This is a genomic window from Novosphingobium sp. (genome assembly GCF_036803765.1).
Taxonomy (GTDB): Bacteria; Pseudomonadota; Alphaproteobacteria; order Sphingomonadales; family Sphingomonadaceae; genus Novosphingobium.
Map to the genome: position 1 here is coordinate 1 of NZ_DAIRTS010000012.1, position 55,175 is coordinate 55,175.

The following is a 55,175-nucleotide window of genomic DNA, read 5'->3' on the forward strand; positions in this document are numbered from 1 at the left end:
ATCCGGTTGTTGCGCCTACACCACGCATCGAACGCCTCGACGTCGGACTTGAGCGCACGGATGCTATGGGGCGATGAAGCGGCCTGATAGGCGGCGATCAGGCCCTCGTTGACGGTGATGCGCTCGCCGGCGCGCATCTGCACGATCGTCCACGCAAGGTCGGCCGGCGCCCTGACGGCCGGCAGGACAGCCTCAGGCGGCGCTACGGGGATTTCTGGCCCTTCCCGGGCGGTTTCGGTGCTCACGACGCGCCTCGCTCCTCAGCCGCGCTTGTAGCCCACCTTATAAAGAACGGTCAAATCTGCTTATGTGATAACTGCAATTATCGCATGTTCCGTTACCAACCATCCGAGCAGTTGTGCAGTGTTCTAGCATTCACTACATACTCAACATGGAGCGCATTCATCCCCTCGCCGCCGATGCGGATGTTTCGCCCGAGGAGCTTGCCGTGGCACAGGCCGCAGGCGCGCTGGCGTTCGGCCGGCTCGACGGACTCCTCGCCGGCCTCACCGATATCGAAAAACGGCTGTTCTGCGTAGGACTGCTGCGCGAGGTGCTGCTCGCGGCCCTGGCACAAGCGGGGTTCACCGACGCGACCTTGCGTTTCCACGCATGGTTCGCCGGGCTCGACCGCGGGCCCCAGGAGACGCCCCTCACTTGCTGCTCCGCCTATGCCGTGGTCCGCGCCCTGCTGGGCGAACTCAGCCATCATCCGTGGGAACCGCTCGCCGACGCCGCGCAGACCATCACTCTGGCCGCTCGCTTCGGGGCCGACCGTCCAGCCCATGCCGAAGACGCGCTGGGGGACGAGGCGCTGGCAAAGGCCGCCGACCTGACCAAACAGGCCAGCATGAACGACGATTCCGCCCTGCCCTTCGCTGGTCTGGCCCGTCTCAACGCCCTGCTGCGTGCCGATCCCCTGTTCGCGCCGGTGGAGCGCGCGGTGCGGAGCTTTTCGCTCGGCGGGCGCGAGGTCGCGGTCGAGCAGGCAGCCCCACGTACCCCGCTCTGGGCCGTCGATGCGGCGCTGGGGCGCGTGTTGAGCGCGAGCGGGACGTGGGTCCACGCCATCCCCTGCCCCGGCGCCGTGACGGCTGAGGCGCTTCAGCCGCAGCTGTGGCCCGGCGAACGCGCACTGCTGGCGGTCCGCAGTCTACATCTTAGCATTACGCGGATTTGTGCGCTGGTCGACCAGGCGCGGAGGCGCGCGGCGATTGTGGGCGGGCAGCTGGGGCACCTGCGCTCGAGCGCCCGAGCCCCGCAGGTGTGGATCTTCCTCGCGGCATTCGCGCCGCTCGGGCTCGATCAGATGGTCTCGGCCTTCGGGGTCAGCCGGCGCGGCACCTACGCGATCGGCGACGCCCTAGCCGCAACGGGCCTCGCTCGGCGCGCGAGCATCAAGGGCAAGGTGCTGCTGGTCGCCGAAGAGCGGCGACATGTTCCTGGAGAGATACCGCAGGACCAGGGCTCCCCCCTCCCCCATCCGGCGCTGGCCGAATTTGACGCGGCGATGGCCGAGATCGACCGGCTGCTCTCCAGCAATTCGGGCCAACTTTAGCGGGGAGCTTTCAGGGCATCGTCAGGATCAAGGACAGTCAGCGCGGCTCCTTCCCCTTGAAGACCCTTCTCATGCCATTGCCACAGCACCAGGTTCCGACCACCGGGATTCTGGACCGACGGCACAAGCGCGCCTTGCGCACCCGCCGCGATCAATTCCTCTGTCAGCGCCCAACTCGGCGGCGTCTTGCCATCGAGCAACGCCATCGCCTTCCAGTTCGCAGCCAAGGCCTCGGCAACGCGCGCATCGCAGGGGCCGGCGGTAGCATTGGTGAGATCCGTGATCGCCGATGCGTCGAGGTGATAAGGGACAAGCGTCCCGGGCTTGGGCAGCCCTTGATAGTATTCAGCCACGGCTGTGACCGCATCGGCCGCCAGATAGAGCGCTGAATATCCTTTGCGGTTCCAGCGGCCCCCATAGAGCCGCGCGCCTTCTCCGGACGTCGGACTGAACTGATGGCGGATCCCGATCATCCGCCAGAGCGGAAGCGACAACGGCGCAAGAGCATAGGTCATTGCGCCGCACTATCAGCGTGCGGAAACATGGCCACGGTCAAGCCTGTGAACCAGAGTGAACCGCGTCAGGAATAAACACCGGCGGCCATACGATCGAGATCCTCGATCACGACATCAGCATGGCCATCCTCGACCAATTCCTCAGCCGTCTTGCCAAATCCGGGCAGAGGCTGATGCTTGAACCAGATGATCGCCTTGCCTTCATCGCCCGCGAGCTCAGCCGCTCGCGCGATGATCCGGGCAATTTCCCCCAGCTTGGCCTGCACAGCCGGGCTGCCGGGGTGTGTGGTCATGGTGTTGCGATTGAGGTGCGCAAGTCGCGATAGACGCGTCATCGGTAGGCGCAGGCGTTCCGCCATGCGGCGCGGCGCGATCATGTCGCCATCACGAATATCGTCCAAAAATGCGGCAAGCATGAGTGCACTCCTTGCCTCTTATATGCACCCAAATCCATATCGTTTCAATGAATCAATCGGCCTGTGCAGATCACAACGCCTCCGCGGCCGAGTTCACGGTTTCAGCACGCCGAAGAAAATCAGGCCCAATGCCGATCCAGGAGCACTTTCAACGCGGCCTCCGCTTCAACTCGCGTGCCGCCCCCATGCGGAAGCAGGGTGAGCTTGAGCCCCTTGCGATCCACCGCCTCCACTTTCAGCAGCGGTTTTCCCCCTTCGGACACGATCGTTTCCGGCTTTCCTGACTTCTTGGGGGAACCTGACCTCTTGGGGGGATCGGCGGCCAAAGCGAGCGCGCGGATGACGTCAGGAACCGGCATCGGCACCCCGCGATTGGCCTGCGCCTCCGCGAGCCGCGTCGCCTCAGTAAATACACGCTGCCGCCGGTCCTCCGGTTTCAAGAGAGGCTTGATCGCGGTGACATGCTTAATCCTGAGATCCTGCGGGACGGCGAAGGCCACCATCAGTTCCGCCGGGAGCCGAGCAAGGTCGAGATAGCGGCTAAGCCAGCTTTCCGTGACGTTGATTCGCTCGGCCATGACCTTCTGGCGCCCCTCATAATAGGCGTCGAGGGCGCGCAAATAGTCGCGCGCGCGCTCTAGGTCGGTAAGATCATCGCGCGCCCGGTTCTCGAGGTCCGCAAGCCGGAACGCCTCCTCATCCGTCAAGCTACGGATGTCGACGAGGAAGCGAAAATCCGGATAGTTATGAGCGCGCAGCCAGCTGATCGTCCAATGCCTGCGCGCGCCGCAAATCACCTCGAAATCGAAAGCAGGATCGTCCTTCACCCGCCGGACGATCGCAGGCATTTCCTGTTTGCCTTGCGCCTTAATGCTCTCGATGAGATCGGCGCACCCCTCCTCGTTAAGCAGCGCATATTCGCGGTTATGGCCCACCCACATCCGGCAGCGTGCCGGATCAACGAGTTCATGGGTGCGTGAGACGACACTGCCCGTCGCCAATTCGGCAAGCCGGCTTTCCCGGCCCGCCAGGACGCTCGCACCGATGCCCGGGCGCCGGGCCGCCGGGGCTTGCGCCCCCGGGTCGATTCCGGCGACCAGATCAGCCGCGAAGTTGGCGTTTTTCTTGCTCATCATCCACCCCTTCTACCCGGAATTGCACCGGTGCAATTTTGCTCGCATCAAGCGAGGCCCTCCTTGCGCAAGCGCGCCAGATGGCTGGGCCACATCGACCGGATGTCGAACTCGATTTCACTGTTCACGCCGTCGAGATAGGCGAGGCAGCGGTTGCGCACCGCCGAACTGGTGACAGGTCCGTCAAGCTCATAGACGGTCATCAGCCGCGCCGTCGCATTGTCGATTTCCGCCGAATCCTTGAGCGGTGTGCGCACGATCGCGTGGCCGAAAAGGGTCCGCATCAGGTTGAGCAGTTCCTTCTGCATCGACTTGTTCTCGTCGACCTTGGATGCGACGAAGCGCAGGAACTGCAGCGACGGGGCCAAGCCGCGATCGGCCAGGGTCTCGATGGTCTCGTCGAGCATGGCGAGGAAGGCCGCGGTCGACGAGAAGTCCATCACCGTCGGCGGCACCGGCACGACCAGCGCATTGGCCGCGCGCAGCACCGAAAGCGAGATCGCGCCAAGCGCTGGCGGCGGATCGAGAACCACCACATCGAACCGATCGGCAATGCTCGCAATGCCTTGCGCCATGCGGTCGATCAGGTTCCCCTGCCCCCGCGCCATGCGCGCAGCGATTTCATATTCCGACTGGAAGAGCCGCAGATTGGCCGGGACGAGTTCGAGGCCGTCGAAGTGGGTCTTGCGCAGGGCATAGTCGAGCGACTCCATGTCGTCGTGCCGCAGGAACGGATAGAGCGTGTCCTCCTCGGTTAGGTCGAGGTCGGGAACATAGCCGAAGAGGGTCGTTGCCGACGCCTGGCTGTCGCAATCTATGAGAGCTACCCGGTAGCCCTTGATCGCGAGATATTGGGCCAAGTGCACCGACAGGGTCGATTTCCCCACCCCGCCCTTGAAGTTCTGCACCGCGATAACGCAGCAGGGGTCGGTTGCAGCCCGCCAGGGCCGGGTGCCGAACAATCCCCGCATATCGTTGAGCTGCGCCAGGGTATAGCCGACACGCCGATTATTCTCGGTTCGCGGAGGCGGCGGCAAGCGGCCGTCCTTCTCGGCCTCACGAATGGCCGCCGGGGTTCGGCCGACCAGTTCGGCCGCTTTACCGATCGGGAAAGTGGGCTCGCGCCGCTCGTCCGCCCGGGCGCTCCGCGCAGAGTCGCGGAGCCGCTCGAGAACAGAGCTGGTCCGTTGTGCGAGCGTTGAGACGGACAGCAGATCCTGCGTACCTTCGATATCGAGTGATGCAGCCAAGAGAGGCCCCCTTGCGAAACTGAACGGGGCATAGCTCAATTTGCACTTTTAGGTCAATCAGAGGCTGATTTTCGCAAGTCGCTTTGGCACGACAGGGTGATTTGGCCGCAATCGGCGCCGCGGACCTCTGCGCACACCTTAACCTGACCTCTTGGGGGCTGTTCACCCCGAAATTGCACCGGTGCAATTTCGGCTCAGGGACGCCCGCGCCGCGCCAGGAAACTCTCGCAAAAGCCCGTCCAGGACGCGATCAGCTTGGCACCCTTGAGCTTTGCCAGCCTCTCGCCCATCTGCGCGCGATAGGCATCGGCAATGAGATCGATGTCCCAACCGCCGCCCGCCGAGCGCGCGATCGCGGCAAGCGTATCGGAGCCAAAGCGGATCGTGCCGTCCGGGAAGGTGACCTCCCCTGCCCCGACCTTCTCCGTGGACACCAATGCAGCGACGGCGGCCTTCGTCACCGCCTCGACGGCTACGGTCTCGACATCGCCGTCGCGCCTTGCCTTCCTCCCCGCCGAGTGACGACCGATCTCCTCTACGGTCGCGATCTGGGCCGGGGCATCCTTGGGCTCAAAGCGGAATTCGATTTCGGTGACGGTTCTGCCCTGGCGGATCTCCCGCCACTCCACGCGAAAATGGGCGAGCTGATCTATTTCGGCCTTTGCCTTTTCGAGAACCTTGCGACGCAACTGCGCGAAGTCCTTGTAGACGTCCGGCGCGATACCGAGCAGCGCACGCAGCGCCGTCATGTCGCCCTTCCAGAGCGACTGGCGCCTATGCAGCCGTAGCGCCCCGATCTCGTACAGCTTGAGCGCATAGGTTGAACGAAAGCCGAGCACTGCCTGCCGGTTCAGGACCGCATAGGTCTCCGATTCCTGGATCAGTTTTCGGGCCTCGGGCGTGAACTCCCATTCAATCCACCCCGCGTCCGCGCCCTCCTCGTCTTCCGCTTCTTCACGCGATGACGAGATAAGCGAAAAGCGCAGGGTCGCCTTCTTGCCGCGCCAGGACTTGTCATCAACCGCGAAAAGCGTGCGATGGAGTTCCTCGAGCATATCCGAGATGCGTTCATTGCCTTTGTGACCGCGGCGAATGTCCGCCTTTCGCATCTTGTGCGGACGGTCCTCCCAAGCATCACCGCCCGCAGTCAAAATCATCAGCGCGAGCAGGCGCGAAGCGGTCAGGCTCAGCGACTGGCCTTTGACGAACTTGACCTCGACGATGCTGCCGGGCTTGGCGAACTCGTCACCGCCCTTGGCCTGCAGGGCGGCAGCCACCCGCATCGCCCGTCCCGGAGAAGCATCATCACCGGTGGGAGAGGGCGTTACAGCGTGGTCTAGGGCTTGCTCGTCATCCATGCCATGAAATCTGCACCGATTCGTCCGGCGTGGGAGAAAATCTGCCTGACCTGTCCTCGTGCGTCAAGTCAGGGCAGGATAGATGGCGGTTTCGGCCCCCAAGAGGTCAGGATAGAATTTCGCCCCGAAGTGGCAAAACATGAGGAAGTGCGCCGAGTCGCATTTCAATGCGCCCTTACGCACGCAAACGGCCGCACGTAGGCCAAAGAAGGTCCCTGACGAGCGGCATGGCGGACGAATCGTCCCCGAGCGAGGGTGGCCCCCATGCGGTCAGGAAGGCCCCAACCGGTCAGGTTGCATCCCCCGACCGGTCAGGGAAGCGCCCCCACAAGGGCAGGCAAAATCCCCCGTCCGGTCAGGATAAGCTTGCTCAAACCTGCAGAAATGCTGTGCTTTCGGCCCCGTGAATCTGAATCCTTTTGAATCGGAAAAGCTTCCGCTGCGAGCAGCGGCGTTTTGATTCTTTTTATTTTGAGAAAGAGATCCGCGTCGCGCCTCATGCAATCGTTCAATCCCCCTGCCTGGAGGGATACGCGAAGTCGGCCCTCGACGATAGGCTGCCGACCAAATGACGTTGCGCATGGAGGGTGCATGATCAACTTCGCCAAGTTCGAGATCATCGGCCGGATCGGAGAAATCGACGCACGGCCGAAGGTCACCCTGCTGTCGGTTTGCGCGAATTATCGCCGCAAGGGTGACGATAACGAATGGCAGGAAGACAGCCACTGGAACCGGGTCAGCGTGTTCAGCGAAGGCCAGCGGAAGCATATCGCCGACCGGGCTCAAGTCGGGGATCTCGTGCGCATAGCCGGGCGGCTCAAGGACAGCTCCTATGAACGCGACGGCGCGACGCACTACACAACCGATCGCATCGTCGAGGAATTCGGGATCCTGGCATCCAAAGGCATGCCGGGGTGAAATACCGGGGAGGGGAGGGCGCAATCAGCAGCGGCGCTCCACCACTTCCAAGGATTAGTCGATGCCCATAGCTGCTCCCCATCGCGCCAAAGCCATTGTCGAAGCCCTGGGTGGGACCTGGCGCGGTACGCGCGGCGAATGCCGGTGCCCGGCACATGACGATCATGGTCCCAGCCTGTCGGTACGCCTGGGCGAGCGGGCGATCCTGTTCCACTGCTTTGCCGGCTGCGACACGCGCGATGTTCTGGCTGCTTTGCGCCGGCGCAAACTTCACGATGCCGAGCCGCTCACCATGCCGCGCCCGAAGGCGGCCGCGGACCATCGCGCTCTTGCACTTCGCCTATGGAAGGCGAGCCAGCCTATCGCCGGCTCTCCAGCGGCCGAATACCTGGCGGCGCGCGGTCTGCCGCCTCCCTATCCGCGTTGCCTGCGCTACAATCCGCGCACCATCGTCGGGGCCGGTGAGCGCCGCCGGTTCTTTCCCGCGATGATCGCCGCGGTCGAGAATGATCTGGGCGTCGTGGCCGTCCAGCGGACCTGCCTCGATCTCGCCGACATCCTGCACAAACCCTTGCCAAAACCGAAGATTGCCCTTGGCCTTCTCGGCGACGCGGCCATTCGTCTGGCGCCGGCCGGCGAGGAGCTTGGCCTTGCCGAAGGCATCGAGGACGCCCTTTCAGCAATGGCCTGGTTCGGAACGCCGACCTGGGCGCTGGGCGGGGTCGAACGCCTTGGGCTTGTCGCCATCCCCGAACGGGTCAAGCGTATCATCGTCTATGGCGATCGCGGTGCCGCCGCTGCCGCCATGCTAAAAAAAGCCCGCCCGCATCTCACAGCCAATGGACGCGAAGTGGTGCTTCGGCTGCCGGAACGGCACGCGGACTGGAATGATGCTTGGCGTGTCCGCCGGGCCGCCGAGGCGGCCTGAGAGGGGAGGGGGCCTTCAGACTGATGACCTGGCGCTGATGCCAGGTGTCAGACCTGGAGATGCCCCATGGCCACACAACCCCTCGCGCTCACGCTGCCGCTCGATGATCCCGCCCGTATCGCTGCTCAAGGCATAGCCGACCGGCTGTCCGAAGGACGTCCGGTTGCACGTAACGACCTCCTTGCCGAAATGGCCTCCGCCTTCGGTGGCTCGAGCGCCGATGGCCTGTGGTCATTGCGCGACGCCTACGATGTGCTCGAACTCGCGCAGGTCCTCCATCTGAAGAACGCGACGCTCCCGGCAGATGCGAATGCGCGGCTCGCCCAGCTGATCGCCATGACGGCAGCGCTTCCCACGCAAAGCGTGCGTAGCGAAACGCAGGTCGCATTCCAGCAATTCTCGACACCGGCGCCGATCGGTTTCCTTGCCGCCAAGGCAGCCGCGATCACGGCACACGATATCGTGCTCGAGCCCTCGGCCGGGACAGGCCTCCTTGCCATAGACGCCCATCTCGCCGGCGCGCGCCTCCTTCTCAATGAGATCGATGCCCGGCGCGCGCGTTTGCTGCGTCACGCCTTTCCCGAAGGCAGGCTGAGCACGCATGATGGCGAACTGATCGACGATATGCTCGATCGGCAACTGGTGCCGAGCGTCGTACTCATCAATCCGCCCTTCTCGCGAAGCCAGGGGCGGGGGCGCGATCGACATGCCGCGCTTCGCCACTTGCGCTCCGCGCTGTTGCGGCTTGCTCCAGGCGGGCGCTGCGCCGTTATTCTCCCCGACCGCATCGAGACTGGGGACGCGGATTGGCTGCACGCCACCGCGGGCGCGCATGCCCGGCTGCATCTCGACCTGCCGCCCAATGCCTATGCCAAGCACGGCACCGGCCAGGCAGTCCAGCTCATACTCCTCGAAAAGGGCGGGGCAGGGGTCCCGGTCCCGCGCCAGACCTGCACGACGCTCGGCGCTGCGCTTGCGGTCATCGATGCGATGGCGACCCCATGCGCGCCGCAGCCGCAGCCGATCTCCCGCCCCAGCGGATTGTTCCGGGGCCTCACGCGGCGGACCCGCCCCGTAGGCTCGCGTGTGGCGGTGACCCTGCCCACGACCCGCGCGGTCGCCTATCACCGTCTCGACGCGCCGGCGCCCGCGGGCGAACCGCAAGGGATTTACCTGCCCTATCGGCCGAGCCGTCTGCTGATTGCCGATGCCCGTGAGCACCCAAGCGCGCTGGTCGAATCGCAGGCAATGGGATCGATTGCCGCACCCCCGGTCGCTTATGAACCCGTGCTGCCGGCCAGGATCTTGGACGACGGCCTGCTCTCGAACGCGCAGCTCGAAACGCTAATCTACGCTGGCGCGGCGTTCGAGCGCGATCTTCCCGGCCGGTTCGCATCCAGCGAGGAGGGTCTTTCGCTGTCGCCGGCAGAGGCCGGCAACGCCTATCGGACCGGCTTTTTCCTTGGCGATGGCACGGGCGCCGGCAAGGGACGGCAGGTGGCAGGCGTCATCCTCGACCAGTGGTTGCGCGGCAACCGCCGCCACCTCTGGATATCCAAGAGCGAGACGCTGATCGAAGACGCTCGCCGCGACTGGTCGGCGCTTGGCGGCTTGCCGTTCGACATCCAGCATCTCAACCAGTGGAAGCTCGGCACCCCGATCGCGCTGGGCGATGGGATCCTCTTCCTGACCTATGCCACCCTGCGCTCCAACCGCGGCGACAGGGGCACGCGGCTGCGCCAGCTGATCGAATGGATGGGCGAGGATTTCAGCGGCGTCATCGTCTTCGACGAGGCGCATGAAATGGCCGGGGTGGCCGGCGGCGAGGGCCGGTTCGGCGCCACGAAAGGGTCCGAGCAGGGCATCGCCGGGGTCCGTCTGCAAAATCTCGCTCCGCGCGCCCGGATCCTCTACGCCTCGGCAACCGGCGCCTCGGACGTCAACAACCTCGCTTATGCGACACGCCTCGGATTGTGGGGACCGCAGACGGCCTTCGCCGACCGGCGGGCCTTCGTGGAATCCCTGCGCCGCGGCGGCATCGCGGCGATGGAATTGATCGCCCGCGACCTCAAGGCGCAGGGCCTCTATGCCGCGCGGGCGCTCAGCTTCGCCGGCGTCGAATATGACATCCTCGAGCATCGGCTCAGCGAAGAACAGATCGCCGTCTACAATGCCTATGCCGATGCCTGGGCGATCATTCACAACAATCTGCAGGCCGCGCTCGCCGCCACGCGCGTCACCGACGGCTTCAGCGGTGCCACCTATAATAGCGGCGCGAAGGCCGCGGCATTGTCGATCTTCGAATCGACCAAGCAACGCTTCTTCGGCCAGATCCTGCTGTCGATGAAGCTGCCGTCGCTGATCCCGGCGATCGCCGCCGATCTCGCGCGCGGCGACTGCGCCGTAGTCCAGCTCGTGTCGACCTCGGAAGCGATGCTCGATCGTGCCCTTGCCGACCTGTCCCCCGAGGAGCGGGCCTGGCTCGATATCGAGCTGTCCCCGCGCGAATTCCTGGTCGATTATCTGACGGCCGCCTTTCCGGTGCGCCAGATGCGCACCTATACCGACGATAGCGGCACAGTGCGCTCGGAACCGATGATCGACGAAGCCGGGCAGCCGGTGCTGTGCCGGGAAGCGATCGCCATGCGCGACCAACTCCTCGAGCAACTCTGTGCGCTGCCGGTGGTCGGCTCGGCGCTCGATCACATCATCGGGCATTTCGGGACGGAGGCAGTGGCCGAGGTGACGGGTCGCAGCCGGCGGATCATCGTCGATGCCGACGGACGTCAGCGGATCGAACGGCGCAGCGCGCGCACGAACCTCGCGGAGACCGACATCTTCATGCGCGGCGAAAAGCGCATCCTGATCTTCTCCGACGCCGGCGGCACGGGGCGGAGCTACCACGCCAGCCTCGACGCGCCCAATCAGAGCCGTCGCATCCACTATCTGCTCGAGCCCGGTTGGCGCGCGGACGCGGCGATCCAGGGGCTGGGCCGCACGCACCGCACCCACCAAGCCTGCCCGCCCTTGTTTCGGCCCGTTTCCACCGATTGCCGCGGCGAACGGCGGTTCATCTCGACCATCGCCCGGCGCCTCGACAGCCTGGGTGCACTGACCCGTGGCCAACGCCAGACCGGCGGGCAGGGACTTTTCGACCCCCGCGACAATCTGGAGTCCGACTTCGCGCGGGAATCGCTCGACCAGTGGTTCCGCCTGCTGTTCCAGGCAAAGCTCCAATCGGTGCGCTTTGATCAATTCCAGTCGCTCACCGGTTTGAACCTGGCCGGGGAGGGTGGGGGGCTCACCGAGACCTTGCCCACGATCCAGCGGTGGTTGAACCGCATCCTGGCACTGCGCATCGACCTGCAGAACGCGATCTTCGACGAATATCTGGGCTTGATCGAAGCACGGGTGGAAAAGGCCCGCGAGGCTGGCACCCTCGACCTTGGCGTCGAAACGATCGCGGCCGACCGTATTTCGATCCTCGGCCGGACGGTGATCCGGCGCGATCCCGTGAGCGGCGCCGAAACCGAGATCCTGCGTATCGAAACGGAGGAGCGATATCGGCCGCTGACCCTGGAGCGAGCGCATTGGCTTCTGGCCGACCCGGAAGCGCGCGGGTTGATCAACCCGCGTTCCGGCAAGGCCGCCATTTGCCGGCCGACTTTCTCGCTGACGGACGAAGAGGGGCGGACCGTGCGCCGCTATGAGCTGGTGCGGCCGACGCGCACCGAACGGCACAGGCAGGACCTCTTCGCCGAAACCCATTGGACCGACGTGGACCGCGCGAGCTTCGACGAAGTCTGGCAGGCCGAATGCGAGGCGATGACCGCGCAGACGCGCACGCAGATCATCTATCTGGTCACCGGCCTGCTGCTCCCGGTCTGGGGCAAGCTGCCCGACGATCATGTCCAGGTCTGGCGGCTGACGAGCGATGACGGCCAGTCGCTTCTCGGGCGTCTTATTCCGGCGCCGCTGGTTGAGCGGATTGCCAGCGCATTCGGCATCTCGGCCCATGTCGAGATCGACCTCGGCGCGCGGGTCGAGCACGTCCGCACCTCGGGCGAGATCATGCCGATCGGAGCGCTGCGGCTGAAGCGCGCCTTGGTCGCCGGCGATCAACGCCTCGAATTGCTCGACTGGAAGCCCGAGGCGCTGCCTCATCTCAAGGCGGCGGGCTGCTTCACCGAGATCATCCAGCACCGCACGCGGCTGTTCGTTCCCCCGAGCCGCGCCCTCGAGATCCTCGCCAGGATCACGGACTGACCCGCGGCCGCGCCAAGCGACCGAAGAGAGGGGAGGGGGCCTTCGGCCGGGTGGGCCTGAGTGGCTCAAGCCGGCCGCCGAGGTCGGCGCAACCCTCGAAGGAGACAACCGATGATCCAGTCCGTGAAGGTCAAGAACCTCTCGCTCTCGAAGGACAATGTCCGCAAATCCAATCGCGATGCCGACCTCGACAGCCTCGCCGACAATATCGCCGCGCATGGCCTGTTGCAGAATCTCGTGGTCACGCCGCTCAAGAAGGCAGGACATTTCACCGTCAAGGCGGGTGGCCGCCGCTTGCGGGCGCTCCAGCGCCTGATCGATTCAGGGCGGCTTGCCGGGGACCATGAGGTTCAGGTGCTGGTGCTCGAGGATGATGCCGGATCGGCCGAAGCGAGCCTTGCCGAGAATTTCCACCGCGTCGCGATGAACCCGGCGGATGAGTGCTCGGCTTTCAAGCACTTCCTCGACAAGGGCGCGAGCGCCGAGGATGTGGCGAAACGCTTCGGCGTCACGACCCGCTTCGTCGAGCAGCGGGTACGGCTTGCCGAACTGGCTCCCGCAGTTTTCGCGGCGCTGGCGGCGGGCGAGATCACGCTGGGGGTCGCCCAGGCTTATGCCGTCACGCCCGACGTCGATCGCCAGGCCCGCGTGTTCGAGAGCATGAGCCGGTCCTATTATGGCGACAATCCCGACAATATCCGTCGTGCGCTCCTCAACGGGACGGTCAAGGCGACCGACGCCAAGGCACGGTTCGTCGGCCGCGACGCCTATGTCGGCGCGGGCGGCCGGATCGAGCGCGACCTGTTTGGCGAAGATGCGGACGAGAGCTGGATCGACGTGGAGCTCATCGAGCAACTGGCCGCCCAGAAGCTTGAAGCGGCCGCGGAAGCGCTCGCTGCCGAACAGAAGCTGGCGTTCGTGACGCCAGTCCTCGCGACGCATGTGCCCTATGATATGGAGTGCCAGCTCCACGAATATCATCCGCCGCTGCGCGAATTGAGTGGGGACGAGCAGGAGCGCGTCGATAGTCTCTCGGATGAGGGCGACGCGCTCATCCGCGAACTGGAGACCGACCTCGAGGATGGCACGCCCGAGGCCGAGGCAGCGTCGGCGCGGCTCGCCGACATCGAGCGGGAACTCGATACGATCGAAGCGTCGCGCACGATGGTCGACGATGCGATCAAGGACCAGCTGGGCACCTTCATCTATCTGGCGCCCGATGGCAGTCCGCGGGTGCACAGCCGCATGTTCAGCGAGCGCGCCATTCGTCAGGCGGGCGAGGACGCAGAACCCGAAGCACCGTCCGGCAAGGTCGCGGCCTCCCGGCTCAGCGCGACGCTGGTTGACGAACTCGCGACCCAGCGCCGGCAGATCCTGGCGGCCCATGTCGCCTCGGATGCCGGGTTCGCGCTCGATCTCACGATATTCCTGATGGCGCACCGGACGGTGTTCGCCAGCAGCTATGTCCGGGACCACTCGACGCTGCAGGCGGCGGCCGCGAGCTTCCCGATCGCCAGCTTCCGCGATGAAGGCAGCGCGGCGAGCAATGTCCTGACCGAACAGCGCCAGGCGCTCGATGTGAGCTGGGCAGGCGGGAACACGCTGTCGTCCCGCTTCGATGCCTTCCGGCAACTGGATGAACAGGCGCGCGCCGATTGGCTCGCCCATGTTCTGGCGCAGACGCTCGAGCCGACACTCAACGTCGACGATGGCGGGCGCCGCAACGGCTTCCACGATCATCTCGGACGGCTGCTCGACATTGATGTCGCGCAATGGTGGCGGCCCGATGCCCAGAACTTCTTTGGGCGGGTGAAGAAGGACGTCATGCTCGAAGCGCTCGACGAAATCGGCGGGCCGGTGCTGCGCGGCCGATACAAGGACGCCAAGAAGGGTGACCTTGCCAATGCCTGCGCTGCGCTCTGTTCGGGGCAGGGCATCGTCGAGGCCGAAGTCCGGGAAAAGGCGCTTTCCTGGCTGCCCGACGAGATGCGGTTCGGCGGGATCGAAAAGCCCGAAAGCTTCCGGAGCTATTCCGCTTTCCTCAGCGATGAAGACGACAGCGACGGCGGGGCAGGGGAGATCGCCCGCGATGGCGATGCTGGCGACCTCGAACAGGCCGCCTGAGGCGAACGCCTAACGGCGGGCGGCGCTTTCGTGTCGCCCGCCGCCCTTCATCGGCGGCGCTGAGGCAGCCGCTTTTTCACGGAGTATCCACCATGACCCAATCATCGGGCCGGCCCTCGCCGGCCGAGACCATCACGCGCGCCATCATCGACCGGCTCGAGGCCGGTGTGCGTCCCTGGGTACGGCCCTGGCGATCATGCGCCGCGCAAGGGCGCCCGCTGCGCGCCAATGGCGAGCCCTATCGCGGCATGAACACCTTCTGGCTATGGCTGGCCGCCGAGCAGTGCGGCTATCGGTCCCGCCATTGGATGACCTACCGCCAGGCGCAGCAACTGGGCGGGCAAGTCCGCGCCGGCGAGCAGTCGCAATTTGCGATCTTCTACAAGGCCTATTCGAAGAAGGTCGATTCCTACGAACGTCCGGGTGAGCTCGTCGATGAGCAGCGCCGGGTCATGCGGTCCTATGCGGTCTTCAATGCCGACCAGATCGACGCACTGCCGGGCGATTTCTATCCCGAAGCCCTCTCCCTCGTCCCGCCGGGCGACCGGCTCGGTCCGCGGGCGGAGCGCTTCGTCGAACGGCTGCCCGCGCGGCTGCGATGTGGCGGCGATCGTGCTTATTACGATCTGCGCCAGGACGTCATCACCATGCCGCCGGTCGAGCAATTCGACACGCGCGCCGCCTGGGCAGCCACCCTCGCGCATGAGGCCGGCCACTGGACAGGCCATCCAGCCCGTCTCGCCCGGTCGTTCGGGAAGCGCTTCGGCGATCACGCTTACGCCTTCGAGGAGTTGGCCGCCGAACTGACAGCGGCGCTGGTGGGGGCAGATGTGGGTCTCCCAACCACTCATCTCGACGATCACGCGGCTTATATTGGTTCCTGGCTCGACATCCTGCGCCGCGATAATCGCGCTCTGCTCACGGCGGCGGCGAGGGCCGAAGAAGCCGCCGGGTTTCTGCTGCGGGCAACCGATCTCGCTTGCGAGGATGATCTGGACGAGCAGGCGGCTGCTTGATCTCGCCATGTCGCCGATTGCACCATATCCATATATCCGCTATCGTGGATATATGGATAACGAATCTGTCATCGTCGCGTTGGGCGCGCTTGCCCAAGCCACGCGCCTCGACGCCTTCCGCCTTCTGGTGCGTCACGAACCCGAAGGCCTTCCTGCCGGCGAGGTCGCCAAGGCGCTGGATGTCCCGCAGAACACGATGTCGGTGCATTTGGCGACCCTGGCGCGTGCCGGCCTGGTCACATCCGAGCGGCGTAGCCGGATCATCAACTACCGCGCCGATCTCGATGCGCTCCGCTCCGTGATGCTGTTCCTCGTCAAGGACTGCTGTGGTGGCCGGGCCGAGCTCTGCCATCCACTTGCGGATGAACTGCTTGCCTGTCGTGCTGCCTGAAAGGACATCAACATGACTGATCGCCTGTTGAACGTACTGTTTCTTTGCACGGGCAATTCCGCCCGTTCCATCATGGCCGAGGCGATCCTCAGCCGTGAAGGGCTAGGCCGTTTCAAATCGTTCAGCGCCGGCAGCCAGCCCAAGGGCGAGGTCCATCCGTTCACCATTCATCTCTTGGAGAAGCTGAACTACGACGCAAGCCTGTTCCGCTCGAAGAGTTGGGACGGGTTTTCCGGCCCCGATGCGCCGTCCTTGGATTTCGTGTTTACGGTCTGCGACAATGCCGCCAACGAGCTTTGCCCGGTTTGGCCGGGGCAGCCGCTGACCGCCAATTGGGGGGTGCCCGATCCGGCCGCTATCGAGGACAGCGAAACGGTGCAGCACGCGGCCTTCTTCGATACTTACAGGATGCTGTTCAATCGCATCTCGCTGTTCACCAACCTGCCGTTCGAAGGCCTCGACAAGATGAGTCTGCAGAACCGGCTGAACCGGATCGGCAAGGAACAGGGCCACGCCGACCTCCCAAGCGAAAAGGTGCCGGGTGCATGAGCAATGCCGCAATCGATATCGTCATCTATCACAATCCCGAGTGTGGGACGTCGCGCAACACGCTGGCGATGATCCGCAACGCCGGGATCGAGCCGCATGTGATCGAATATCTCAAGACGCCGCCCAACCGCCCGCGCCTGGTTTCGCTCATCGCCCGCATGGGCATCAGCGCACGCCAGTTGCTCCGCGAGAAGGGCACGCCCTTCGCCGAGCTGGGTCTTGCCGATCCGACGCTCAGCGATGACCAGCTCATTGATGCGATGATCGAGCATCCGATCCTCATCAACCGGCCAATCGTTGTGTCGCCGCTCGGCGTGAAACTCTGCCGTCCATCGGAAGAGGTGCTCGATCTTCTCCCGTCCGCCCAGCGCGGGGCTTTCACCAAGGAAGATGGCGAGCAGGTCATCGACGCCGCCGGCAAGAGGATCGGGGCGTGAACGCGACCGTTGCGGCACGACCCAAGCCGGCGATCAACAGCTTCGAACGCTATTTGAGCGTCTGGGTGGCGCTCTGCATCGCTGTCGGCATCGCGCTCGGCTATTCGCTGCCGAATCTGTTCGCAGCCATCGCATCGGCCGAGATCGCGCGCGTGAACCTGGTCGTGGCTGTGCTGATCTGGCTGATGATCGTCCCCATGCTGCTCAAGATCGACCTCGGCGCGTTGGGGTCGGTTCGCCAACACTGGAAGGGCGTCGGCGTCACCCTCTTCATCAACTGGGCGGTGAAACCCTTTTCAATGGCGCTGCTCGGCACGCTGTTCCTGGGATGGCTCTTCCGGCCGCTGCTGCCGCAGGGCGAGATCAACGCCTATATCGCGGGCCTCATCCTGCTGGCGGCAGCTCCCTGTACAGCGATGGTGTTCGTCTGGTCGAACCTGTGCGACGGCGAGCCGACCTATACGCTGAGCCAAGTCGCGCTCAACGACGTGATCATGGTCTTCGCCTTCGCGCCGCTCGTCGGACTGCTGCTCGGCGTCGCCTCGATCACAGTGCCCTGGGACACGCTGCTTATCTCGGTCCTGCTCTATATCGTCGTGCCCGTCATCGTCGCGCAGGTCATCCGTCGGGCGCTGCTATCGTCAGGCGGGCAGCCGGCGCTCGATCGGCTGCTGGCGACGCTCGGGCCGCTCTCGCTGGTTGCGCTGCTGACGACGCTCGTCCTCCTGTTCGGCTTCCAAGGCCCAGCGATCCTTGCTCATCCGCTGGTCATCGCACTGATTGCCATTCCCATCCTCATCCAGGTCTACTTCAATGCGGGCCTGGCCTATTGGCTCAGCCGGCGCTTCGGCGTGGCCTGGTGCGTCGCCGCTCCGGCCGCGCTGATCGGCGCGTCCAATTTCTTCGAGCTCGCGGTTGCAGCCGCGATCAGCCTGTTCGGCCTCAATTCCGGGGCCGCGCTCGCGACTGTCGTGGGCGTCCTGGTCGAGGTGCCGGTAATGCTGTCTGTCGTCAGCATCGTGAAGAAGACGCGGCCCTGGTACGAGCAACGCGTTCCTGCATGATCGCTACACTGCTGGATCCCAAATCGGTTTCCGACCTGATGGCGGAGCTGAGCGCGGCGGGTCTGCCTGCCAGCGATCTCGCCGAGGCGGGACGCCGCTTCTTTCGGTTCGAGGATGATGCTGGCATTGTCGGCTATGGCGGGATCGAAGGCGACGGCTCCGACCGCCTGCTGCGCTCGCTGGTCGTGAAGGCCGATCGGCGCGGATGCGGATTGGGCGGTGCCATTCTCGCGGCGGTCGAACGCGCTGCCGCGGATGAGGGCGCGACTAGCCTGTACCTGCTCACCACGACCGCCGAGCCTTTCTTTCGCCGTAACGGCTATGAAACAGCCGAACGGACCGACGTTCCTGCCGTCATCGCGCAATCGGCCGAGTTCCGATCGCTATGCCCGGCGAGCGCCGCCCTTTTGTACAAATGGATCGCCTGATGTCGCGTCTTCGTATCCTTCCCGAACCCGATCACATGCCCGCGCTGGACCGCGCAATGATCCGGACCGATCTCGCCGCCGGGCTCGGCGCGCTTGAGCCGAAACCTCGCATCCTCCTCCTCTACGGCTCGCTGCGCGAGCGGTCGTTCAGTCGTTTCGCGGTCGAGGAAGCGGCCCGGCTTCTCATCCTCTTCGGCGCCGAAGTGCGGATCTTCGATCCGTCAGATCTCCCGCTCCCCGACCAGATCAAGGACGATGACCACCCGGCAGTGCATGAGCTTCGCGAGCATGCGCTCTGGTCCGAAGGTATGGTCTGGTGCAGCCCCGAGCGGCACGGCCAGATCACCGGCATCATGAAAGCCCAGATCGACCATTTGCCGCTCGAATTCGGCGGCATGCGTCCGACCCAGGGCCGGACCCTGGCCGTCATGCAGGTTTCGGGCGGATCGCAGTCGTTCAACGCGGTCAACACGTTGCGGCTGCTCGGGCGGTGGATGCGCATGTTCACCATCCCCAACCAGTCAAGCATCGCGATGGCGTTCAAGGAGTTCGACGAGGACGGCCGTCTCAGAGCCTCAAGCTATTATGACCGGATCGTCGACGTCATGGAGGAGCTGGTGCGCTTCACGGTGCTGACACGTAGCCATGCCGATCAGCTCGTGGACCGCTATTCGGAACGCAAGGCGGCAGCCGCCAAGCGCGACGCGGCACAAGATCTGGCCTCACGGTCGACGGCCTGACGGCCGGGCTCTTCCGACGCGGCGAGCGTGGACGCCGCTTTGTCCCTGTCGGGAGCCCGGTTCGCGGAAGCCCTTTCTTTAGGCTTCTCCGCGCCCTGAATGCCTGACGCGACAGGGCCTTCGCGCCTTTCGCCAGAGGATGCGGCACATGGGCCATCGCGCTGGCGGCGGCAACCCGAACGGCCCGGCCGTGTTGGCGCGCCGAGGCGCGCCTGCCCGCACCACCCGGACCTTATCGGGTTCCCCTTGGGCGTTGCCCGGCGGTGCCGCCGCCGCTTTTTCGATGGCCCGGAGGGTGCGCATCCGGCGGGAAGGCCGCCGGCCCTGCGACACGGAAAGGCAATCCCTCATGACCAGCTCCCTTTCAGCAGTGCTCCAAGCACTCGAACTCGGCCATCTCGACCTAACGGGCGACCAACGCTCGATGGAAGCGCCGCCACCGGCCGAGGCGCTCGAACAGACCGTCAGCGCCATCTGGAGCGATCTCTTCGCGCTCTTCCCCTTCACCGCGCTCGAACGCGACATCGAGGATCTGGGCTGGGGCTTCGTCAATCTCTTTCACCGCGCGGCCGCCAAGAAGCATCAGCTGATCGACCGCCTGACCGACGAGATCCGGCTCCTGCTCGCCGAGCAGGACGGGTCGGAGATCGCGACCGCCGATCTCGAGGACAAGATCGATCTCGCCCGCAAGGTCGAGCAGTCCGCCCAGGCCTATGAGGGGATGCGCGACACCGCGGCGCGCCACTATCTGCACGAGACCGGTCGCTCTTGGGTGCCCGCGACCGGCAACCGCATCTCGCTCGGCACGACCGCTGCGATCGTCGATGGCCGGGCCTATTTGCAGGCGCGGCGCGAGCGGGTGCGCGATGCCAATATGGTCTATGGCACGCCCGTGGTCTTCGCCGGCGGGCGCCTTCGCTTCGCCAGCGATGACGAGGCTAAGCAGTTTGCCGACAATCTGCTGCGGACCCTCAAGGCCGTGCGCGAGCGTGTGGGCGACATGTATCTCGTCCATGGCGGCGACATGAAGGGCATCGAGCGTCTTGCAGCATCCTGGGCCGAGCAGAACGGCATCCAGCAGCTGCGGTTCGGCCTTGATCGCAAGCTCGGCGATCGTGCCGGCTTCCGGCGCAACGAGCAGATGCTCTCGGTCAAGCCGCGCTACGTCATCGCCTTCCAGGGCAACGGCGTCACCGAAAGGCTGGTGATCGAGGCCAAGGCGCGCGGCATTCATGTCGTCGATCGCCGCGGACCACTCGGAACGCCGCCGGCGGCTTTATCCCGCGGCTGACCGCCGTGCCGGCCGCTTCGGCGGCCGGCTTTTCTCAATCTCACGAATGCCGGAGGGGAGGGGGCGGGGTGGATGCGTCCCTTGTTCCCTTTCGGAGGTTCCGCATCATGTTCATGCCCGATCGCGCCAGTGCGTGCGTGCTCCTTGCCTTCCGCGCCGCGCATGGCCGCCACTGGAAGGCGAAGCTGCTGTCGTTATGGTCGACAGGCCGCGATGTGGGCGAAGCTGATGGCGCCTGCCTGCGGCATCTGCGCAACCGGGCCGGTCCCTCCTGGCTCCGCCAACTGACGCCGCGCCGCTGGCGCGCGATCGAAAGATTGGCGGCGCCCGGCGATCCGGTGCTTGCAGCCGTGTTTCTCGATCGTGCGCGCGCGTTTCATCGCGGCGCGCAGATTGGCGCATCTATTGCGCTTGCGCCGACACTGCACTTGCTCGCGATCTCCTGCGAACTGGGTTTGAAGGCGCATCTTTTGGGTCATGGCTGGACGGACGATGCGCTGGTCCGCGATATCCGTCATGACCTTGTCCGCGCCCTCGACGAGGCGCGGCAGCTAGGCCTGCCGGCGCCCGGTCGTCCGCTGACCGATTTCATCAAGAGCCTTGGCCCGGCCTATGCCGTGCATCGGATCGACGCGCTGGTGGCAGGTGGCTATGCCTGCGACATCGGCACCGTGCTTTGCGAGACCACGCAGCTCCTCGATGCTGTGGCGGCCTGCCTGAGCCCAGCCATGCCAGGCGCCGCCACCTTGCCCACCTCCTCCTCATCCCCCTCCGCGTGATTGTGCAACGGACATCATGTCGAGCCCGCGAGAGGCCATGCGAAGGATCTACAATCCCGTCCTGCGGCTCAAGGGACGGGCAGCTAAGGCACGGGCGTAAGGTCCGCGAGATGCCGGATCGGCGAGCCCAGCAAAGCCGGCAATATCGGCGGTTTCGATGGGTGGGCTCCGCTCATGGTCCAAGCGACGCACCGTCCTTCTCCTCATCTGACCCCTAAGCCGGCCGTCCGCCCCATCCAACCCGCGAGCCATCGGGCCGAGTTGCCGTGTGCCACGGCTGCCCGCACCACCCCTTGTCTCGGGGTTCCCCGGCGCTGCGCTGCCGGTGGATGGGCCGTCCTGTCCGCCTTGGCCGGGGATCAGTCGAAGGGACGGTCCCTTGGACCCATATCGAAGGAACCCAGGCCATGCAGAACCTCGTCATCCTCGCCGGCAATGTCGGTGGCACGCCGGAAACCCGCACCACCCAGGGCGGCACCCGCATCACCCATTTCAGCCTCGCCACCTCGCGCCCGAAGCGCGACAGCAACGGCAAGATCCTGCGCGACGACAACAATCGCCGCCTCGAGGACACCGAATGGCACCGGATCACCTGCTTCAACGGCGTTGGCAAAACGGTCGAGCAATATGTCGACAAGGGCATGAAGGTCATGGTCCGGGGCCGTATCCACTACACCCGCTGGACCGACAGCGAGAATATCGAACGCTACGGCGTCGAGATCATCGCCGACGAGGTTACCTTCCTCACTCGCGCCAAGTCGAACGAGAATAGCGGCGGCGGCAACGAGCCCGAGGACGATGAAATCCCCTTCTGAGGTCGGACAGGGCGGCCCGGCGGCATCGCCGCTGGGCCTCTTATCCTGTTCAGGCGCGGCATGGTCCCAAACGGATCAGCGGGATCGGCATCGCCCCTTGGCATAGCGCTCCCAGCGCAGCACGGTGCCGGTCGCAATCATCGCGCAGCTGAGATCGCCGATGCCGGGCGCGTTGCACCAGGCGCCGGTCCGGTTGCCCTTGGCCTCGCCGGTCGAGACGCAGCGCATGGTGGGGCCAGCCACGCGAATATGCCCCGTGGATGTCTGGCCGCGCGGTCCGCCAAGCAAGCGCACCAACGCGTCGCGAGCGGCCGGGCCACTTGCTCCCGGACAGGGCTGGCCGGGGCGGCAGCTGTTGTCGATCTCGCGCGCTGCAATGCCGGCGAGCCGCACATGGGCGCCCTCGCGGCACCAGATCGGGCCATCGCCATCCCAGACGCGCGTCGGCGTACAGGCGAAGGTCTGACCATTAGGAACGACGGCGGCGGCAAGCAGGAGCGGGAACAGCATCCGACGGGGCTAACCGACAAGCGGCGGTCTGTCATCCGGACCCCGTTGAAGGGAGCGGCAGGCAGGGCAAGGGGTGGGGCGGGACATCGGCGGGGACCTGGCCTCCTGGCCGGCGGGTTCGCCCGCTCTCAATCGGCGCGATCCTTGGTCCACCCGGTGACCTTTTGCGATCAACCCGCAAGGGGTCCGGTCGCTTCGCTACGGCTTTTTGGGCCTCCAGCCAAAAAAGTGATCGCGGCCACCGGCCGGACACATCGGGCGCCTGTCGAGCGGGACGAACCCGCCGGCGCGCAAAGGAGCCTCGACATGTTCACCGACATCGCAATCGCTCGCCGCCACGCCTTCAGCCTCTCGCGCAGCCTCATGATGGTCACCTTCGTCATCGCGATCGGGCAGCATTACGGGGTCATCACCGCCGAAGACGCCGACGGCAGCGTCGCCATCGTCACCGAATTCGATCCCTTTACCTGACGGCTCGTCCGGGAGCCGCTCGGCTCCCGGCTATTCCCCTCGCTTCGATCGCGGCTTGCGCCGAAGATGAGAACCGATTGTTCAGATGCCGCGCCTATGCTGCGATAATGACGATTGAGGCTGAGATAGCGAATGCTGGCGATGATGCCCTGTGGGCGCGCGTCACCCAGGAGGTGAACGCCTGGCGCGGCGCCTGTCTGCAATGCTTCGCCTCGGTGGAGGTGGCCGTTACCGAGACTTTGCTGCATCTGAGCGCTCACCCGGGACGAGGACAGTCGGTGAAGCTACGGCATTTGGTCGGGCAACGGCTCGATGACCTGGCTGCACTCGTCAATGAGGGCGGCCCCTTTTCCGTGGAGGGAAAGGGTGTCGCGAGCCTGCTGGCGGAATTTCGGCACCAGGAAGGGCTGCGCACGATGCTCGCCCATGGCCAGGCGAAGCTGACAGTCGAACGGACCAGTCGATGGGCCGCCATCTTTCGTGTGATCGCGATCCGGGCACGGCAGGCTGATCGTTCGACGCTCGTGATCGAAGAGAGCGAGGCGGTGGAGAGGCCTCAGCAGCTCCGTAAGGTATCGCAGAAATTGTGCTCTGCTCTTGGCAATTTGCGCCGGGCGGTTGCCGTCTGAAAGTCGGGATTTCTTTGCATCTATGCGCTGAGAATGGCGGCTCCGGCGCGGCCGGACCGGGCTCTAGGCTTCGCCCTGAGCCTTGTGCCAAGTCTCAGCCCATTCGGGTGACGATCCCTGCCGTGGCTGCTCGCACTTCTCAACCCTGCGCGCAAACTATGGCCCGGCCGGTCGCGCCGCGCGCTGGAGGGCAGTTGGCCAGGCCCGCACGCAAGTGCTCATCGTGCAGCATTATGTGCCAGGGACGGTCATGGCCGCGCGCCGCGAGATAATAAGCCGCGCCGTCGCAGCCGACCATGCGGCATCGGGCCTGCCGGTCGATGAGGCTGGCGCCTGCTCCATGGAGCCCGATCAGGGCATCGACATCCTCGCGCATCAAGGCACCGCAGCGGCGGCATTGCGATCGGACGAGGATCTGGCGCAGCCGCATCGCCTGGAGTGACGCGGTCCAGGCCGGGGCAAGGCGGAAGAGAGTGGCGCTGCTCGTCATGACGGGCAGAGGATAGCGCCGGGCTCTCCGCGGAGCCAGAGGATCAGGTTACCGCGATCACCTCTTTGCGATTCCGCCCGCCAAGACCTTCCTCCTGTCGGCCTGCCTGGCCGGCGCGCGCGCCCGCGCAAGCCCGCTTTGCGGGCTTCTCCACTGCCGTTGCGACCCTGCGGGTGCGCGGCCGCGCTCTGCCGCCGGCCCTTGGCACGCCTGTCGGAAGGCCCTGGCGGGCGGGGCCGGACAGATCAGGAGCGTTCTCATGTCCCAATCCTCCCCGAATGCGATGAGCCAGGCCGAGCGGATCGCCCGCGTCGCCGAACTCAATGACGCGCTTCGCCGGTCCATCCATAGCCCGGGCCGTAACCAGATCGTGATGACCGCTGGCGTTGCGGCGCTGATCGGCGACGTCGCCCTGTTCCGCGGCTTTCGCCGCCGCGCGGAGATCATCCGGATCGTGCGCGACTATGACAGCTTCACGCCCGACAACGATCCGGTCGGCGAGCATGATTTCGGCCGCTTCGAGTTCGAGGATGCGATCCTCTACTGGAAGATCGACTATTACGACCTCGAGCTCGCCTATGGCTCGGCGGATGCTGCGAAACCCGAGGTCACGACGCGCGTGCTCACCATCCTGCTGGCCGACGAATATTGATCCGGCGCAGCCATCCCCCCGACCGGGGGGATGGCCCGCCCAAGTCTGCTTGAGCAGACTATGCGGGCAACGGACGCCGCATCCGCAAATGTGGGAGGGGAGGGCGCGGGTCTGAGATGCCGCGCGATTGCGCGTGGTCGGCGCCAGTGGCGCCGTTCGCTTGCCCGTTCACTGGCTCCAAGGAGACTTATCATGGCCGCATATTTCGCCGCGCATCCCGATCACGCGTTTCTCTTCGCGTTCGGCTGCTTCGCCCTCACCGTCTATCTGTTCCGCTATGTCGGTCCCGGCATTGGCGGTGGCGGCGACTGGTCCTCGCGCGATCATTATGAGCGCAACCTGCGCGATGGTCCGGACGACTATTGCTGAGGTGCTGTGGTCATGAAGACGATCGTCGTCAGCCTGCTCAAGGGCGGGGTCGGCAAGACCTTCCTCGCCACCCATCTCGCCTGGTATCTCGCCGAACCGCCTGAGCGCCGCGTCGCCTTCGTCGATCTCGATCCCCAGGGCAGCTCGACGCGGCGCCTGGGCGCCGAGCGGCAAGGCGGATTTGCCGCCGACCTGTTCGACCCTGCCGCTACCCTGTGCGCCGATGGGCAGGCCGGGCTGACCGTGCTCGGCGCCGATCCTCGCCTCCAGATGGTCAAGGCGGCGCAGGATGTGCGGGACTTCATCGGGCGCTTCCCGGCGCTCCGCCCGCATTTCGACTATTGCGTCATCGACACGGGGCCGAAGTGGGACGAGCTCACCTTGAGCGCGATGGCGGTCGCCGATGCCGTGATCGCGCCGGTGCAGGTGGCTGAGGATTCGGTCCAATGCGCCAAGATGCTGCTGACCGCGCTGCGCAAAGCCGAGGCCGCGCGCGCCGGCCGCAAGATCGCTTTCCTCGGGCTCCTCCCCTCGATGGTCAATCCGTTCGACCGGCGCGAGATGGAGAATGCGGTGAAGCTCGCGCATGCGGTCGGCGAGAAGCTCATGTTCCCGGCCTTCATCAAGGCACGGCCGACCTACAAGCATGCCGCGGAAAATCATCGTCCGGTATGGCAGGAGACTGGCAGCGGCGCCAAGGCTGCGGCCGAGGAGATCCGCGCGGTGCTCGCTGAGATCGAGCGGCGCATGACAAGCCAGGAGGTCGCGGCCGCCTGATGGGCAAGTTCGACGAACGCATCGAGGAGTTCGGACTTCTTGTCGGCGGCCATGAACGGGCGCGCCGGGTCGAGGATATCGAGCTTGCGCGCATCCTGCCCGACCCCGGCAATCCCCGGCGCAGCTTCGACGATGACGCGCTCGCTGAGCTGGCCTCCTCGATCGCGTCGCGCGGCGTGCTGCAGCCGATCACGGTCACGCCGCCTGACGCGAACGGCATGCACCGGATACGTCTGGGCGAGCGCCGCTTCCGCGCATCGCAGCTGGCGGGCCTTGCCACGATTCCCGCGATCGTCGTGCCGGTCGGCGAGGGGGTGCAACTGCTGGCCGACCAGATCGTCGAGAATGACCAGCGCGCCAATCTGTCGTCGGTCGAGCTCGCCCATGCGATCGCCCGGATGCTCAAGGGCGGGATGAACCAGGTCGAGATCGCGGCGGCACTCGGCCGATCCAAGCAGTTCGTCTCGCTCTATGCCGCCTATGGCGACATGCCGGCCTATCTCAAAGAGGCCCTGCCGTTTGCGCCCATTCGCCTTCTCTATGATCTGCACCGGACGGCGAGGGACTACCCTGCCGAGGTCGAGGCCTATGTCGCCAGCTGGGGCGACGCCGGGGCAACGCTCGCCGCAGGATCGCGCTTCATCGCCGAACTCAAGCAGACGCACCCGGCGCCGGTCCCTCCGCGGGCGCCTGTGGCAAAGCCATTGGGGCCCACCGACCGCGATCCGGTTCGATCGGGCCTCACGGACAAACCCTCCGCGCCGATCCGATCTCCGAGACTACCGGTTCTGGTCGACGGATTCCCTGCGTGGCTCCCGCTGGCGCCTTTGGTCACGGTGATTTTCGAGGATGGCCGCGAGCGGGAGGTCGCTGCCTCGTCAATCGGTCCGACCGGCGAGAGAAGCGAGGCCTTGCCAACAACTGACCCGCCTCCTCCGCGTTCGTAATTTATCTTGCATGATGATTTGGGCCGTACCCTTCGGGGTGCGGCCCTTTTCGTGTCGACGGGCGGGGGCGGCGCCGAAGGCGCTGCCCCTTGCTGCGCACGATCGGAGTTCGAGAGGGTTCGCTGGCCGAAGAGCGATAGTCTGCCTAAGCAGACTATAAGATGAGTTGAGTAAAGGTGAGGGCCCGGATAGGCTTGGCGCCGGGGATGTATGACAATAGCGTTGGGGACATGCCCGTCCTCACCTTTCGGCTCGACGATGATGTCGCCCAGCGCTTCGCCGCGCTCGCGGCGGCATCGGGCGGCCGCTCGGCGCTGCTGCGCCGCTTGATCGGTGACGCCTTGGCCATGGAGGCGGGGGAGGGGCATCAGGCGCCGCGCGCCCGCCAGCGGGCAACCTGCCGGGTCGAAGTGCGGCTGATCCCCGAAGAAATCGCCGCGCTCGACCGCGAGGCGGATGCGCTGGGGATGAAGCGCACCGACTGGATCACCACGTTGCTGGCGCGGCGATTGCGCGCGAACGCGCCCTTGCCGCGCGAGGAGCGAGCGGCCGTCGCGCAAGCCTGGCGCGAACTCAACCGGATCGGGATCAATCTCAATCAGGCGACCCGCGCGCTCAATGCCTCGGTTATGGTCGAATCCGGGCTCGACGTCGCGCGGGAAGCTGCCAGGGTTGCAAGCTTTAGGTCCGAGATCGTTGATGCGCTGGCCGGTCTCGGTGCCGCGCTCAAGGGCGACCTTCGCTACTGGGACATGGCCGATGCGTGAGGAGGAGGGAGTTCTGCCGCTTCCCAGCCTGATGGAAGCCTGGCGGCCGCCCAGCGGCGGCAAGCGGACCCTGCGCGGCGCCTATGTTCGGATCAGACCGGGGGGAAGCGGGGGCGGGACCGCCCGCCCAATGGCCATGGGCCAGGCCGAGGCACGCGCCAAGCTCGAGCGGATCGTTCGCAAGGCGCCCGAGGTGATGGTGAAGGTCTCCGGCAAGCAATATGGCGCCACCCATGTCGCCGAGCATTTCGGCTATGTGGCGCGCCACGGGAAGCTCGCCGTGCGATCGAGCGAGGGCGAGGTGATCACCGAGCCCGGACGGCTCAAGGAGATTGCCCGCGACTGGGCGATGCTCGACGAAGCCATGAACGAGCATGGCCGGGACCGGCCGACGTCGATGTCGCTGGTGCTGTCGATGCCGGGCGGATCGACCGACGCCGAGACCCTCCATGATGCGGCGCAGGCTTTCGCGCGGATCCTCTTCGAGGGGAACCATGCTTATATGCTGGCGCTGCATACCGACACCGATCATCCCCACGTCCATCTGACGGTGGCGACGGAAGGGGCGGACGGAACACGCTTCAATCCGCGCAAGGCGGATCTCCATCATATGCGCGAGACCTTCGCGCAAGAGCTGCGCGCGCGCGGCGTCGCGGCGGAAGCGACCCCCCGGCGCGCACGCGGTCATGTCCAGAAGCGGGTCCGCTCGGCGGCGCTCCATCTCGATGTCCGGCTCGGAACCGAGGGGCGCAGGCTCAATCTCGAGCAGCTGAACGAGCTGCGGGCGCAAAGCTTCGTGCGCGCGGCCGACCAGGAGCGCCGACCGGAAGATGTGATGGCGCTTTCCCGCCAGAAGCAGATCCGCGGCGCCTATGCCGAGGCCGCCGTCGCGCTCGTCGGCACGGGGAAACCGGAAGATCGTGCTCTGGGGCAAGAAATCGCCAGCTTCCTGGCGGCCATGCCGCCGGCGGTGTCGCGGCGCCTCGCGCGTGCTCGGGAGATCCTGCAAGCGGTGCGGCCGCCGCAGGATCGTACACGCCCGCCGCAGGATGGCTCTGCGGGGACGGACGAGCGGCAGCCGCAAGGCCGGGACCGCGAGCGATGATGTCGGCCGCGCCGGCTTCGCCGACTCGGGCAGCTTTCCAGCCTTGCCGACAAAGGGAGCAATCCTATCTATAGGTGTGAGGGAATTTCCCGAAAAACAGGGATATTCGACGTAAAACCGTGCTCATAGCTTGTTAGAAAAAACCATGCTATTATCTAACAAAGAGGAGCATCGATTCAATGTCTGCGGTAGCCGATCGGATCATGAAGCGTGTGCGCGGCAAGGGCCGCGGCTGGGTGTTCACGCCCAAGAGCTTCGTCGACTTCGGCACGCGCGGGTCGGTCGACATGGCGCTGTCGCGCCTCGCGAGCGCTGGCGACATCCGGCGCATCGGCCGAGGCCTTTATGACTATCCACGCCAGCATGACAAGCTCGGCGCGCTCAGTCCCGATCCCGCCAATGTCGCCAAGGCCCTCTCGACGCAGAGCGGGGATAAGCTTGCGCCGTCCGGAGCGACGGCAGCCAACAACCTCGGCCTCTCGACCCAGGTGCCGGCCCGGGCCAGCTATGCCACAACCGGGCGGTCCCGGGTCAGGCAAGCGGGCGGGCGCAGCCTGACGCTCAAACACAGCCGCGCACCGGTGCTCGACAATGCGCCTGACTCGGTCAACGCAATCGTGCAGGCGCTCGCGCATCTGGGGAAGGACAATATCGACAGCGGCAAGATCCGGCACTTCGCAACGCGGCTCGATGATCGCGACATGCGGATCCTCATCCAGGCCCGGCCGGCGATGCCCGGATGGATGGGCGACGTCGTCTTAAAGATCGGCGCCGCCCGCAATGGATGAGTTCGCGCGCAGACCCGCCGAGGACCGGCGGGCCTACATTGATGAAGCCGCCGCGCGGCGGGACCTCACGCCCATCATCATCGAGAAGGATTTCTGGGTCTGCTGGACGCTGCGCCGCCTGATCATGTGCCCCGACCTTGTCGGTCATATGACCTTCAAGGGCGGAACGTCGCTGTCGAAGGCCTATGGGATCATTGCGCGGTTCTCCGAAGATATCGACCTCACCATCAGCCGCTCAGCGCCGCTGCTCGATAAGGTCGCGTCGCCGATGGACGACGACATTACCGGCAAGGAGCGCGAACGCCGGACCAAGGCGCTCAAGGCGGCGGCGCAGGCCTATGTCGCGACCGTCGCAATGCCGATCCTCGCCCGCGAAATCGAGACCGCTCTCGGCACCGGCGAGGGCTGGAGCCTCGCCCTTGATCCCGACGACAAGGACCAGCAGACGCTGCTCTTCGTCTACCCGCGCAGTTCGGGCTACGGGCTCGCCTATGGCGAGAATTACGGCGGTGCGGACGAAAGCGGCTACATCAAGCCGCGCATCAAGCTCGAATTTGGCGCCCGCGGCGATACCGAACCGTTCGAGCTCCGACCGATATCATCCTATCTGGCCGAGGACTTTCCCGAGGAGTTGCCGAATGCGCTGACCGAGGTGCCGACGCTCGCCGTCGCGCGGACCTTCTGGGAAAAGGTCACGATCCTTCATGCGATCCATCATAACGGCAAGCTACGCGAGGGCATGTCGCGCCATTATTATGACGTGCTGATGCTTGACCAGGCCGGCATCACGGCCGAGGCGCTGGCGCGGATCACGTTGCTCGAGCAGGTCGTGCACAACAAGAGCCTGATGTTCGCCGACAAGTCGGCATCCTACGAGACGGCCGTGCCTGGAACGCTGCGCCTGTCGCCTGATGGCGCCACCCAGGAAAAGCTCGAGCGAGACTATGGCGCGATGTCTGAGATGTTCATGGCCGCGCCGCCGAAATTCGATGCGCTGATGAAAGGGCTGGCGGCGATAGAGGCGGCGATCAACGGGCGCTAATGCCCGGGGGTTGCGAAAGAACTATCCAACTAAGTATTTGAAATAAAACGATAAAAGACTGATAATAATGATTATGTTAAATCGCAGATCGCCACGTCACAGCGAGCGATTGTGTCACGCACCGAAACGGCGTTTCCGAGACCAGCTCCGCTCAGGCCGTGGTTCTGAAAGGTTACAAGCGTTGGGTGCCTAGCTGGGTTTCGTGCCCGCACAAAGATGGGCTAAATGCGGGGCCAATGAAATCGAGCGAGTGAAGCTGCAATGATCACCGCCAAGCACATCGCTTGGGAGCCGATCGCCACATTGCCGGAAGACCGGAAAGATGGCCGTCGCTTGCTGCTCTGGGAGACAGACCTCCCTGTGATCGGGCGATGGGATAGCCACCGTGAGGGCTGGGAGGATCCCGAAAGCATGCACATCCTGGAAGAAGTCACCCACTGGGCCGACATCAATCCACCCGCGTGATGGGCGGATAGCAAAGGGGCTGGCCGAGCCCCCCTTTGCGGGCGGGCGCTTCATGCCGAACGCTAACTAGAAGGATCGCAGCAGCGGTAGCAGGGGCACCTTCAACAAGCGCCCGAAATCCTTCGGCAAAGCGGTCGTTCGAGGACCAGTTTGACACCCATAATTAGCTGTCCTTCGTTCATCGCCTCGTTATCGTTTGGGCCCGGGGCGAGGATATGACCCGGCGACAGTGTTCAACTCTTGGGCAAGGCAGGCTTTCTCGTTCCGATGTCATCCATGATGCCTGCACCCTCGATGCTGCGCGGAGCGACGCCCATGATTGGCAGGGGCTGCATGAGCAGCCCTGCCTGGGAGGTCAGAGTGGCGACCAGGGTTCGAAAATAAGGATAGGTGGCGATCTTTCCGACGCGCTCTAGAAAGAGTTCGCAGGCATCGCCATCGCAATCGCCTTCCACCCGGTAGTTGGTCAGGTAGGTCGCGCTGATGCCGAGCACGCGCTTGCGTCCCTGACGGCAAACCACATCGAAAGCGAATATGCCGTATAGCGAGCCCGATTCCGCCTCGAGGAAGCTGTGCGCCAAGGCGGCGCTAATGCCGTTGCGCCAGCCATCGGGATCAAGCCCCAGCGCCTCCGGCTTCAGCTCGAACTTGCTGGTGGTCAGCCGGATCGTCCGGAGATGCGCGCGCGACACCAGATTGTTGTAGACGGTAGCGTCGGCTGCGTGAGGATCCTGGGCCAAGTCGTGCTCCTCAAGCGGCTGCAGCAGCGGTGCGTCGTGGTAGCGCTGCCTCGGCGCGTAGCCAGCGCTCAAAAGAAAGGTGCGAAGCTGGTACGTCGGCAACGGTAGGCGCATCGGCCAGTGCAACGTCGCCTGCCATCTGGAATTTATCGGACTCCAGACCGATCACGGTCCAGCGGTGTGTATCGTCGGCCTGCGCGCCGCGCGCGTCTGCGAGCTGCCGTTCAAACTCTTCGAGTGTGGTCAGATAAGCGGTTTCACCGAGCTGATGGAACACGCGGGCAACCGTTTTGATCGTCAGGTTTGTAGCCGTGTCGCCAAACATTTGGCTCACGCGCGCTTCGGTCACGCCCATCCGCCGCGCAAGATCACGATAGCGCAGGCCTTTGCGATTCATGATCTTTTGCATCTCGGTCTGGGCGAGCAGGATGAACGCGGCCTCGGCCGCCTTCGCGGCATAGGTGTCGGCATCGCATTGGCTGATGCTGTTGGCCTCTTGTGATTTCATCGTTCTGCTCCTCTCGAATGGCTGTGATGGAAGGGCAAATCGCCCTGAACCGCGCGTGGCGCTGCCGCCGCCGCGGGTTCGGCGGCAGCGCCACGCACTTCCGTCACAAAGAAAGTCCGAATCGGCTCTTCGGTGGCGCGGCGACCGATCACATGGACGCCGAACGCGACAAACTCCTCCAACCGCGCGGATTGCGCGCCAGGGACGGGGTGAAAAAGCTGCTCGGGCAGATTGTCGCCGCCATGGGCGCAAAAGTGGTCAAGCGCACTGCGCAGACGAAAATGGGCATCTGCGGGAACGGCGGTGTTGAGCTTGTTCCAATCGGAATTTCGCATGGCGATGCGCCAGCGCCGGCCGGACAACCGGACCTCATACAGTTCACCAGCAATGCGCTCGTCCGCATCCAATCGCCACCTCGATGGCTTAATCTATAACTTAAGGCCGCGACCGTCTAGCGCAAAGCGGCATACTAGATTTTCTGGTTAACATTAGATATATGTAATGTTCAGACGACGCTCTCGTAGCAGGGAGACAGGGCGCCGCCGAAGCGCAAGCGATTGAAAGGGAATTCGAAAATGGCGGCAACTACCACCCACTTCCGAGTCGGCAACGGAGACATGACCCTCGTCGAGCTCGAAAGCGGACGCACGATTCTGATCGACATCCGCATCCGCGCGGACGCGGACCATCCCGACGGTGAGGCCTCCGATGTCGCGGCCCAGCTGCGCAGCCGGCTGAAGCGGGATGCGGCGGGCCGCCTCTATGTCGATGCCTTCTTGTTGACGCACCCCGATGCCGACCACATCTGCGGTCTGCGCAATCATTTCCATCTCGGGACGCCGGAAGGCTGGTCGAAGTCGAGCGACAAGATCCTCATCCGCGACATGTGGTCGTCGCCGATCATCTTCCGCCGCGCCAACCGCAAGTCGCACATCCTGTGCGACGACGCCGCCGCATGGGCCACCGAGGCGCGCCGCCGCGTCGCCTATTTCAAGCAGTGGGGTTTCGCGAACACCGGGGACCGTATCAAGGTCCTCGGTGAGGATATCGACGGCAAGACCGATGCCCTGGGTGCGATCCTGATCAAGGTCGACGAGACCTTCTCGACGATCGACGGCGCTTTTGACGGCAGCTTCTCGGCGCGATTGCTGGGGCCGCTTCCGCCCGCGGACGACGCTGAGGAAGAGGTGCTGTCGAAGAATGACTCGAGCGTTATCATCCAATTGACGCTCGCGTCCGGCACCCAGCCGCAGGCCGCTCGCTATCTGGTCGGCGGGGACGCGGGAGTAGCGATCTGGGAGCGGCTGTGGACGAAGCACAAGCTGGCCCCCGAGGTTCTGGCCTACGACATCCTGATCGCGCCGCACCATTGCTCGTGGCGCAGCCTGTCCTGGGACAGCTGGTCCAAGAAGCGCGAGGAGGCAAAGGTGTCGTCCGACGCGCGATCTGCGTTGGCACAGGCCCGCCCGGGTGCGGTCGTGATCGCCAGTTCCAATCCCGTCAAGGATGACGACAATGATCCGCCGTGCATCCGCGCGAAGCGCGAATATGTGGCGATCGTGAAGCCCGTCGGCGGCGAGTTCCGTTGCGTATCGGACGGCGGCGGCGACGAGCCGCTGGTGATCGAGACCAACTGGGCCGGCCCCAAGCTCAAGCGGGCCAGCCTGATCGGCGCCGGCCTCTACGCGACCGGGGTTGGCTCCGAGGCTTTGGCTCACGGGTGACCGAATCGAGCGCAGCGCCCACGGCGCCGATCCCCATCCAGGTTGCCCGCGCGCTGCGTCAGGCAAGTGTGCACCCCTCGGTTGTCGGCGTGAAGATCGTCGCTCGCGACGACGATGAGCTTGTCTGCGCGATCGACATTCGCACCGAAATGCCGGCGACGTGGCGCGCCGCAGGCCAGAGTCCCATCGGCGTCAAGATCGTAGAGGCGGTGACGGTAACGTTTCCGTCGCTCTATCCCGTGTCGGCGCCGCTGATCGAGCTTCGTGCGGATTTCGATCGGTCACATCCACATCTCAACCCGGCGCAGGCTGGTGCGCCGCCGGTCCCCTGCCTTGTCGCTGGAAGTCCGCGCGAACTGATCCAGACCCGCGGCTTCATCGGGCTGATCGATCAGCTGGTCGAATGGCTGGAGAAGGCTTCGACGCTGGAACTCAACAACCCTGCGGCGGGTTGGGAGCCGGTCCGCCGCGACCATATCCACGATATTTCGGTTGTCGATTCGGCCGCATTGCACGCTCTGGTCGAGCGCAAGGGCGGCGCTGCCTATATGTGGGCCCCGTACATCCATACCCGCGGCGACATCGGCCATTATCGGTTGCATGTTCCGATCGAACCGGGTCCCTTCGGCCCAAACGACACGCGGCTCTTCGCGCGGCGCAATTTCAGGTCTCGCGAGGACAGCGGTCTCGGCCTGGCGATCGCGGCGTGGGCCGGCAAGGGGCCGGACGGCCAGCTGCAAGTAGCTGACGGTTACAGGCCCGAGGACGTCGCGACGCTGGCCGATCTGCGGGCGCGTGCGGCGGAGTACGGGTGCCTAGAATTTCTGGATGCCAAACTCAAGCATGTCGCATCCCGGCTGACAGCGCAGCCGATCGGCATCATGGTGCCGATCGTAGTGCTGCTGTTGCCGCGGCGCCCGTACCGCGTGGTCGGCACGGACAGCAACATCGAGACCTGCGGTTATCTCGTTGAAGTCGGCGAGGGCGCTGACCTGCTCAATCCGAAGACGGCGGTCCGCCTTCTGGGTCATCGCAACACGCCGTCGGTGTCGGTCCTGCGGCGCACCTCGGGCGATGATCCGGCCGCTGCGACACTGCCATGGACCTTGATCGGCTGCGGGAGCGTGGGGTCGAAGCTCGCGCTTCACCTGACACGGGCCGGTCGGGCGCCGGGTATTTTGGTCGATCGTGATTTGCTGGAGCCGCACAATTTCGCGCGCCATGCCGCGCTGCCCTTCGACGGCGAGCGGCATTCGCTCTATATGATTTCGAAGACGTACAGTGTCGCGGAGATGGTGCGCAGTCTCGCCCTCGAACCCAAGCGGCTCGATTTGGACGCGCTTTCGCTGGCGCTCCACGCGGACGGCCGGACCGCGGTTGCGCCGCCTGGAACAGCCATGATCGTCAACACGACGGGCTCGGCAGTCCTGCGCGAGGTCTATGGGCATGCCGATTGGGCCGACCGCCCGCCGCTGGTCGAAGCCTGCCTGTTGGGAGCCGGCAGAGCCGCATTCGTGGGGATCGAAGGACCGGGGGCCAATCCCAACGCAAGCGATCTGATGGCAGAGGCGTACAATGTGATCCGGCAGGATGACGGGCTTGCGGAGATCGTCTTTAGCGCCGAGGCGGAAGCGATCCAGATCGGTCAGGGCTGCTCGACCTTTTCTTTTGCGCTGTCCGATGCGCAGCTTTCTGCGTTCACCGCGTCCATGGCGATGGTGGTCGCCGAGGGACAGCGCGAAGGTCTGCCGCAGGGCGGCGAGGTCCGGCTGGGTCAGCTTGGGGATGACGGCATAAGCCAGAGATGGTCGCGCGTTGCGGCGGCACCATGGATCCTGGTCGAACGCACAGTCGCCGACCAGCCGGCAATTCGTATCCACCCCCGGGTCCACGCAGCGATCGAGGCAGACATCGCTCGATGGCCGGGCGTCGAAACCGGCGGTGTCCTGATCGGGCGTTTCTCGCAGATCGGCAATTGCTTCCAGGTCGTCGATACGCTGCCGGCGCCGGAGGACAGCACCCGCTCGGCCGCCGAGTTTGTCCTGGGAACGCGCGGGCTCAAGACGTCGATTGATTCGCTCGTTCAATCCAGTCGCGGAACGCTGCAAGTGGTCGGGACCTGGCATAGCCACCTGCAGCCGAGCGGTCCGTCAGGGACGGATATTGCGACAGGGTCGTTGCTGGCAACGCACCAATTGGGGCCGCTGCTCATGCTGATCCATACGCCTGGAGGTTACAGCGCATTGACGGCCGAAGCGGTGGGCGGCGGCAAAGTGCTGTCCATGGCGGCGGCGAGGGGGAGCGAGAGCAATGGCACTTGATGCGGTTATGAAAGAGCTCAATTTCGATCGCTATGATCGCAACGCAAGGTTGCGCCCGGCGCTTTTTACGATTCTGCCGATCCTGGTGTCGATCGCGATCTGGTATCCAAAAATCTGGAGCCTGTTCGGTGCCCTGGCGTCGCTGCTTGTCACCTGCGGCGTGACCTTTCTGTTGGCACAGCTCGCCCGTCAACGTGGGCGGCGCCTTGAAGCGCGCTGGACGCCGGCGATCGGCCGCCCCCACAGTGCCAAGCTCCTCAGCCATGCCGATCCGAAGCTGCCCGCGGCGACGAAGGCCCGGTATCATGCTTATCTTTCGAGCCATGGTGTCGTACTCCCGACCGTCCAGCAGGAACGGCGTGATCCTGCAAAGGCGCAGGATCAATATCTCTCTGCGGTCATGTGGCTGCTTGAGCATACGCGGCAAAATGCCGACAAGTCGCTGCTGCTCGACGAGAATATCGCTTATGGTTTCCGGCGCAATTTGCGGGGGCTCAAGCCGTTCGCGCTGGCCATCCTCGCGCTCGCGCTGGCGGCGAACGTCGCGCTGGTTTGGCGAGGTGGGTGGGCATCACCGATGCTCGAGACGGGCGCCATGCTGGGCGGCGGGCTGGCGCTGGTGACGCTGATCTGGATTTTCTATATTACGAAGCCCTTCGTTGAAGATGCCTCGTTGGCCTACGCTCAGCGGCTGCTGGCGCAAAGCGATGTAACCGCATCCGCCGCTGCTGCGAATGGAGCGCAAAATCGCTAACAGGACCGATCGGCGAACAAGGGGACATGCGAGGATATCATCCTGCGCGATGAGGTGGACCCGAACCCGGCAATCGAGCAACGAAGGCCGCTATGCGGGTCATCATCTGCAGGGCCCGATAGTCTTCAACCGAGACCCCCCGCCGATCCGGCAAAACGTAAATGCTCGATGAAGCGTCGGATTGCCTGCATCTGAACGGCGTGAAATGAAGAAAGCACCTATCGGCTGCGAGACCGTTGAATAGTCGGACGAACTTTCGATGCTTCTTGTCGGCTGAGCTCAGCGCCGACAACTTTCCCTTCGCGCCCTTCCCTGACCATAGCAGAACGAATTTGACGACCCTGTTCGATGTGCCCCTGCAGCTTCGTGGCCGCGACCTTCATCACACGCGAGATCGCCTCGGGATTGTCGAACAGTGCGGTTCGCACCACGGCTTCGATCACCCGCAACTGACTTTGTGCGGCTCGCTCGTTTCTGCCCCCGGACGCCGCAGCTCGGGATCGAGCCGAGCGCTCGTGAGCCTGTGACTGATCTCCGCCGGACTCCCGGCTGACTGACGGAACGGCCGCCGGCGCGATGCTGTTGCGGCTATTGCCAAGCTTGAAGCGATCCAGCTCCTGCAGATCGCGCTCGTTCGGGCGATATCCTCGAACTTCCAAACCTTGGCGGCTGGCCTCCAGCCATGCTGCCCGGCGGAAGGCCTCGCTGCCAGTGACGTGAACATTCGTCCACCCGCGATGCCGGGCGATGGCGACGAGATCACGCACGACCTCCTCACTCTCGTTTGACGTGACGAGGCGCCGCCCCTGGTCCCGAAAAGCTGGCTCCTTGGCCTGGGCCGTCGTGAAGTAGGCCGGTTCACCCGACCATTTGCCGGTCGACGAAAAGTAACGCTTTTGCAGAGGCTCCGGTATGTCGCCGGCGGAAACAGATCGGGGCTGAAGTCCGGCCCGATCCTTGTGTTTGCTAGGGGTGTCGGGATCCTTGGGAATGTCGTCACGCGTGTCTTTCCCAGCACGTGGTGCGGACTGACCTTCACCGATTGAAATGGCATTGGCGCGCTTCTTGCTGCCCCGCGAATTCTCGGGCTTCTCACCGGACATGGGCCGACCTTTCCTGGATCATGGATGGGGATGGCGGCGCGGTCGGTGGCAAAACTGCCCGTTCGACCATCGCCGTCACGAAGGCGATTGCGGCGGCCTCGTCGCCTGGCGGCGGCAGTTCGGCCAGGTCGCCAAGTACCAGCATGTCATCCGTGATCTCGGCCGCGCCTGCCAGCTCGGCGTCGGTCATTTCCCGCATCACAACTTCCTCCTGCATGGTCCCGCCCGAGCTTGTCGCCGGTTGCTGTTGGGTGACGCTCAGCCCAGGCATGCCAGCGCCCTGCTGCTCTGAAGCCCGCGCAGGGGCAGAAAGCGTCGCTGCGATGGGACGTGCGGGCAGCACGGGCGGAGTAACCACCCGCCGCGTGAAGCGCGGCATCCGGTAATAGGCGATCTTGCGCCCTCGAATCGGGGGGATGCCGGCGCGGAGGAGCAGTAGCTCGTTCTTCGGCATCTGCATCAGCTCCTGCGGCAACAGAAGCGCGCGGCGCTGGTCGGATTCCGAGATGCTTCGGTTCGCCAACAGGCCGTGGATGGTGCGGCTGCGGGATTTCACGTTCATCGTGAAGAATCCAAGCCGCTCGGAAAGTTCGTTCACGACCTTCAACTCCTTGGGCGTGAACACCACCTCCAGGCCGCAATTGGCGATGATCTCGTCGGTGACATCGGGACCGTAGATTGCGCGAAGCTGGGAGCGGCTCTGAACGACCGGAACCAGGCGCAGGCCGTAGCCGGCGACGTAGGAGAAGCCTCCAGCAATCACCGAGGCCTTGCCGAGCCTGGCGAACTCGTCGAGCAGGACCAGTACAGGGACATTGCTCGCGCCATCAGGAAGGTCCCGAGTATTGAGATCCACAAGCTGTTGCAGGAACAGGCTGTAGATCGGCGCGATGCGGTCGATATTGTCGGGCGACACCCCAAGGTAAATCGACATGCGCCGACGCCGCACCTCGCGAAGGTCGAAGTCACTCTCCGAGGTAGCAGCATCCACCATGGGGTTTAGCCAGAGGTTGAGACGCGCCGTGATCGTCTGCTTGATGCCCGAGAATGTATTGTCCGAGGCCGAGGCAAAATCCTGGATCGCGGACACGCACGCTTGGCTGAAGCGCTGGCCTACCCTGCGGGCCTCCTCGAGCGTCTTGGGAAGGTCGCTTTTTGGGTCACCGGTCGTAAGGCGGCGATAGATCTCGCCGATCGTGAAAGGCAGGCCGGGATTGGATGCGACCAGGGCGCCGACGCCGATGAAGGCCGCTCGCGCGGCCTCCGCCCAGAATGGATCGGATCGCTCCGGCGCCGGAAAAAGCATACCCGCGATCTTCTGCAGCTCGTTGACGACCTCGGTGTCATCGATCCGCCTGATGTGCGCCAGGGGGTTGTACCGCGCCGTCCGCCCCTCCGCATCGAGCGGATCGAACAGATGCACGGCTTGGCCGGCCCGTGCCCGATAGCCGGCGCTTGCGCCCCAGTTCTCCCGTTTCACGTCGAGCACGACCACCGAATCTGGCCAGGTCAGCAGATTGGGAATGACGACGCCCACGCCCTTGCCCGCGCGTGTGGGCGCCTCCAGCAGAACATGTTCGCTCCCGCCGAATATCAGGAAACGTCCAGCTTTGCGGCCGACAACGATGCCGGCAGCGGCGCGAAGGCGCTCCCGCCGGATCTCGCCTTCGCGCGCAAACCGCGCGGTGCCGTGCAATGCCGGCCCGCGGCGCAGAATCCCGATTGCGAGGAGCCCGACCACAACTGCGCCCGCCAGCGCCCCGCGCTTTAGCCAGAGAATGAGCAGCGGGTCCGCCCGATAGTACCACAGCCATGCGGGCAAGGCCGTGAGGTCGGTGTGAGAGCCGATCTGGCCCAGCCCAAAGAGGGCAACCAGCACGGCGATGGCGCAGCACAATAAGGTGCCGCCGGCAACGGACAGGCCGATCATCCAGAAGTTACGCTGCACCGGCATCGCCCACCTTCGGGTGGAAGTAGACCTCTTCGACCTCAAAGCGACCGCCATGGCGCCGGGTCTGGACGACCACATCGATGAGCATGCGCAAAAGTCCGCGGATATCATCGCGCGCGAGATCGCGGCCGCCCTCGGATTCCTTGACGAGCAATGTCAGCTGCTCGAAGGCGCCCGCCGCAGAGCCAGCATGGACGGTGGTGATCGAACCAGGGTGTCCCGAGTTGACGTTCCGCAAATAGAAGAAGGCGGTGCCGTCGCGCAGCTCCTGCAACAGGATGCGGTCCGGGCGCATACGCAGCGCGCTCTCGAGCAGCTGCTTGGGACCGACCTTCGCACGGCCCTGCCCTTCGCTCGAATAGACCATGTGAACGACATTGCGATGGGGCACGATGAGTTCGCGCGTGTCCTCGATCGTAAGCAGCCGCTCGTTGGGCGGGATGAGCTGGATGAGCGCTTTCGCCAAAGTCGTCTTGCCGGACCCGGTCGCCCCGCTGACCAGGATATTCTTGCGCGCGGCGACTGCAATCTTGAAGAAGGCCGGCCAGTCGCCCGCGTCGCGAAGTGCCACCAACGCAGTGTCGGTTTCGGTAAGGCCCCGGGCGCTCGCACGCGTCGTGTCAAAGAGGCCAGCGCGTGCGAGCTGGTCGATCGGCAGGGTTACGGTCGAGGGCTTGCGTATCGTAAAGGACGGGCAGCCGCTCGGCGTCACCGACGGGATCACGATCTGGCAGCGCTCGCCGCCTGGAAGGACGGTCGAACAGATCGGCGTCTGCCCATCGATGTCCTGGTGCGTGAAGCTTGCCGCGGCGACGGCGAGCGTTCCAAGCCACTCGCTGTCCAGTTCAGGCAAGTCATGCCATCGCCACCCCTGCCGGTCCTCGATCCCCGCCTCGCCCGGGCGGTTGATGACGAGCTCGGTTACATCATCCGGCTCCAGCAACGGAAGAAGCGGTTCGAGATAATGGCGGAGGACGGCGGTATCGCGCATGGCTTACCGTCGCAGTTCCAGATTGTAGACATCGGCGAAGTTGAAGTCCTTGGCGACGAAGATACCGACCTCCTCGCCCTGGTTCTTTTTCAGCACCGGCCGGATGTTGATGTTGTTCTGGAGCGCGATCGCGGCCCCTTCGCTCGGCGCGCGCGTGACATTGTTGAAATTGCCGTTGCCGCTCGATGCGGCCTGCCCGGCAATATAGGCGGCGTCATCGACGAGCGAGAGCAGGAGCGCGCCGCCGAACCGTGCCCAGAAGAAGCTGTCGACCGCCCCGGCGAGCCCGGCGCGGCCGAGCGCGTCTGACCCAGGCGAGGCAAGGTCGATGCGGACGCCTTGCGGCGTCACCGCCCGCGTCCAGAGCACAAAGAGGCGATTCTGACCCTGTTGGATGCCTCCGCGATATTCGCCGAGCACGCGCGTTCCCTTTTCCATGAGCACGACCCGGCCATTCTCGGAGTAGACATCGCGGGGGATTAGGCAGGACGTATATCCAGGCTGTGCGGAATTGATGGCCGTCTGAAGGACGCAAGGAATCAATGTCCCCGCAGTGATCAGAAAATTGCGATTGGGGAGCATCGAGGCTCGCGCTTCGCCTACGGCTGAGCTTTGCCTAAGCAAATCCAGCGCATTGGGCGCCCCGCCCTCCGTACTCCCTGGCGTTCCTGAATTTTCGGTCGGTTGCGCGCCCGAGGCCGCCGCCGCCGGGCCTTGCGAGGTCTCCCCACCGAGATCGCGCCCGCCATAGGCGATGAGTGTCGATCGTCGCGCCTGGTCCGCCAGATTCGGCTGGGCGCCCGTCCCTCCGGTCGGTCCTGGCGCCGCACCGGGCTGCATGGCAGGGACCATCTGACCGTCGGGGCCAGGAACCCCTGCTGCGGGATTGAGCACCGGTGCGTTGGGGTCGCTCCCGCCTGCGCCCAGCGGTCTCGGCTGCGGCGCGACCGCCGCGTAATCGACGGTTTCCCGCGCCACGATATCGCGCCGCTCTTGGGCCGCCCCGCCCGGGGCAGTGAGGTCACGATTGGAGGCCTGTTGGCTCGTCCCGGAATTAACCCACAGGATGCCGAGTACCATCGCCGTGCCGGCAAAGATGAGGGCGGTATTACGCTTGGAAGGCGTCATCCCCCCGATCGGCTCGATACCGCGCTCGTGCAAGATCTCGTCTTTTTCCGGCGTGAGATCGGCGCTCGGCAGAGGGCGCGAAACGGAGGATGGATCTTCGACCATGGCTCATTCCTGCGGATGTGTGATGGCGCGCTCGACATGGGGCGACCCGGTGTTCGTCCCATGATCGACCCCATAGGGTTCTGGCGCCTGATTATAGATGCACAGCACCTCGCCGCCTCGCCGAAGGCGCAGCTGACGTGCCACCAGATGGACGACGACGAATTCGTCGCGGACGTCAAAGGGGACCAGCGTCTCAGACCCGTCCGGTCGCACCAGATAAATGGCCGGCACCTCACGGTTCGCGGGGAAGCGCAACACCGTGAACTGACCGTTGTCGGAGACCTCCGACGGCTGAAGCTCGCTGGAGCCCTGCACCTTGTAGTTCATGTTGCGAGGCCCCTCGACGACCGCATGATCGAGGGCGCCGCGAACGGCCCGGCCCTCCAAGGCCGCTGCCTGCATGGCAATCTGTGCAGCCCTGAGACGCTCGGCGCGGTCGGCGTCGTCCCTGGGATACCGGAACCTTACTTGAAAATAGGCTTGGCCGTTGCGGCCCGTGATGGGGCCGCTGCGAGCGGTCAGCTCGAACGCATAGCTGCGCAATTCGCCTCCGCGCGACGTGGTGACGATGAGATTGGTCGGTCCGGCACGCTCACGCGGCTTGAGGAACAGGATGTGCCCGGCGACGGCGACCTCCCAAGATACGGTGTCGCCCAGCGCGACGTGCTGGATCGTTTCATCGTCGCTCAGGACAATCTGTGTTGCGGCCCGGAACGTGCCGACGATCCGATAGACCTCGGTCTCTTCATATTCGACGAACTTGACGCGCGGGTCGGACGGACCACCTCGCGGAACTTCGACCGCGTGCGCCGCCGTTACAGGCACCAGCGCGCAAATGATGGCGGCGGAGAGCGCCCTCATCGGATCACCTCCGGATCGGCACGATAGTTTTCGACCTGGAATCCCAGCGGGTTCCGGTAGCGATCGCCTTCCGCCATGGGCGCGTTGGCGTAGGCGAACGTGATTGTGGCGATCCAATCGCTGTTCTGAACGTCGGTCTCGGTCTGGACCGTCCGCGTGAACCGCACATTGGCGACGCGATCATTGATGAAGGCGATGTTGCGCACGCGCGCTTGCACGACCGCATTCTTGCCCCAGACATTTTGGGGACTTGCACCATTGTTGCTGCTATAGAAACGCGCCCAGCGCTGCTGTTCAGTCGGTTGCGAGAGGATCGTCACGAACCGAAAATTTTCTTCGGCCGCTGCCGGGATCCAGCTTTCGCGGGTTCTCACATACTGGGCGAGGAAGTATTTGGTGACCGCCTCATCGTAGCGCATCGGCCGCTGGGTGAGCGCGGTCTGGACATCTACTGCGCCGGTGGTCTGGTTGACGCGAATAACATAGGGGACGACAGTCTTGAGAGGCGTCAGAGCCGCAACTGCAAAGATCGATGCTGCGGCCAGGAGTGAGGCGATGGCCGCGATGCTCCAAGCGATGCGGGTCGAGCGCAGCGCGTTTCGGATCCTGTCCTGATCCCAGCTTCGTGCGTCCCGGAAATAGCGCTGCAGCCCCGACGCCGGCACCGCCTCCGAGCGGTCATCAGCAGCTCGCATAGTGCGGTCCCCTTGGTGCGAACGAGATCTTGTCGTCCGAGGTAGACGGCGACGGCACGGCGGGCGGCGGGGGCGGATCGCCGTCTCGTGGGTGGGACAGGGGTGGTATGGGCGGCGCAGCTCTTGGTGCCGTGGTGGCAGGCACTGGCGAGCCAGGCAGGACGCTTCCGTAGATGTTCACGTCTCGCAGGCGATGACCATTGCAAACCGCGAGCTTCTTGGGTCCGGAAGCACAGCCCGCGACGCCGAGCACAGCTAAGCCACCGACCAGGCAAGCGACGCTGCGGCGGAAGCTCGAGGCGGAAATTCGCGGAAAAAGGAAAGTCATGATGATGCCTCACTACGCCGCTTCGATGGTGCCGCCGCGACGAGCGGCGCGCTCCAAGTTGCGGCTGTTGCGCATGACGCGACGCTGTCGGAAGGGAGATGCCATTGTGCCCCAGGCCGTTCCGGCGAAAGCGCCCACACCTGCAGCGGCGCCCCCGGCTATTCCCGTCGCGATGGCGGGCGCTTGGAAGAAGAAGATAGTTCCTAGAAAGAGGTAAACTGCGAACAGAACCGCACCGATCGTCACATCGGCCTTTGATTCAGCAGCGGCGATTGCGATGGTGCCCAGATCCGAGATGAGCGTCGTGATCGCAATGATAACGCCCATGAGGACGATGTAGTTGAAGGCTTGACCCAGCCATCCATGGAAGAAGCGACGCGTCGGCTCAAACAATGAGAGCGCTATGAAGATCGGACCCAACGCAATGATGATTGCGAGGGCAATTTTTGCGAAAATGGTAATTGCGAAGCCGATTGCAGCTGACAAGCCAGCCAACGCATAGATTCCAACGGCTAGCGCGATTAGCACCAAGCGCATCGGGTTTATCTCGATGTATGTAGCGGCCTTAGCGCGGATTATGAGAACTATACTATCCGCTTGATTGAAATAGTCGTCGAACGCAGCGCCGACGCTTGTGATCGTCCTACCGGAAAGCGCTTGAGAAAGAGCATCCGGCATCCCATGGAAGAGCGGCGTCGTGATCCAATCGGAATAGGCGACCGTCGTCGCAGCAACATACAGCAGACAGAGCTTCACCATCCGATAGAAAAGCTCGCCCCAAGGTTCGCTGATGATACCCCGCATCACCATGTAGCCGAACAGGGCAATGTAGATGACCAGCCCGACCGCAAGTGGGCCGCGAACAACCTCAACGACATTTTGGAGACGCTCGTTCAGGAACAGGTCGAGCTGATTGTCGACCTGCAGATAGAAATCATTGAAGAGAGTAGAAGCCATCGAGAATTCGCCAGACGTCAAAGAGACCGTTTGAGGTCATCAAGATCTTTTACATCTTGCGCATTTGTGCACTCTCGGGAGCTCAGATGGGTGCCGTTCGCGCAGTTCCGGAGGGTTTCGTTCCTCAGGTTAGTATCACGGCGATACTCATCCTTCCCGGTCGGCTGTTTGCAACCCACTAATGCGGACGCCAAAATAGCGCTGGCGACGATCGTGCGGAGCATCACTCGCCACCCAAACTTGTCGTCAGGTCGGCCAGGTCCTGTTCGTCGTCACGTTGAATCCGAAGCCGACGTTGCGACTCTTGCCGCATCCGCAGCGCCTGCAATTGCAAGGCGTCGTTCTGGATATGGGCATTCTCGACCCCTACCCTCGCCTGGATATCCATGACCTGCTTGGCGTCCGAAGCCGTATCCAGCGAGGTTCTCAGTTCTTCGAGCCCGGCGGTACGCTGGGCCGACACGCCATAGGCCGCCTCCGCGATCGCGGCATCGCGCGCTGCGAGGTCGCCGTTCCGCAAGAGGTTGTCGCGGGAAGCGCGCTCATACGCCGACGCACCTGGTCGCAATTCCGGCAAAGCGATACGGTTGGCGTCCCGGATACGGGTCGCGGAGCTCCCGAGCGAGCCCAGGCTGGCATTGTCCGACGACATCAGCCGGCTGATGTCACGGGCCTCCCGCGGCAGAAGGTGGCGCATGGCATCGGTGGAAAGAGATGATGCGATGCCGTTGACGTCGGTGACCTGGTTGAAGCTGCCATAGAGCTGCTTCGCTTCTGCGATCTGCTCCTTCCCCTGATCGATCATCGACAGGGTGTTCTTCACCGTGGCCAGCGCCTGCAGATAACCGGAGCTGTCGTAGACGGGGATGCCTTGCGCGACTGCAGGCCCCGCCATTCCTAGGGCGATGGCGCCAAGTGCTGCGTATATGCCCTTACCCATAGCTCATCCTTTCCTGGTCGATGCAGACCGACGCTGCTGGTGAAAAAGAGGCAGCCATTTCGCCGGGTCGTCGCCGACATCAGCGCGAATGGCATCGAGGAGCGTCACGGTTTCCGTGGTGCCCGAGAGCACCGCGAGCTCGTCGGTGAGGCCGCCCAGGTCCAGTTCCACCACGATCGAGTCATGACCCTGCTTGATGAGGAAGCGGCGAGATTCGGGGTTCAGGTCGTGACGGATGAGCTTGAATTCCGCCTGGGTCAGGCCCAGCCCGTCGATATAATCCGTTTCACGCCCATAGGGGTTGGGCAGCAGGATCTTGGTCGCGACCTGCTCCATGATACTGTGTGAGATATCCGAGCGCAGCGCATCGGCCGGGCTCTGCGTGCCGAAAACCAGGAAGGCGTTCTGCTTGCGGTAGGTCTTCAGGCCATCCTGGGCAAAGGCGCGGAAAGCGTCATCACCCAGCGCCTTCCAGAACTCATCGATGTCGATCACCAGTCGGCGGCCATCCAGAAGGCCGTCGATGCGATGGAACATGTACATCATGATCGGCGTGCGAACTTCCGGATTGTCGAGGAAATCGGTCATGTCGAAGCCGAGGAACGGCGCATCGAGCGACAAAGCATCGATCTCGTTGTCGAACACCCAACCCAGCGATCCGCCTCGCGACCATTTCTCCAGCCGAGCGCCGATGCCTTCCGGATCGCGCTGGCCGAGCAGCTGGCGCAAGGCCAGAATGGATCGGTTCTCCGGCGCGAGCCGCCCGAGCGACGCCAAGCCTTCGTCGATCATGCGCTCCTGGGTGACGCCCAGCGTGCCGCCGGGCGGCGTCACCAGCTGCCGGATCAGACGACCGAGAAAGACGAGGTTGCGCGGTCCATATTCGAGCGCCCGCAGCGGCGCGAAGCCGGTTGGCTCCGCGTTCTTCAGCGTCAGATAGATCCCGCCAGCAGACCGCACGTAGATCTCGGCGCCGCGATCCTTGTCGATGAAAATCTGCTGAGCGCCCGTCTTCTCGAGCTGCGCCATCAGGAAGTTCTGAACGACCGTTTTGCCCGCGCCCGAGGGACCGATGATGAGCGTGTGGCCGAGATCCCCGACATGGAAGTTGAAATAGTAGGGCGATTGCGCGGCCGTCTTCATCAGCGCGATCGCCGGACCCCAATGATTTCCGCTCGGCCGGCCTGCGGGATAGGTATGAAAAGGCGCCAATGCGACGAAATTCCGCGATGTGATTGCCGCCGGCCGCGCCCGCCACGCGAAGTTACCGGGAAGCTGAGCCCAGAAGGCCGCCTCGAGCGCCGGCCCTTCCCTCGCCGATACCAGACCAGCGTCCGCGAGCGCCGCCCGCGCGGCCGACAGATTATCGGCGAGCCGTCTCTGGCTCTCGGCAAACACCCCAAGCGAGAAGTGATGTTCGCCCAGCACGAACCGATTGCTTTGAAGATCGTCGGCGGCGTCTTCAAGGTCGAGCGCCTGGCTTGCCGCCGCGTCCTCGGTCGAAGCCATCTGGTTCTGTCGCCGGCGCAGCCTTTCGGCCGCGCGCGCCTTCCCCATGAAGGTGAAGGACTGCGAGACGACGAATGCGAAATCCTGGCCGAGCAGAGCGTTCATCTGACCGGGGCGGGTGAGCGCGGGATATTCCCGGATGCCGAAAATCCCCAGCCAGCGGCTCGCATCATGGGCGCGGATCTCGACCGTCTCGCGTCCGAAGATCACCCGCTCGCCGTAGAGTGCGGATCCAAGATGGCCTCGGACCAGCGGCACCTTGGCCTTGGCGCCCATCATGACTTGCTCGAGCACTTCGAGCGGCCTGGAGAATAGGAGGCCATTTTGCTCATAAAGAGCGAGCCGCGCGGGGCTGCAACGCCGAAGCAGCTTTTCGATATCGCGCGCCTTCTCCTCGAAGCGGGCCAACTCGTCGGGGTCGACCTCCTCATCGGCCGCCCTGGCCTTGGCGATGCGCTTGAGGAGAAGCCCGGTCCGATCGGCCGAGCCGACCGCCGGTCGCATGATCAGCGTCAGATAATGCTCGTTGACGAACATGCGCTTGGCAGTCACCCGCGCACGATATTTTTCGTCCAGTTCGGCCGCGAAGTCCGAGCGGAATTGGCCTTCGGGATAGTCATCGACCGGGCGGCGAACGATGTGGGTCCAGAGCGCGAGCCGGTCGTCGGCAATGTTGCGCCAGGTGCCGTTGAGCTTCTCATGCCAGTCGTTGAGGTGGATCGGATCCGCGGTCTCGAAGGCAAGCCCCTCGAGGCGGAACATCATCATGAGGTCGCCGCTATCGAGCGCGATCACCTCGGACGTTACATGGCGCGCGTAGGGCAGATAGCGTCCAGGCTCGGCCTCTTGCCGCAATATACGCCACGGCGTCTTGCGCGGCGGGAGCTGGGCAGCCGCACTAGCCACGCGCAAAGCCCTTGCGTTTCAGCCCCGCGACCGGGAGCGGCGAATAGGAACTGCCGCCCCACCAAACGCGGTTCCGGCTTCGCGCCTTGGTCATGGTCCACAGCCACAGCAGGCGGAAGGCATTGGCATCATGCCGCACGATGAGCCGTGCAACAGCAAGACAGGCGCCTCCGATGGCGCCGGCATAGAGCGGGTTGCCGCTGACGATCAAAGTGAGACAGGCGGTGAGCGCGATCGGCAACGAGGCTTCGAGCGGCACGCCGAGCCACATCGTCGGCCGCGTGACCGCCAGAAACAGCGTCTCCTCGCGCAGCCGCTCGTCCAGGGCGGCGCTCTCCTTCACGCGCCACCCGTGATGGTGTCGACGATCCACTGCGCACTGAAGACGATGAAGATGCCAACGATGACCGTCACCAGAAGGCCGAGGCTGGCACGCCCGGTGAAAAACATGAACCCGACGATCACGACCGCGATCACGGCGATGGTCTTGGCGAAGGTCCCGGTGAGCCAGGTTTTGATGTTCTCCGCCATGGACGTGATGCCGTCGGCACCTTGCGCATGGGCGGGATCGCTCAGCAGCAATGAGAGAAGCACCGCCAGACCGACGATGCCGGCGATGCGCAGCAGAAGACGCGCCCATTGGGGCTGGGAGCCCAGGCGAGCGGTGATCGCTGTCATGGATGCTGTCCTTTCTGAGAAGCCGCCCCGTCCCCGAAGACCATGAGCGAGGCCTGCCGGGCATTGGCGGCGGTGTTCCAGCCGACTGCCTGCATCGCCACGAGCGTTTCGGGTTGCGGATTGGCGATCGCCGCGTCGGCAAGCGGGGCACGTGCCAGCATGACAGGCGCTGGGAGCCTGCCCCGGATCAGGGGGATGACGGTCGACGCGCTGGCATAGACCCTGGCGACATAGCCGTTGCGAAAGCCGCGCTGCCGGTCGCCCGTATTGTACATCGACAGGGCGGTCGCGATCGCATGATCTCGGCTCGGGGCAAGGCGCGCGACCGCCTGGTAGTTGGTCGCGATGACGCGGGCGGCGGCGGCCAGATTGGAGCAGGGTTCGAATGCATTTTCCACCGAAAGCCCCAGCCATCCGAGATTGGCGCTGTTGATCTGCCCTAGGCCGAGATCGATGTTGTAGCCTTGACCAATCAGGCTGCGCGCCGCTGCGATTGCCTGCGCCTTGGTCGCGGGCTTTGGCGCGCGCACGCCGGGACTGTTGACGCCGATGGCGAGACTGTTGAACCGGCTCTCGGTGTGGACGATCGAGATCAGAGTCTCGGGCGCCACCGTTGGTGCGCACGACCCTGCGAGCGAAAGAAGGGTGGCGACATCGAGGATCATCGGCCGCCGCCGTTCAGGCGCTCGATGCCGGCCAGCGAGTAGGTCTGGCTGCGGCCGTCGTTGAACGTGATGACCACCCGCCGGCGAGCTGTGGAATCGCGATCATAGACCTTCGTGCGGGCGACGCCGCCGCCGCCACAGCCGGGAAAGGAGCCGCCGGTGGCCAAGCGTTGCCAAAGCTTGGTCATCGGCGACACGCATTGCGCGTATTGGGTCGCGCCACCGGGATTGGAAAGACACAGGAGAACCTGGCAGCCCAGGTCATTCGCCGCTGCCGGTGCGCTTGGGAGGGCTGTGGCGAGGGCGAGCATCGCCATGCCGAATATCGCACGTTGCATCGGGTCTTCCCCCGCGAGAGACAGCCCCCGCGTCGGGAAATGCCGTCAGCTATCCGTTGGACTTCACCTCTCTTTTGTTCCGGCCGCGCTCGATTTCGGCAATCCCCCCAGCCGGGGGGAGTTGATCGGTTTGCTGACGGAGGAATTCGGACAGAGCGCCTTCCTGGTCGGGTCGGAGAGCATCGATTGCGGCGAGATGGTCCGGCGGATCGCCGCCGAGCAGGATGGACGGGCACTGCCCGTCATAATTGCCGAGATTGGGGCGGTGCTGCTGGTAGCCGACCAGCGCGGCAAGCTCGGGATCGAATGCGCTGGCCACCTCGGGCGGATAGGTCAGCCACTGGTTCTCATAGGGCTTCAGCCAGCCGAGGCAGTAGCTGACGATGATGCCTCGGCGCACCGCGTTTGAATGATTCGAGCCGGCGCCATGGAGGGTCGATCCCAGAAATATGATCGCCGATCCCGGATCGGCTTCGATGGCGACCGGCTCCGCGCTGTCGTCACCCTGCCCGCCATTGTGGCTCCCCGGCCAGACCAGCGTTGCCCCATTTTCGGCCTTGAACGGCGAAATCGGCCACATGACGTTGACGAGATATTCGAGCTCGCCGGTCGGACCGCGCCACATGTCTTGGTCCCTGTGCGGAAATTGCGCTGGCGCCCCCGGGTGCAGCTCGAGCGCTTGCGTGAGGTTGAGCTGGACGGTGTCGCACCAGGGCTCGAGGATAGCGTGGACGAGGCGCATGACGGCAGGGTTTTGGACAAGACTTTCCACCGCCGGCGCGCGCTTCAGCAGGCCACCGAAGCGTTTTGTCCGAGGGCCGTAGAATCCGCCCTGGCAGAAAGGCGTGGCGGCAAAACGCGGATGGAGGGATCGATCGATCTCCTCGATGCGCGATCCGGGCTCGACGTCGCGCAGGATACAGAAGCCGTGCTGCCGCAGCTTTTCGTCGGCTTTGGTCGCGGCGGAGATGTCGCGCCGTGCGATCGTGGCCATGATCACCCTCCTCACGCTGCTGCGGGAAGATCGGCAAGGCCGACGGTGCGGAAAACACCGCTCGCGCGCAGCTGCTCGCGCGTCCGGTCGTCCACATCGATTTGCAAGGCGACGAGGCTTCGCCCTTCCTCGGACGTGGGAAGACCCAATGGTCGGCAAGTCCAGCCGAAACTCAGGATCTGCTGGAACCACGGCCACTCGGCGACCCCGGTGAAGCTGTGGATCTGGTTGGCGAGGGCATATTCGACGAGCGCGGTGACCAGCTGATTGCGCACCTCGAGACGCTCCCGGGCACGCAATTTTCGCGCAAGGCAAAAGCGGGTGATTTCCAGGATTGCACCGCCGCGCGGCGGCGCTTCCTCGCAGAGATCTGGGAAGATCGTGCCGAGAATATGCTCGTGCGTGGTCGGCAGAAGCCGTGCGGATGCACGGTGTTCCCCGTCGTCCCCGGTAACAACGATGTAGACGGCGCGATCATTGTCGAACTGATCGATCTCGTAGCGACCGGCGATGACCGGAACGTCCCAGCGAAGAAGATCGACGAAGACCCGCTTGCGCTCCTCGAACATGGAGCGAAACAGGCGGTGTTCCATGGCTTGCGAAAAGCCGGTCCCGATGTGCATGACAGCCTCCTTTTGTGAGGCCTGTCAGTCGATCAGAGGCGGCTTTCTTGCGTTATCCCCAGTTCTGGGGAGATCATCGGCCGAACACATCGGCGAAGCTGATTTGCCCGTCGAACAAGGCGCGAATGGCAAGCAGGGTGCGCTTGGTGACACCATAGCGGTCGCGCGCATCCTTCACATGTTGGATCACCGTTTCCTGGCCAATGCCGAGAATCTGGCTGATCTCCCAATCGGTCTTGCCCCGCGCGACCAGCGCCACGCATTCGGCCTGCCTTTCGGTCAGGCTCGGGCATTCGGATTGCGGCGCGTGGATCCGGGAAATCTTGCGTGCCGCTTCGAACGCGAAGCTGCCGACGAGCTGCACGAACGGCAGCTGCCGATGGTCGAGCATCTCGCCCGCCGCCATCGCGAAGGAACAGGATCCATTGAGCTCGCCAGGAATATGGGCCGGAACGGTGAAGCCGTCGCCCAGCCCGGCCTCGTAGGCTTCTGCCAGGATCGAGCGATCGGCGGCCGTCAGAGAGATGATCGACTGAACCGCCGACCAGGCAAAGCCCACATTGGTGCGATGGCTGGCGCGGTGGATCGGGTCGCTCGCATAGAGGCGTCTCGCCTGGAAGCGCTCCACCCAGTCTTGCGGATAGTCGACGATGTGGACCGAGCGAACCGCAGGCTTCAGGTCGACATGATGGACCAGGGCATAGTGCCGAAAGCCCATGGCCTTCGTGATTTCGGCCATCAGGTCAGACAAGGCCGTAGCGTCCTTGATCGCGCCAGCGACAGCGCAGAAATCCTGAACTTGCCCAAGCCCGATCATCATATGGCCGGCGAGATCAGAGCAGCGCTTCCATGTTGAGATGACCATCGCGAACCGCGCGCAGCACCAGCTGCGTGCGTCGTCGCACGCCATAACGCCTGCGGGCCGATTCAACATATTCGTGCACGGTGTCGCGGCTGAGGCCGAGGATCTGGCCGATCTCCCAGTCGCTTTTGCCTTGCGCGACGAGCGCGATGCATTCGACCTGGCGAGGGCTGAGAGGGACGCAGGCCAATGGCCCTGCCCTTTCGCCAAGCAGCTCGCGCGCCCGATCATAAGCGACCGAGCCGAGCAGACGGGCGGTCAGAACCTCCTCTGCGCTGAGCGGCTCGTCGCGCGATCGGGCGGCGGTAAAGATCGCCTCGGGTTCCCCCGGGGTCCGGATTGGCAAACTGTAGCCGGACGCAAGGTCATGGTCCCTGGCGCGGTCGAGGATGCTTCGCTGGCGCGGCGTGAGCTCCAGCACGTCGCCGATCCGGTCCCAGGCGAGCCCTGACGGGGTGCGAGCGCAGGCCGCATGGATCGGATCTTCGAGATAATGGCGTTCTTCGAGAACTTCCTCGAGCCAGGCCGATGGATAGGTTGTGAGGAACAGGCTTTGCTCGCCTCCGCGCCGAAGGTCGATATTGTGAAGCAGCGTGAACCAGCGGAAGCCAAGATCGCGCACGGCGGCATCGATCGTGCCATGTAAATCGCCAAGGGTTTCAGCACGCTGACAGTCCGCCGCAAAGCGCGTGAGATCATCAAGGCGGCCGCAGTCTTTTATCCTGTTCGCCATAGGCGACGGAAGCTCGTCCGCGAGGAGACGGCTCGTCCAGACCTAAGCGGCGAGCGCCATGATTATCAGGATGAGTTGAGAACGATTCGCAACAATCTACGATTAGAATGGATCGCCTATGACACTTTATCCGCCGGCAAAGTGTCATAGCTGACAACCCGTCTGCGGCCGCCGATTTGGGATTCACATTGATCCTGCTTTGTGCTTGATTCCATCATGTTATGTTTCATGCAGGCAAGCCTCTTGAACCCTCCATTGGCTGTGATGTCGCGGCCGTGCTCGAGACGCTGGCGACCGTATCGAGCCGGCCCCGTTATGCCTTCATGCTGCTCAACCTGATCGCCCAGGTGGCGGGGCCAGATGGAAGCGCCGGTCCCTGGGTCAGGCGGAACGATGGGCTCGTTTCCCTGCGCGATTGGCTATGCGACGCATTGACCCCGATGGCCCAGCGTGGTCCGCGCAGCATTACGCTGGCCGAGCGGGTCGAGAGCGACCTCGCTAGAAACGGACTGCTCCCCGGCGATCTGGAGAAAAGGCGCGGCGTGATCGCGGAGGAAATGCGGGCACGCATTCGCACAGCCGGCAAGAGTAATCTCAGTCGCGCCGTTTCCGAACTGGTGAATGCAGGCCTGCTCCGCCGACATTATCAGGGCTATCGCGTCGACCATCGGAACCGTGGCGGCCAGCGCCACGCCGTCTATACCTTGATCGGCGATGCTCTGCGTCTAGTGCCGGGCATCAGCTCCACACCGAATCTGCCCGTGCAAGGCGAACTTGCCCTCCCAAGATGATTGCGCAGTCGAACCGGGGTTGCTGCAGTAGTGTGCTGTGAGGTCGGGTAACGATGTCCGAATAATAAGGCCAGTCAGAACGTCAGCATTGACCTTGCCGGCAATTACATCAGCCATTCCCGTCAAAGGATCGCCATGGCCTTCTTCGACGCGAATGGATTGTCAGATTCGGAATGAAGCCGGGCACGCGAGCCATATAATCGCGGTAAACCTCGCCGAAGCTGGCTAGAGCCTCCTTTTCCTCATGCCGAGCCAGCCGAATATACATCACGACGAGCACCGGAAACATAGCAAGGGTCAAAAGGGTCGGCCATTGTAGCAAAAAGCCGAGCATGACGAGAATGAAGCCGACATATTGCGGGTGCCGGATCCGGGCATAAATCCCAGTAAGGGCCAATTGGTGTTTGCGCTGACTCAAGTGAAGGGCCGTCCATGCAACCGAGATCAGCCAGTAACCCACGCCGATCAGCACAAAGCTGGCGATGTGGAATGGACCGTAATGGGGATTAACTCGCCAGCCGAACATCATCTCCAGGAGATGTCCAGCATCGTGGCTCCACCAGTCGACAGCGGGGAAATACGACTGGAGCCACCCCGAAAGCACGAAGATCGTGAGCGGGAAGCCATACATTTCCGCGAAGAGCGCTATGATGAAAGCGCTGAACGCCCCCAAACTGCGCCAGTCTCGTTTAGTTGCCGGCTTGAAGAAGCTGAACGCAAAGAGGATGAAAACGGCGGCGTTAACCAGCGCGAGCCCCCACAGACCATAGCCATAGTCGGCGTGCGTCATCGCGAATCTCCTTCGATGCGGCCGTTGGGATTGGCCGGTAAGCCGGCGGGTGCCTGACCGGGCTCATGGCCATGCTGATGCCCACCATGGCCGCGGTGCATGAACAGGTGCATGAGCGGGCAGGCGAGCAGGATGAGATAGGGCAGCACACCCAGGAAGTGCGCGGTATGCTCGGTGAGGAGGAAGAAGCTA

At 64.3% G+C, this 55,175-nt stretch carries 60 protein-coding genes and 1 pseudogene (1 of these 61 running past the window's edge); 31 read left to right on the top strand and 30 right to left on the bottom strand.

The genetic code is table 11. The features are described 5' to 3' along the window. Positions 1-245 (bottom strand): annotated as a pseudogene (locus V7Q48_RS09575) (integrase); the annotation flags it as partial. Positions 246-391: 146 nt separating this feature from the next. Here V7Q48_RS09575 and V7Q48_RS09580 point away from each other — a divergent pair. Next, positions 392-1,558, top strand: a complete 1,167-nt coding sequence (locus V7Q48_RS09580; RefSeq protein WP_333837798.1) for a hypothetical protein — start codon at positions 392-394, stop codon at positions 1,556-1,558. Here V7Q48_RS09580 and V7Q48_RS09585 read toward each other — a convergent pair. The 5 genes from V7Q48_RS09585 to V7Q48_RS09605 form a co-directional block, all read right to left on the bottom strand. Further along, on the bottom strand, positions 1,555-2,073 hold the full coding sequence (locus V7Q48_RS09585) for an RES family NAD+ phosphorylase (protein ID WP_044663258.1): 519 nt from the start codon (positions 2,071-2,073) through the stop codon (positions 1,555-1,557). The two genes, V7Q48_RS09580 and V7Q48_RS09585, sit on opposite strands and share 4 nt — an antisense overlap. 65 nt (positions 2,074-2,138) lie before the next feature. After that, positions 2,139-2,489, bottom strand: a complete 351-nt coding sequence (locus V7Q48_RS09590) for an antitoxin Xre/MbcA/ParS toxin-binding domain-containing protein (RefSeq protein ID WP_044663257.1) — start codon at positions 2,487-2,489, stop codon at positions 2,139-2,141. A gap of 119 nt (positions 2,490-2,608) precedes the next feature. Next, positions 2,609-3,622 (bottom strand): ParB/RepB/Spo0J family partition protein, encoded by a 1,014-nt coding sequence (locus V7Q48_RS09595; RefSeq protein WP_172668340.1) that lies wholly within the window; start codon positions 3,620-3,622, stop codon positions 2,609-2,611. A 47-nt stretch (positions 3,623-3,669) separates the two neighbouring features. After that, on the bottom strand, positions 3,670-4,872 hold the full coding sequence (locus V7Q48_RS09600) for an AAA family ATPase (RefSeq protein WP_044663255.1): 1,203 nt from the start codon (positions 4,870-4,872) through the stop codon (positions 3,670-3,672). Between the two features lie 194 nt (positions 4,873-5,066). Then, positions 5,067-6,155: a replication initiation protein gene (locus V7Q48_RS09605; RefSeq protein ID WP_044663254.1), complete on the bottom strand. Its 1,089-nt coding sequence runs from the start codon at positions 6,153-6,155 to the stop codon at positions 5,067-5,069. A 666-nt stretch (positions 6,156-6,821) separates the two neighbouring features. On the opposite strand from V7Q48_RS09605, the gene V7Q48_RS09610 reads away from it, so the two are divergent. From V7Q48_RS09610 to V7Q48_RS09675, 14 genes are all read left to right on the top strand, one after another. After that, complete coding sequence (locus V7Q48_RS09610) at positions 6,822-7,148, top strand: single-stranded DNA-binding protein (protein ID WP_044663253.1); 327 nt, start codon at positions 6,822-6,824, stop codon at positions 7,146-7,148. Positions 7,149-7,209: 61 nt separating this feature from the next. Further along, on the top strand, positions 7,210-8,076 hold the full coding sequence (locus V7Q48_RS09615) for a DUF7146 domain-containing protein (protein ID WP_044663252.1): 867 nt from the start codon (positions 7,210-7,212) through the stop codon (positions 8,074-8,076). Between the two features lie 66 nt (positions 8,077-8,142). Beyond that, entirely contained in the window at positions 8,143-12,342 is a 4,200-nt protein-coding gene (locus V7Q48_RS09620) for a strawberry notch-like NTP hydrolase domain-containing protein (RefSeq protein ID WP_333837800.1), read from the top strand. Between the two features lie 111 nt (positions 12,343-12,453). After that, a complete protein-coding gene (locus V7Q48_RS09625; protein WP_044663242.1) occupies positions 12,454-14,466 on the top strand; it encodes a ParB/RepB/Spo0J family partition protein in 2,013 nt (670 codons plus the stop codon). Between the two features lie 92 nt (positions 14,467-14,558). Further along, positions 14,559-15,482, top strand: a complete 924-nt coding sequence (locus tag V7Q48_RS09630) for an ArdC family protein (RefSeq protein WP_047169219.1) — start codon at positions 14,559-14,561, stop codon at positions 15,480-15,482. Continuing rightward, entirely contained in the window at positions 15,454-15,873 is a 420-nt protein-coding gene (locus V7Q48_RS09635) for an ArsR/SmtB family transcription factor (RefSeq protein ID WP_044663240.1), read from the top strand. Before V7Q48_RS09630 ends, V7Q48_RS09635 begins: the two co-directional genes overlap by 29 nt. A 12-nt stretch (positions 15,874-15,885) precedes the next feature. After that, the gene (locus V7Q48_RS09640) at positions 15,886-16,422 is read left to right on the top strand and encodes an arsenate reductase ArsC (protein WP_333837801.1); all 537 of its coding nucleotides are present in this window, start codon (positions 15,886-15,888) and stop codon (positions 16,420-16,422) included. Next, positions 16,419-16,859, top strand: a complete 441-nt coding sequence (gene arsC / locus V7Q48_RS09645; RefSeq protein WP_007688073.1) for an arsenate reductase (glutaredoxin) — start codon at positions 16,419-16,421, stop codon at positions 16,857-16,859. Before V7Q48_RS09640 ends, arsC begins: the two co-directional genes overlap by 4 nt. Then, positions 16,856-17,923: an ACR3 family arsenite efflux transporter gene (arsB, locus tag V7Q48_RS09650; protein ID WP_044663239.1), complete on the top strand. Its 1,068-nt coding sequence runs from the start codon at positions 16,856-16,858 to the stop codon at positions 17,921-17,923. Before arsC ends, arsB begins: the two co-directional genes overlap by 4 nt. Continuing rightward, entirely contained in the window at positions 17,920-18,351 is a 432-nt protein-coding gene (gene arsN2 / locus V7Q48_RS09655; protein ID WP_333837805.1) for an arsenic resistance N-acetyltransferase ArsN2, read from the top strand. The genes arsB and arsN2 overlap by 4 nt, the downstream gene beginning before the upstream one ends. Further along, a complete protein-coding gene (gene arsH / locus V7Q48_RS09660) occupies positions 18,351-19,091 on the top strand; it encodes an arsenical resistance protein ArsH (RefSeq protein WP_333837929.1) in 741 nt (246 codons plus the stop codon). The genes arsN2 and arsH overlap by 1 nt, the downstream gene beginning before the upstream one ends. Before the next feature lie 349 nt (positions 19,092-19,440). After that, positions 19,441-20,382: a DUF2493 domain-containing protein gene (locus V7Q48_RS09665; RefSeq protein ID WP_333837806.1), complete on the top strand. Its 942-nt coding sequence runs from the start codon at positions 19,441-19,443 to the stop codon at positions 20,380-20,382. Between the two features lie 107 nt (positions 20,383-20,489). After that, the gene (locus V7Q48_RS09670; protein WP_333837807.1) at positions 20,490-21,161 is read left to right on the top strand and encodes a hypothetical protein; all 672 of its coding nucleotides are present in this window, start codon (positions 20,490-20,492) and stop codon (positions 21,159-21,161) included. 407 nt (positions 21,162-21,568) lie between these two features. Then, complete coding sequence (locus V7Q48_RS09675; RefSeq protein ID WP_007688067.1) at positions 21,569-21,976, top strand: single-stranded DNA-binding protein; 408 nt, start codon at positions 21,569-21,571, stop codon at positions 21,974-21,976. A 75-nt stretch (positions 21,977-22,051) separates the two neighbouring features. On the opposite strand, the gene V7Q48_RS09680 is transcribed toward V7Q48_RS09675, so the two are convergent. Further along, the gene (locus tag V7Q48_RS09680; protein ID WP_333837808.1) at positions 22,052-22,486 is read right to left on the bottom strand and encodes a thermonuclease family protein; all 435 of its coding nucleotides are present in this window, start codon (positions 22,484-22,486) and stop codon (positions 22,052-22,054) included. Between the two features lie 306 nt (positions 22,487-22,792). Between V7Q48_RS09680 and V7Q48_RS09685 the strand changes: the two genes are divergently transcribed. The 12 genes from V7Q48_RS09685 to V7Q48_RS09740 all read left to right on the top strand — a co-directional run bounded on the left by V7Q48_RS09685 (position 22,793) and on the right by V7Q48_RS09740 (position 30,988). Then, entirely contained in the window at positions 22,793-22,957 is a 165-nt protein-coding gene (locus tag V7Q48_RS09685) for a hypothetical protein (RefSeq protein WP_333837809.1), read from the top strand. Positions 22,958-23,064: 107 nt separating this feature from the next. After that, a complete protein-coding gene (locus V7Q48_RS09690; RefSeq protein ID WP_333837811.1) occupies positions 23,065-23,586 on the top strand; it encodes a hypothetical protein in 522 nt (173 codons plus the stop codon). 250 nt (positions 23,587-23,836) lie between these two features. Next, positions 23,837-24,028, top strand: coding sequence for a hypothetical protein (locus tag V7Q48_RS09695; RefSeq protein WP_232307277.1), 192 nt, complete (start codon positions 23,837-23,839; stop codon positions 24,026-24,028). Between the two features lie 307 nt (positions 24,029-24,335). Next, complete coding sequence (locus tag V7Q48_RS09700; protein WP_013039041.1) at positions 24,336-24,728, top strand: DUF3768 domain-containing protein; 393 nt, start codon at positions 24,336-24,338, stop codon at positions 24,726-24,728. Between the two features lie 192 nt (positions 24,729-24,920). Next, the gene (locus V7Q48_RS09705) at positions 24,921-25,097 is read left to right on the top strand and encodes a hypothetical protein (RefSeq protein WP_013039042.1); all 177 of its coding nucleotides are present in this window, start codon (positions 24,921-24,923) and stop codon (positions 25,095-25,097) included. Positions 25,098-25,109: 12 nt separating this feature from the next. Beyond that, entirely contained in the window at positions 25,110-25,874 is a 765-nt protein-coding gene (locus V7Q48_RS09710; protein WP_013039043.1) for a ParA family protein, read from the top strand. Next, entirely contained in the window at positions 25,874-26,821 is a 948-nt protein-coding gene (locus V7Q48_RS09715; protein WP_013039044.1) for a ParB/RepB/Spo0J family partition protein, read from the top strand. Before V7Q48_RS09710 ends, V7Q48_RS09715 begins: the two co-directional genes overlap by 1 nt. Before the next feature lie 230 nt (positions 26,822-27,051). Then, positions 27,052-27,588 (top strand): plasmid mobilization protein, encoded by a 537-nt coding sequence (locus V7Q48_RS09720; protein WP_223810969.1) that lies wholly within the window; start codon positions 27,052-27,054, stop codon positions 27,586-27,588. Beyond that, a complete protein-coding gene (locus V7Q48_RS09725) occupies positions 27,581-28,693 on the top strand; it encodes a relaxase/mobilization nuclease domain-containing protein (protein WP_013039046.1) in 1,113 nt (370 codons plus the stop codon). Before V7Q48_RS09720 ends, V7Q48_RS09725 begins: the two co-directional genes overlap by 8 nt. Positions 28,694-28,872: 179 nt before the next feature. Then, the gene (locus V7Q48_RS09730; protein WP_013039047.1) at positions 28,873-29,481 is read left to right on the top strand and encodes a DUF6088 family protein; all 609 of its coding nucleotides are present in this window, start codon (positions 28,873-28,875) and stop codon (positions 29,479-29,481) included. Then, a complete protein-coding gene (locus V7Q48_RS09735; protein WP_333837815.1) occupies positions 29,474-30,523 on the top strand; it encodes a nucleotidyl transferase AbiEii/AbiGii toxin family protein in 1,050 nt (349 codons plus the stop codon). The genes V7Q48_RS09730 and V7Q48_RS09735 overlap by 8 nt, the downstream gene beginning before the upstream one ends. 261 nt (positions 30,524-30,784) lie before the next feature. Continuing rightward, positions 30,785-30,988 (top strand): hypothetical protein, encoded by a 204-nt coding sequence (locus V7Q48_RS09740; protein ID WP_333837816.1) that lies wholly within the window; start codon positions 30,785-30,787, stop codon positions 30,986-30,988. Between the two features lie 233 nt (positions 30,989-31,221). Here the strand turns inward: V7Q48_RS09740 and V7Q48_RS09745 are convergent, their stop codons facing one another. Genes V7Q48_RS09745 through V7Q48_RS09755 form a run of 3 tightly spaced genes read right to left on the bottom strand, consistent with a single transcriptional unit; the run spans position 31,222 to position 32,643 of the window. Further along, complete coding sequence (locus V7Q48_RS09745; protein ID WP_333837818.1) at positions 31,222-31,728, bottom strand: hypothetical protein; 507 nt, start codon at positions 31,726-31,728, stop codon at positions 31,222-31,224. Positions 31,729-31,738: 10 nt separating this feature from the next. Next, complete coding sequence (locus V7Q48_RS09750) at positions 31,739-32,236, bottom strand: helix-turn-helix domain-containing protein (RefSeq protein WP_333837820.1); 498 nt, start codon at positions 32,234-32,236, stop codon at positions 31,739-31,741. Continuing rightward, on the bottom strand, positions 32,233-32,643 hold the full coding sequence (locus V7Q48_RS09755) for a hypothetical protein (RefSeq protein ID WP_333837821.1): 411 nt from the start codon (positions 32,641-32,643) through the stop codon (positions 32,233-32,235). Before V7Q48_RS09755 ends, V7Q48_RS09750 begins: the two co-directional genes overlap by 4 nt. Before the next feature lie 168 nt (positions 32,644-32,811). On the opposite strand from V7Q48_RS09755, the gene V7Q48_RS09760 reads away from it, so the two are divergent. From V7Q48_RS09760 to V7Q48_RS09770, 3 genes are read left to right on the top strand one after another with little or no spacing between them, the layout of a single operon-like run. Continuing rightward, positions 32,812-33,960 carry a hypothetical protein gene (locus tag V7Q48_RS09760; protein ID WP_333837822.1) on the top strand — a complete coding sequence of 383 codons (1,149 nt, stop codon included), beginning with the start codon at positions 32,812-32,814 and terminating at the stop codon, positions 33,958-33,960. Continuing rightward, a complete protein-coding gene (locus V7Q48_RS09765) occupies positions 33,957-36,281 on the top strand; it encodes a Mov34/MPN/PAD-1 family protein (protein WP_333837823.1) in 2,325 nt (774 codons plus the stop codon). The genes V7Q48_RS09760 and V7Q48_RS09765 overlap by 4 nt, the downstream gene beginning before the upstream one ends. Next, entirely contained in the window at positions 36,271-37,035 is a 765-nt protein-coding gene (locus V7Q48_RS09770; RefSeq protein WP_333837824.1) for a hypothetical protein, read from the top strand. Before V7Q48_RS09765 ends, V7Q48_RS09770 begins: the two co-directional genes overlap by 11 nt. 218 nt (positions 37,036-37,253) lie before the next feature. On the opposite strand, the gene V7Q48_RS09775 is transcribed toward V7Q48_RS09770, so the two are convergent. The 18 genes from V7Q48_RS09775 to V7Q48_RS09855 all read right to left on the bottom strand — a co-directional run bounded on the left by V7Q48_RS09775 (position 37,254) and on the right by V7Q48_RS09855 (position 53,402). Continuing rightward, the gene (locus tag V7Q48_RS09775; protein ID WP_333837825.1) at positions 37,254-38,138 is read right to left on the bottom strand and encodes an LPD7 domain-containing protein; all 885 of its coding nucleotides are present in this window, start codon (positions 38,136-38,138) and stop codon (positions 37,254-37,256) included. Then, positions 38,128-40,092, bottom strand: a complete 1,965-nt coding sequence (locus V7Q48_RS09780; RefSeq protein WP_333837826.1) for a type IV secretory system conjugative DNA transfer family protein — start codon at positions 40,090-40,092, stop codon at positions 38,128-38,130. The genes V7Q48_RS09775 and V7Q48_RS09780 overlap by 11 nt, the downstream gene beginning before the upstream one ends. Then, positions 40,076-41,080, bottom strand: coding sequence for a P-type DNA transfer ATPase VirB11 (virB11, locus tag V7Q48_RS09785; RefSeq protein ID WP_333837827.1), 1,005 nt, complete (start codon positions 41,078-41,080; stop codon positions 40,076-40,078). Before virB11 ends, V7Q48_RS09780 begins: the two co-directional genes overlap by 17 nt. A 3-nt stretch (positions 41,081-41,083) precedes the next feature. Beyond that, positions 41,084-42,313 carry a type IV secretion system protein VirB10 gene (gene virB10 / locus V7Q48_RS09790; RefSeq protein WP_333837828.1) on the bottom strand — a complete coding sequence of 410 codons (1,230 nt, stop codon included), beginning with the start codon at positions 42,311-42,313 and terminating at the stop codon, positions 41,084-41,086. A gap of 3 nt (positions 42,314-42,316) precedes the next feature. Beyond that, positions 42,317-43,174, bottom strand: coding sequence for a P-type conjugative transfer protein VirB9 (virB9, locus tag V7Q48_RS09795; RefSeq protein WP_333837829.1), 858 nt, complete (start codon positions 43,172-43,174; stop codon positions 42,317-42,319). Then, the gene (locus V7Q48_RS09800) at positions 43,171-43,869 is read right to left on the bottom strand and encodes a virB8 family protein (protein WP_013039065.1); all 699 of its coding nucleotides are present in this window, start codon (positions 43,867-43,869) and stop codon (positions 43,171-43,173) included. Before V7Q48_RS09800 ends, virB9 begins: the two co-directional genes overlap by 4 nt. Positions 43,870-44,209: 340 nt before the next feature. Then, a complete protein-coding gene (locus V7Q48_RS09805; RefSeq protein WP_130030144.1) occupies positions 44,210-45,154 on the bottom strand; it encodes a type IV secretion system protein in 945 nt (314 codons plus the stop codon). 17 nt (positions 45,155-45,171) lie between these two features. Further along, positions 45,172-45,378 (bottom strand): EexN family lipoprotein, encoded by a 207-nt coding sequence (locus V7Q48_RS18275; RefSeq protein WP_150104476.1) that lies wholly within the window; start codon positions 45,376-45,378, stop codon positions 45,172-45,174. Further along, positions 45,378-46,094 (bottom strand): type IV secretion system protein, encoded by a 717-nt coding sequence (locus V7Q48_RS09810; RefSeq protein WP_013849915.1) that lies wholly within the window; start codon positions 46,092-46,094, stop codon positions 45,378-45,380. Before V7Q48_RS09810 ends, V7Q48_RS18275 begins: the two co-directional genes overlap by 1 nt. A gap of 3 nt (positions 46,095-46,097) precedes the next feature. Then, entirely contained in the window at positions 46,098-48,509 is a 2,412-nt protein-coding gene (locus tag V7Q48_RS09815) for a VirB4 family type IV secretion/conjugal transfer ATPase (protein WP_442947118.1), read from the bottom strand. Then, positions 48,502-48,852: a type IV secretion system protein VirB3 gene (locus tag V7Q48_RS09820; RefSeq protein ID WP_333837834.1), complete on the bottom strand. Its 351-nt coding sequence runs from the start codon at positions 48,850-48,852 to the stop codon at positions 48,502-48,504. The genes V7Q48_RS09815 and V7Q48_RS09820 overlap by 8 nt, the downstream gene beginning before the upstream one ends. Beyond that, positions 48,849-49,187 (bottom strand): TrbC/VirB2 family protein, encoded by a 339-nt coding sequence (locus V7Q48_RS09825; protein ID WP_125723801.1) that lies wholly within the window; start codon positions 49,185-49,187, stop codon positions 48,849-48,851. The genes V7Q48_RS09820 and V7Q48_RS09825 overlap by 4 nt, the downstream gene beginning before the upstream one ends. Beyond that, entirely contained in the window at positions 49,184-49,852 is a 669-nt protein-coding gene (locus V7Q48_RS09830; protein WP_333837839.1) for a lytic transglycosylase domain-containing protein, read from the bottom strand. Before V7Q48_RS09830 ends, V7Q48_RS09825 begins: the two co-directional genes overlap by 4 nt. Continuing rightward, entirely contained in the window at positions 49,849-50,190 is a 342-nt protein-coding gene (locus V7Q48_RS09835; protein WP_333837841.1) for a hypothetical protein, read from the bottom strand. The genes V7Q48_RS09830 and V7Q48_RS09835 overlap by 4 nt, the downstream gene beginning before the upstream one ends. A 49-nt stretch (positions 50,191-50,239) precedes the next feature. Then, positions 50,240-51,184: a phytanoyl-CoA dioxygenase family protein gene (locus tag V7Q48_RS09840; protein WP_333837843.1), complete on the bottom strand. Its 945-nt coding sequence runs from the start codon at positions 51,182-51,184 to the stop codon at positions 50,240-50,242. An 11-nt stretch (positions 51,185-51,195) separates the two neighbouring features. Next, the gene (locus V7Q48_RS09845) at positions 51,196-51,807 is read right to left on the bottom strand and encodes an acyl-homoserine-lactone synthase (protein ID WP_333837846.1); all 612 of its coding nucleotides are present in this window, start codon (positions 51,805-51,807) and stop codon (positions 51,196-51,198) included. Between the two features lie 73 nt (positions 51,808-51,880). Beyond that, entirely contained in the window at positions 51,881-52,717 is an 837-nt protein-coding gene (locus V7Q48_RS09850) for a LuxR family transcriptional regulator (protein WP_442947119.1), read from the bottom strand. Next, positions 52,641-53,402, bottom strand: coding sequence for a helix-turn-helix transcriptional regulator (locus V7Q48_RS09855; RefSeq protein WP_004212755.1), 762 nt, complete (start codon positions 53,400-53,402; stop codon positions 52,641-52,643). Before V7Q48_RS09855 ends, V7Q48_RS09850 begins: the two co-directional genes overlap by 77 nt. A 221-nt stretch (positions 53,403-53,623) precedes the next feature. Here V7Q48_RS09855 and V7Q48_RS09860 point away from each other — a divergent pair, with 221 nt between their 5' ends. Then, complete coding sequence (locus tag V7Q48_RS09860) at positions 53,624-54,193, top strand: hypothetical protein (protein ID WP_004212754.1); 570 nt, start codon at positions 53,624-53,626, stop codon at positions 54,191-54,193. Positions 54,194-54,302: 109 nt separating this feature from the next. Here the strand turns inward: V7Q48_RS09860 and V7Q48_RS09865 are convergent, their stop codons facing one another. Together V7Q48_RS09865 and V7Q48_RS09870 are read right to left on the bottom strand one after the other, a co-directional pair. Beyond that, positions 54,303-54,983, bottom strand: a complete 681-nt coding sequence (locus V7Q48_RS09865) for a methyltransferase family protein (RefSeq protein WP_004212753.1) — start codon at positions 54,981-54,983, stop codon at positions 54,303-54,305. Further along, positions 54,980-55,175, bottom strand: the 3' portion of a protein-coding gene (locus V7Q48_RS09870) for a DUF2933 domain-containing protein (protein WP_442947120.1). 68 nt of this gene lie beyond the right edge of the window; only the last 196 of its 264 coding nucleotides appear in the window; its start codon lies off the right edge, out of view — the gene reads right to left on this strand; its stop codon occupies positions 54,980-54,982. The genes V7Q48_RS09865 and V7Q48_RS09870 overlap by 4 nt, the downstream gene beginning before the upstream one ends.

Coding starts and splice junctions, on each gene's coding strand:
- V7Q48_RS09580 (WP_333837798.1), top strand. CDS start 392: ATGGAGCGCATTCATCCCCTCGCCGCCGATGCGGATGTTTCGCCCGAG.
- V7Q48_RS09585 (WP_044663258.1), bottom strand. CDS start 2,073: ATGACCTATGCTCTTGCGCCGTTGTCGCTTCCGCTCTGGCGGATGATC.
- V7Q48_RS09590 (WP_044663257.1), bottom strand. CDS start 2,489: ATGCTTGCCGCATTTTTGGACGATATTCGTGATGGCGACATGATCGCG.
- V7Q48_RS09595 (WP_172668340.1), bottom strand. CDS start 3,622: ATGAGCAAGAAAAACGCCAACTTCGCGGCTGATCTGGTCGCCGGAATC.
- V7Q48_RS09605 (WP_044663254.1), bottom strand. CDS start 6,155: ATGCGGGTGGCTGCCGCCCTGCAGGCCAAGGGCGGTGACGAGTTCGCC.
- V7Q48_RS09610 (WP_044663253.1), top strand. CDS start 6,822: ATGATCAACTTCGCCAAGTTCGAGATCATCGGCCGGATCGGAGAAATC.
- V7Q48_RS09615 (WP_044663252.1), top strand. CDS start 7,210: ATGCCCATAGCTGCTCCCCATCGCGCCAAAGCCATTGTCGAAGCCCTG.
- V7Q48_RS09620 (WP_333837800.1), top strand. CDS start 8,143: ATGGCCACACAACCCCTCGCGCTCACGCTGCCGCTCGATGATCCCGCC.
- V7Q48_RS09625 (WP_044663242.1), top strand. CDS start 12,454: ATGATCCAGTCCGTGAAGGTCAAGAACCTCTCGCTCTCGAAGGACAAT.
- V7Q48_RS09630 (WP_047169219.1), top strand. CDS start 14,559: ATGACCCAATCATCGGGCCGGCCCTCGCCGGCCGAGACCATCACGCGC.
- V7Q48_RS09635 (WP_044663240.1), top strand. CDS start 15,454: ATGATCTGGACGAGCAGGCGGCTGCTTGATCTCGCCATGTCGCCGATT.
- V7Q48_RS09640 (WP_333837801.1), top strand. CDS start 15,886: ATGACTGATCGCCTGTTGAACGTACTGTTTCTTTGCACGGGCAATTCC.
- arsC (WP_007688073.1), top strand. CDS start 16,419: ATGAGCAATGCCGCAATCGATATCGTCATCTATCACAATCCCGAGTGT.
- arsN2 (WP_333837805.1), top strand. CDS start 17,920: ATGATCGCTACACTGCTGGATCCCAAATCGGTTTCCGACCTGATGGCG.
- arsH (WP_333837929.1), top strand. CDS start 18,351: ATGTCGCGTCTTCGTATCCTTCCCGAACCCGATCACATGCCCGCGCTG.
- V7Q48_RS09665 (WP_333837806.1), top strand. CDS start 19,441: ATGACCAGCTCCCTTTCAGCAGTGCTCCAAGCACTCGAACTCGGCCAT.
- V7Q48_RS09670 (WP_333837807.1), top strand. CDS start 20,490: ATGTTCATGCCCGATCGCGCCAGTGCGTGCGTGCTCCTTGCCTTCCGC.
- V7Q48_RS09675 (WP_007688067.1), top strand. CDS start 21,569: ATGCAGAACCTCGTCATCCTCGCCGGCAATGTCGGTGGCACGCCGGAA.
- V7Q48_RS09680 (WP_333837808.1), bottom strand. CDS start 22,486: ATGCTGTTCCCGCTCCTGCTTGCCGCCGCCGTCGTTCCTAATGGTCAG.
- V7Q48_RS09685 (WP_333837809.1), top strand. CDS start 22,793: ATGTTCACCGACATCGCAATCGCTCGCCGCCACGCCTTCAGCCTCTCG.
- V7Q48_RS09690 (WP_333837811.1), top strand. CDS start 23,065: ATGACGATTGAGGCTGAGATAGCGAATGCTGGCGATGATGCCCTGTGG.
- V7Q48_RS09695 (WP_232307277.1), top strand. CDS start 23,837: ATGGCCGCGCGCCGCGAGATAATAAGCCGCGCCGTCGCAGCCGACCAT.
- V7Q48_RS09700 (WP_013039041.1), top strand. CDS start 24,336: ATGTCCCAATCCTCCCCGAATGCGATGAGCCAGGCCGAGCGGATCGCC.
- V7Q48_RS09705 (WP_013039042.1), top strand. CDS start 24,921: ATGGCCGCATATTTCGCCGCGCATCCCGATCACGCGTTTCTCTTCGCG.
- V7Q48_RS09710 (WP_013039043.1), top strand. CDS start 25,110: ATGAAGACGATCGTCGTCAGCCTGCTCAAGGGCGGGGTCGGCAAGACC.
- V7Q48_RS09715 (WP_013039044.1), top strand. CDS start 25,874: ATGGGCAAGTTCGACGAACGCATCGAGGAGTTCGGACTTCTTGTCGGC.
- V7Q48_RS09720 (WP_223810969.1), top strand. CDS start 27,052: ATGCCCGTCCTCACCTTTCGGCTCGACGATGATGTCGCCCAGCGCTTC.
- V7Q48_RS09725 (WP_013039046.1), top strand. CDS start 27,581: ATGCGTGAGGAGGAGGGAGTTCTGCCGCTTCCCAGCCTGATGGAAGCC.
- V7Q48_RS09730 (WP_013039047.1), top strand. CDS start 28,873: ATGTCTGCGGTAGCCGATCGGATCATGAAGCGTGTGCGCGGCAAGGGC.
- V7Q48_RS09735 (WP_333837815.1), top strand. CDS start 29,474: ATGGATGAGTTCGCGCGCAGACCCGCCGAGGACCGGCGGGCCTACATT.
- V7Q48_RS09740 (WP_333837816.1), top strand. CDS start 30,785: ATGATCACCGCCAAGCACATCGCTTGGGAGCCGATCGCCACATTGCCG.
- V7Q48_RS09750 (WP_333837820.1), bottom strand. CDS start 32,236: ATGAAATCACAAGAGGCCAACAGCATCAGCCAATGCGATGCCGACACC.
- V7Q48_RS09760 (WP_333837822.1), top strand. CDS start 32,812: ATGGCGGCAACTACCACCCACTTCCGAGTCGGCAACGGAGACATGACC.
- V7Q48_RS09770 (WP_333837824.1), top strand. CDS start 36,271: ATGGCACTTGATGCGGTTATGAAAGAGCTCAATTTCGATCGCTATGAT.
- V7Q48_RS09775 (WP_333837825.1), bottom strand. CDS start 38,138: ATGTCCGGTGAGAAGCCCGAGAATTCGCGGGGCAGCAAGAAGCGCGCC.
- V7Q48_RS09780 (WP_333837826.1), bottom strand. CDS start 40,092: ATGCCGGTGCAGCGTAACTTCTGGATGATCGGCCTGTCCGTTGCCGGC.
- virB11 (WP_333837827.1), bottom strand. CDS start 41,080: ATGCGCGATACCGCCGTCCTCCGCCATTATCTCGAACCGCTTCTTCCG.
- virB10 (WP_333837828.1), bottom strand. CDS start 42,313: ATGGTCGAAGATCCATCCTCCGTTTCGCGCCCTCTGCCGAGCGCCGAT.
- virB9 (WP_333837829.1), bottom strand. CDS start 43,174: ATGAGGGCGCTCTCCGCCGCCATCATTTGCGCGCTGGTGCCTGTAACG.
- V7Q48_RS09800 (WP_013039065.1), bottom strand. CDS start 43,869: ATGCGAGCTGCTGATGACCGCTCGGAGGCGGTGCCGGCGTCGGGGCTG.
- V7Q48_RS09805 (WP_130030144.1), bottom strand. CDS start 45,154: ATGGCTTCTACTCTCTTCAATGATTTCTATCTGCAGGTCGACAATCAG.
- V7Q48_RS18275 (WP_150104476.1), bottom strand. CDS start 45,378: ATGCTCCGCACGATCGTCGCCAGCGCTATTTTGGCGTCCGCATTAGTG.
- V7Q48_RS09810 (WP_013849915.1), bottom strand. CDS start 46,094: ATGGGTAAGGGCATATACGCAGCACTTGGCGCCATCGCCCTAGGAATG.
- V7Q48_RS09825 (WP_125723801.1), bottom strand. CDS start 49,187: ATGACAGCGATCACCGCTCGCCTGGGCTCCCAGCCCCAATGGGCGCGT.
- V7Q48_RS09830 (WP_333837839.1), bottom strand. CDS start 49,852: ATGATCCTCGATGTCGCCACCCTTCTTTCGCTCGCAGGGTCGTGCGCA.
- V7Q48_RS09835 (WP_333837841.1), bottom strand. CDS start 50,190: ATGCAACGTGCGATATTCGGCATGGCGATGCTCGCCCTCGCCACAGCC.
- V7Q48_RS09840 (WP_333837843.1), bottom strand. CDS start 51,184: ATGGCCACGATCGCACGGCGCGACATCTCCGCCGCGACCAAAGCCGAC.
- V7Q48_RS09845 (WP_333837846.1), bottom strand. CDS start 51,807: ATGCACATCGGGACCGGCTTTTCGCAAGCCATGGAACACCGCCTGTTT.
- V7Q48_RS09850 (WP_442947119.1), bottom strand. CDS start 52,717: ATGGCGTGCGACGACGCACGCAGCTGGTGCTGCGCGCGGTTCGCGATG.
- V7Q48_RS09855 (WP_004212755.1), bottom strand. CDS start 53,402: ATGGCGAACAGGATAAAAGACTGCGGCCGCCTTGATGATCTCACGCGC.
- V7Q48_RS09860 (WP_004212754.1), top strand. CDS start 53,624: ATGTTTCATGCAGGCAAGCCTCTTGAACCCTCCATTGGCTGTGATGTC.
- V7Q48_RS09865 (WP_004212753.1), bottom strand. CDS start 54,983: ATGACGCACGCCGACTATGGCTATGGTCTGTGGGGGCTCGCGCTGGTT.